Origin of the sequence: Rhodococcus sp. NPDC058505, assembly GCF_042720095.1 — a bacterium.
In the GTDB taxonomy this organism is placed as follows: domain Bacteria; phylum Actinomycetota; class Actinomycetes; order Mycobacteriales; family Mycobacteriaceae; genus Rhodococcus_G.
Map to the genome: position 1 here is coordinate 4,367 of NZ_JBHXNB010000015.1, position 55,752 is coordinate 60,118.

General features: G+C 69.9%; 57 protein-coding genes (1 of these 57 running past the window's edge). 39 read left to right on the forward strand and 18 right to left on the reverse strand.

Annotated features, from left to right (window positions below; translation table 11 throughout):
• Positions 1-177 precede the first annotated feature (177 nt).
• Genes ACFWPA_RS13005 through ACFWPA_RS13025 form a run of 5 tightly spaced genes read left to right on the forward strand, consistent with a single transcriptional unit; the run spans position 178 to position 4,437 of the window.
• On the forward strand, positions 178-783 hold the full coding sequence (locus ACFWPA_RS13005) for a SipW-dependent-type signal peptide-containing protein (protein ID WP_378570424.1): 606 nt from the start codon (positions 178-180) through the stop codon (positions 781-783).
• Between the two features lie 7 nt (positions 784-790).
• A complete protein-coding gene (locus ACFWPA_RS13010; protein ID WP_378509231.1) occupies positions 791-2,479 on the forward strand; it encodes a signal peptidase I in 1,689 nt (562 codons plus the stop codon).
• A 43-nt stretch (positions 2,480-2,522) separates the two neighbouring features.
• Positions 2,523-3,173: an alternate-type signal peptide domain-containing protein gene (locus tag ACFWPA_RS13015; protein ID WP_378509232.1), complete on the forward strand. Its 651-nt coding sequence runs from the start codon at positions 2,523-2,525 to the stop codon at positions 3,171-3,173.
• Positions 3,174-3,177: 4 nt separating this feature from the next.
• A complete protein-coding gene (locus ACFWPA_RS13020) occupies positions 3,178-3,714 on the forward strand; it encodes a hypothetical protein (protein WP_378509233.1) in 537 nt (178 codons plus the stop codon).
• A gap of 9 nt (positions 3,715-3,723) precedes the next feature.
• Positions 3,724-4,437: a signal peptidase I gene (locus ACFWPA_RS13025; protein WP_378509234.1), complete on the forward strand. Its 714-nt coding sequence runs from the start codon at positions 3,724-3,726 to the stop codon at positions 4,435-4,437.
• Positions 4,438-4,506: 69 nt separating this feature from the next.
• On the opposite strand, the gene ACFWPA_RS13030 is transcribed toward ACFWPA_RS13025, so the two are convergent.
• Positions 4,507-5,682: an Ig-like domain-containing protein gene (locus tag ACFWPA_RS13030; RefSeq protein WP_378509235.1), complete on the reverse strand. Its 1,176-nt coding sequence runs from the start codon at positions 5,680-5,682 to the stop codon at positions 4,507-4,509.
• A 390-nt stretch (positions 5,683-6,072) separates the two neighbouring features.
• On the opposite strand from ACFWPA_RS13030, the gene ACFWPA_RS13035 reads away from it, so the two are divergent.
• The 7 genes from ACFWPA_RS13035 to ACFWPA_RS13065 all read left to right on the forward strand — a co-directional run bounded on the left by ACFWPA_RS13035 (position 6,073) and on the right by ACFWPA_RS13065 (position 12,492).
• Positions 6,073-7,221: a magnesium and cobalt transport protein CorA gene (locus ACFWPA_RS13035; RefSeq protein WP_378509236.1), complete on the forward strand. Its 1,149-nt coding sequence runs from the start codon at positions 6,073-6,075 to the stop codon at positions 7,219-7,221.
• Between the two features lie 261 nt (positions 7,222-7,482).
• Positions 7,483-7,695, forward strand: a complete 213-nt coding sequence (locus ACFWPA_RS13040) for a dodecin (RefSeq protein WP_378509237.1) — start codon at positions 7,483-7,485, stop codon at positions 7,693-7,695.
• 55 nt (positions 7,696-7,750) lie between these two features.
• The gene (locus ACFWPA_RS13045) at positions 7,751-8,797 is read left to right on the forward strand and encodes an ATP-dependent DNA ligase (protein ID WP_378570426.1); all 1,047 of its coding nucleotides are present in this window, start codon (positions 7,751-7,753) and stop codon (positions 8,795-8,797) included.
• On the forward strand, positions 8,797-9,867 hold the full coding sequence (gene ligD, locus ACFWPA_RS13050; protein ID WP_378509239.1) for a non-homologous end-joining DNA ligase: 1,071 nt from the start codon (positions 8,797-8,799) through the stop codon (positions 9,865-9,867). The genes ACFWPA_RS13045 and ligD overlap by 1 nt, the downstream gene beginning before the upstream one ends.
• A 94-nt stretch (positions 9,868-9,961) precedes the next feature.
• Complete coding sequence (locus tag ACFWPA_RS13055) at positions 9,962-10,549, forward strand: HdeD family acid-resistance protein (RefSeq protein WP_378509240.1); 588 nt, start codon at positions 9,962-9,964, stop codon at positions 10,547-10,549.
• On the forward strand, positions 10,549-11,760 hold the full coding sequence (locus ACFWPA_RS13060; RefSeq protein ID WP_378509241.1) for a serine hydrolase domain-containing protein: 1,212 nt from the start codon (positions 10,549-10,551) through the stop codon (positions 11,758-11,760). Before ACFWPA_RS13055 ends, ACFWPA_RS13060 begins: the two co-directional genes overlap by 1 nt.
• Before the next feature lie 129 nt (positions 11,761-11,889).
• Positions 11,890-12,492, forward strand: a complete 603-nt coding sequence (locus ACFWPA_RS13065; protein ID WP_378509242.1) for a hypothetical protein — start codon at positions 11,890-11,892, stop codon at positions 12,490-12,492.
• Positions 12,493-12,542: 50 nt separating this feature from the next.
• Here the strand turns inward: ACFWPA_RS13065 and ACFWPA_RS13070 are convergent, their stop codons facing one another.
• Positions 12,543-13,115, reverse strand: a complete 573-nt coding sequence (locus ACFWPA_RS13070; protein ID WP_378509243.1) for a TetR/AcrR family transcriptional regulator — start codon at positions 13,113-13,115, stop codon at positions 12,543-12,545.
• Between the two features lie 78 nt (positions 13,116-13,193).
• Between ACFWPA_RS13070 and ACFWPA_RS13075 the strand changes: the two genes are divergently transcribed.
• Positions 13,194-14,987: an ABC transporter ATP-binding protein gene (locus ACFWPA_RS13075; RefSeq protein ID WP_378570428.1), complete on the forward strand. Its 1,794-nt coding sequence runs from the start codon at positions 13,194-13,196 to the stop codon at positions 14,985-14,987.
• Between the two features lie 36 nt (positions 14,988-15,023).
• Positions 15,024-16,382: a DUF2252 domain-containing protein gene (locus ACFWPA_RS13080; protein ID WP_378570430.1), complete on the forward strand. Its 1,359-nt coding sequence runs from the start codon at positions 15,024-15,026 to the stop codon at positions 16,380-16,382.
• Positions 16,383-16,395: 13 nt separating this feature from the next.
• On the opposite strand, the gene ACFWPA_RS13085 is transcribed toward ACFWPA_RS13080, so the two are convergent.
• The 7 genes from ACFWPA_RS13085 to ACFWPA_RS13115 form a co-directional block, all read right to left on the reverse strand.
• The gene (locus tag ACFWPA_RS13085) at positions 16,396-18,357 is read right to left on the reverse strand and encodes a M13 family metallopeptidase (protein ID WP_378570432.1); all 1,962 of its coding nucleotides are present in this window, start codon (positions 18,355-18,357) and stop codon (positions 16,396-16,398) included.
• A 34-nt stretch (positions 18,358-18,391) separates the two neighbouring features.
• The gene (locus ACFWPA_RS13090) at positions 18,392-19,267 is read right to left on the reverse strand and encodes a protocatechuate dioxygenase (RefSeq protein ID WP_378570465.1); all 876 of its coding nucleotides are present in this window, start codon (positions 19,265-19,267) and stop codon (positions 18,392-18,394) included.
• 85 nt (positions 19,268-19,352) lie between these two features.
• The gene (locus ACFWPA_RS13095; protein ID WP_378570434.1) at positions 19,353-19,985 is read right to left on the reverse strand and encodes a DUF4190 domain-containing protein; all 633 of its coding nucleotides are present in this window, start codon (positions 19,983-19,985) and stop codon (positions 19,353-19,355) included.
• 78 nt (positions 19,986-20,063) lie between these two features.
• Complete coding sequence (locus tag ACFWPA_RS13100) at positions 20,064-20,969, reverse strand: PaaI family thioesterase (protein ID WP_378570436.1); 906 nt, start codon at positions 20,967-20,969, stop codon at positions 20,064-20,066.
• A gap of 30 nt (positions 20,970-20,999) precedes the next feature.
• Positions 21,000-21,773: a pirin family protein gene (locus ACFWPA_RS13105; RefSeq protein WP_378570438.1), complete on the reverse strand. Its 774-nt coding sequence runs from the start codon at positions 21,771-21,773 to the stop codon at positions 21,000-21,002.
• 138 nt (positions 21,774-21,911) lie between these two features.
• On the reverse strand, positions 21,912-22,880 hold the full coding sequence (locus ACFWPA_RS13110) for a pirin family protein (RefSeq protein WP_378509250.1): 969 nt from the start codon (positions 22,878-22,880) through the stop codon (positions 21,912-21,914).
• 82 nt (positions 22,881-22,962) lie between these two features.
• Entirely contained in the window at positions 22,963-23,904 is a 942-nt protein-coding gene (locus ACFWPA_RS13115) for an NADP-dependent oxidoreductase (RefSeq protein WP_378509271.1), read from the reverse strand.
• A 115-nt stretch (positions 23,905-24,019) separates the two neighbouring features.
• On the opposite strand from ACFWPA_RS13115, the gene ACFWPA_RS13120 reads away from it, so the two are divergent.
• Genes ACFWPA_RS13120 through ACFWPA_RS13135 form a run of 4 tightly spaced genes read left to right on the forward strand, consistent with a single transcriptional unit; the run spans position 24,020 to position 27,332 of the window.
• Positions 24,020-24,619: a TetR/AcrR family transcriptional regulator gene (locus ACFWPA_RS13120; protein ID WP_378509251.1), complete on the forward strand. Its 600-nt coding sequence runs from the start codon at positions 24,020-24,022 to the stop codon at positions 24,617-24,619.
• On the forward strand, positions 24,616-25,245 hold the full coding sequence (locus tag ACFWPA_RS13125; protein WP_378570440.1) for a DedA family protein: 630 nt from the start codon (positions 24,616-24,618) through the stop codon (positions 25,243-25,245). Before ACFWPA_RS13120 ends, ACFWPA_RS13125 begins: the two co-directional genes overlap by 4 nt.
• Before the next feature lie 58 nt (positions 25,246-25,303).
• Positions 25,304-26,614, forward strand: coding sequence for a YhgE/Pip domain-containing protein (locus ACFWPA_RS13130; protein WP_378509253.1), 1,311 nt, complete (start codon positions 25,304-25,306; stop codon positions 26,612-26,614).
• 7 nt (positions 26,615-26,621) lie between these two features.
• On the forward strand, positions 26,622-27,332 hold the full coding sequence (locus ACFWPA_RS13135) for an SIMPL domain-containing protein (RefSeq protein WP_378509254.1): 711 nt from the start codon (positions 26,622-26,624) through the stop codon (positions 27,330-27,332).
• On the opposite strand, the gene ACFWPA_RS13140 is transcribed toward ACFWPA_RS13135, so the two are convergent.
• On the reverse strand, positions 27,317-27,748 hold the full coding sequence (locus tag ACFWPA_RS13140; RefSeq protein WP_378509255.1) for a heme-binding protein: 432 nt from the start codon (positions 27,746-27,748) through the stop codon (positions 27,317-27,319). The two genes, ACFWPA_RS13135 and ACFWPA_RS13140, sit on opposite strands and share 16 nt — an antisense overlap.
• Before the next feature lie 225 nt (positions 27,749-27,973).
• Between ACFWPA_RS13140 and ACFWPA_RS13145 the strand changes: the two genes are divergently transcribed.
• The 9 genes from ACFWPA_RS13145 (at position 27,974) to ACFWPA_RS13185 (ending at position 38,391) form a co-directional block, all read left to right on the forward strand.
• Positions 27,974-29,494, forward strand: a complete 1,521-nt coding sequence (locus ACFWPA_RS13145; protein ID WP_378509256.1) for an ABC transporter substrate-binding protein — start codon at positions 27,974-27,976, stop codon at positions 29,492-29,494.
• A gap of 35 nt (positions 29,495-29,529) precedes the next feature.
• The gene (locus ACFWPA_RS13150) at positions 29,530-31,071 is read left to right on the forward strand and encodes an ABC transporter substrate-binding protein (RefSeq protein ID WP_378509257.1); all 1,542 of its coding nucleotides are present in this window, start codon (positions 29,530-29,532) and stop codon (positions 31,069-31,071) included.
• Between the two features lie 68 nt (positions 31,072-31,139).
• Positions 31,140-32,684, forward strand: coding sequence for an ABC transporter substrate-binding protein (locus ACFWPA_RS13155; RefSeq protein ID WP_378509258.1), 1,545 nt, complete (start codon positions 31,140-31,142; stop codon positions 32,682-32,684).
• A 17-nt stretch (positions 32,685-32,701) separates the two neighbouring features.
• Complete coding sequence (locus ACFWPA_RS13160; RefSeq protein WP_378509259.1) at positions 32,702-33,649, forward strand: ABC transporter permease; 948 nt, start codon at positions 32,702-32,704, stop codon at positions 33,647-33,649.
• On the forward strand, positions 33,646-34,551 hold the full coding sequence (locus ACFWPA_RS13165; protein WP_378570443.1) for an ABC transporter permease: 906 nt from the start codon (positions 33,646-33,648) through the stop codon (positions 34,549-34,551). Before ACFWPA_RS13160 ends, ACFWPA_RS13165 begins: the two co-directional genes overlap by 4 nt.
• Entirely contained in the window at positions 34,548-35,534 is a 987-nt protein-coding gene (locus tag ACFWPA_RS13170; protein ID WP_378509261.1) for an ABC transporter ATP-binding protein, read from the forward strand. Before ACFWPA_RS13165 ends, ACFWPA_RS13170 begins: the two co-directional genes overlap by 4 nt.
• Positions 35,531-36,523 (forward strand): ABC transporter ATP-binding protein, encoded by a 993-nt coding sequence (locus ACFWPA_RS13175; protein ID WP_378509272.1) that lies wholly within the window; start codon positions 35,531-35,533, stop codon positions 36,521-36,523. Before ACFWPA_RS13170 ends, ACFWPA_RS13175 begins: the two co-directional genes overlap by 4 nt.
• Positions 36,524-36,562: 39 nt before the next feature.
• Positions 36,563-37,423 (forward strand): alpha/beta hydrolase, encoded by an 861-nt coding sequence (locus tag ACFWPA_RS13180; protein WP_378509262.1) that lies wholly within the window; start codon positions 36,563-36,565, stop codon positions 37,421-37,423.
• Positions 37,423-38,391 (forward strand): alpha/beta fold hydrolase, encoded by a 969-nt coding sequence (locus tag ACFWPA_RS13185; protein ID WP_378509263.1) that lies wholly within the window; start codon positions 37,423-37,425, stop codon positions 38,389-38,391. Before ACFWPA_RS13180 ends, ACFWPA_RS13185 begins: the two co-directional genes overlap by 1 nt.
• 138 nt (positions 38,392-38,529) lie before the next feature.
• On the opposite strand, the gene ACFWPA_RS13190 is transcribed toward ACFWPA_RS13185, so the two are convergent.
• A complete protein-coding gene (locus tag ACFWPA_RS13190) occupies positions 38,530-38,967 on the reverse strand; it encodes a 6,7-dimethyl-8-ribityllumazine synthase (RefSeq protein WP_378509181.1) in 438 nt (145 codons plus the stop codon).
• An 81-nt stretch (positions 38,968-39,048) separates the two neighbouring features.
• Here ACFWPA_RS13190 and ACFWPA_RS13195 point away from each other — a divergent pair, with 81 nt between their 5' ends.
• Complete coding sequence (locus tag ACFWPA_RS13195; RefSeq protein ID WP_378509180.1) at positions 39,049-39,789, forward strand: lysophospholipid acyltransferase family protein; 741 nt, start codon at positions 39,049-39,051, stop codon at positions 39,787-39,789.
• 40 nt (positions 39,790-39,829) lie between these two features.
• Positions 39,830-40,138, forward strand: coding sequence for a rhodanese-like domain-containing protein (locus tag ACFWPA_RS13200; RefSeq protein WP_378509179.1), 309 nt, complete (start codon positions 39,830-39,832; stop codon positions 40,136-40,138).
• 23 nt (positions 40,139-40,161) lie between these two features.
• On the opposite strand, the gene ACFWPA_RS13205 is transcribed toward ACFWPA_RS13200, so the two are convergent.
• The 3 genes from ACFWPA_RS13205 to ACFWPA_RS13215 form a co-directional block, all read right to left on the reverse strand.
• Complete coding sequence (locus tag ACFWPA_RS13205; protein WP_378509188.1) at positions 40,162-40,533, reverse strand: DUF5313 family protein; 372 nt, start codon at positions 40,531-40,533, stop codon at positions 40,162-40,164.
• Between the two features lie 11 nt (positions 40,534-40,544).
• Positions 40,545-40,997 carry a MarR family winged helix-turn-helix transcriptional regulator gene (locus tag ACFWPA_RS13210; protein WP_378509178.1) on the reverse strand — a complete coding sequence of 151 codons (453 nt, stop codon included), beginning with the start codon at positions 40,995-40,997 and terminating at the stop codon, positions 40,545-40,547.
• 129 nt (positions 40,998-41,126) lie between these two features.
• Positions 41,127-41,816: a TetR/AcrR family transcriptional regulator gene (locus ACFWPA_RS13215; protein WP_378509177.1), complete on the reverse strand. Its 690-nt coding sequence runs from the start codon at positions 41,814-41,816 to the stop codon at positions 41,127-41,129.
• A gap of 101 nt (positions 41,817-41,917) precedes the next feature.
• Between ACFWPA_RS13215 and ACFWPA_RS13220 the strand changes: the two genes are divergently transcribed.
• The 9 genes from ACFWPA_RS13220 to ACFWPA_RS13260 all read left to right on the forward strand — a co-directional run bounded on the left by ACFWPA_RS13220 (position 41,918) and on the right by ACFWPA_RS13260 (position 51,349).
• The gene (locus tag ACFWPA_RS13220) at positions 41,918-43,108 is read left to right on the forward strand and encodes a lipid-transfer protein (RefSeq protein ID WP_378509176.1); all 1,191 of its coding nucleotides are present in this window, start codon (positions 41,918-41,920) and stop codon (positions 43,106-43,108) included.
• A gap of 33 nt (positions 43,109-43,141) precedes the next feature.
• Positions 43,142-43,573, forward strand: coding sequence for an SRPBCC family protein (locus tag ACFWPA_RS13225; RefSeq protein WP_378509175.1), 432 nt, complete (start codon positions 43,142-43,144; stop codon positions 43,571-43,573).
• Complete coding sequence (locus tag ACFWPA_RS13230) at positions 43,573-44,457, forward strand: MaoC/PaaZ C-terminal domain-containing protein (RefSeq protein WP_378509174.1); 885 nt, start codon at positions 43,573-43,575, stop codon at positions 44,455-44,457. Before ACFWPA_RS13225 ends, ACFWPA_RS13230 begins: the two co-directional genes overlap by 1 nt.
• Positions 44,458-44,507: 50 nt before the next feature.
• A complete protein-coding gene (locus ACFWPA_RS13235; protein WP_378509173.1) occupies positions 44,508-45,377 on the forward strand; it encodes an SDR family oxidoreductase in 870 nt (289 codons plus the stop codon).
• A 5-nt stretch (positions 45,378-45,382) separates the two neighbouring features.
• Positions 45,383-47,572, forward strand: coding sequence for an acyl-CoA dehydrogenase (locus ACFWPA_RS13240; RefSeq protein WP_378509172.1), 2,190 nt, complete (start codon positions 45,383-45,385; stop codon positions 47,570-47,572).
• Between the two features lie 135 nt (positions 47,573-47,707).
• A complete protein-coding gene (locus ACFWPA_RS13245) occupies positions 47,708-49,159 on the forward strand; it encodes a flavin-containing monooxygenase (protein WP_378509187.1) in 1,452 nt (483 codons plus the stop codon).
• A gap of 32 nt (positions 49,160-49,191) precedes the next feature.
• Entirely contained in the window at positions 49,192-49,773 is a 582-nt protein-coding gene (locus ACFWPA_RS13250) for a hypothetical protein (RefSeq protein ID WP_378509171.1), read from the forward strand.
• Positions 49,766-50,455 (forward strand): DUF6308 family protein, encoded by a 690-nt coding sequence (locus ACFWPA_RS13255; protein WP_378509170.1) that lies wholly within the window; start codon positions 49,766-49,768, stop codon positions 50,453-50,455. The genes ACFWPA_RS13250 and ACFWPA_RS13255 overlap by 8 nt, the downstream gene beginning before the upstream one ends.
• 66 nt (positions 50,456-50,521) lie before the next feature.
• The gene (locus ACFWPA_RS13260; RefSeq protein ID WP_378509169.1) at positions 50,522-51,349 is read left to right on the forward strand and encodes a PP2C family protein-serine/threonine phosphatase; all 828 of its coding nucleotides are present in this window, start codon (positions 50,522-50,524) and stop codon (positions 51,347-51,349) included.
• An 85-nt stretch (positions 51,350-51,434) separates the two neighbouring features.
• Here ACFWPA_RS13260 and ACFWPA_RS13265 read toward each other — a convergent pair whose 3' ends face one another.
• Positions 51,435-52,598, reverse strand: a complete 1,164-nt coding sequence (locus tag ACFWPA_RS13265) for a hypothetical protein (protein ID WP_378509168.1) — start codon at positions 52,596-52,598, stop codon at positions 51,435-51,437.
• Positions 52,599-52,763: 165 nt separating this feature from the next.
• Between ACFWPA_RS13265 and ACFWPA_RS13270 the strand changes: the two genes are divergently transcribed.
• Entirely contained in the window at positions 52,764-54,269 is a 1,506-nt protein-coding gene (locus ACFWPA_RS13270) for a DUF222 domain-containing protein (RefSeq protein WP_378509167.1), read from the forward strand.
• Positions 54,270-54,284: 15 nt separating this feature from the next.
• Here the strand turns inward: ACFWPA_RS13270 and ACFWPA_RS13275 are convergent, their stop codons facing one another.
• The 3 genes from ACFWPA_RS13275 to ACFWPA_RS13285 all read right to left on the reverse strand — a co-directional run.
• A complete protein-coding gene (locus ACFWPA_RS13275) occupies positions 54,285-54,902 on the reverse strand; it encodes an Ltp family lipoprotein (protein WP_378509166.1) in 618 nt (205 codons plus the stop codon).
• A gap of 109 nt (positions 54,903-55,011) precedes the next feature.
• Entirely contained in the window at positions 55,012-55,668 is a 657-nt protein-coding gene (locus ACFWPA_RS13280; protein WP_378509165.1) for a M50 family metallopeptidase, read from the reverse strand.
• A 7-nt stretch (positions 55,669-55,675) separates the two neighbouring features.
• Positions 55,676-55,752, reverse strand: the final stretch of a protein-coding gene (locus tag ACFWPA_RS13285; protein ID WP_378509164.1) for an amidase. Its footprint extends 1,336 nt past the window's final position; only the last 77 of its 1,413 coding nucleotides appear in the window; its start codon lies beyond the right edge, outside the window; its stop codon occupies positions 55,676-55,678.

Sequence of the window (55,752 nt, forward strand, 5' to 3'; positions counted from 1 at the left end):
CGCTGTTTCTGTTTTTAAATCCCTCCCGGCTGCCGCCCGCGCCCCCCCCGCCCGCCCCGGGGGGGGGCGCCTCCCGCCCGGGCCGCCCCCCCCCCCCCCCCCCGGGGGGGGCCCGCCCGGCACCACCATCGTTCCAACCAGAGCCCGAGCCGCTCGACCCACGAAAGGCCCCAGCGAATGTCGCGTTCCGAGATTCCCAGCACTCCGTCCGGGCTCGGCTCCCGAGCGCGCTCGCTGATGTCCGGTGGCAAGCCGAGGGCCATCGCGTCCCTCGGGATCGTCCTCGGGCTCGGCGCCATCGGCACCCTCGCCGCGTGGAGCGACTCCTCCACCGCCACCTCCGGTGTCTTCTCCACCGGCTCGGTGGACCTGCAGCTCAACGGCAGCAGCGGGCCCGACGTCGCCTTTGCCACCCTGACGAAGACCGGCATGATGCCGGGCACCAGCGTCGCCGCGGCGCTGCCCGTGCAGAACATGGGTTCGGTTCCGTTCACCTACACGATGGTGGCGAACTCCACCTCCTCGGTGCTCGCACCGCAGCTGAAGGTGCTCGTCTCCACCGGCACCTCCAACGGCACGGCCTGCAGCGGCGGCACCGTCATCGCGAACAACGTTCCGCTCGCCTCCGGGGGCGCGGCACACCTGATTCCCACCGCCCGGCCACTGGCCAGCGGCGCCAGCGAGAGCCTGTGCTTCCAGGTGACCCTCGACTCGGCAGCGTCGACCGCGGTGCAGAACCAGACGGTGAACACCTCCTTCAACTTCCATGCGACGACGGCCTGAGCGCGCCATGGCCATTCACGTGAACACCCCCGTCGCAGGCCGGTCCCGCGGCCGCGAGATCGCGCTCAATGTCGGCGCCATCGCCGGCCTGATCTGCGTGCTGGCCGCCGCCGTGTCCTTCCTGTTCGGCGTCACGCCGCTGGTCTTCCGTTCCGGCTCGATGTCACCGGAGATCCCCACCGGTGCGCTCGCGCTGTCCAAGGCCACCGAGGCCGGTGACCTCGCCGTCGGTGACGTGGTCAGCGTCCTCGACCAGCAGGGCACCCGCATTACCCACCGCATCCGGGAGATCGTCTCCACCGACGGCACCAACGCGGTGTTGATCCTCAAGGGCGACGCCAACAAGGACGCCGACATCTCGCCGTATACCGTCACCGAGGTGGACCGGGTGTTCTTCTCCGTCCCCGGCCTCGGCTACGCGGTGTCCTGGCTGTCGTCGCCGATGGCGATCTTCCTCGGCGGCGGCCTCGTTGGCGGCGTCATGGTCCTCGCCTTCGGTCCCGGATCGAAGCGCAAGGGCGACACCGACTCCGACGATTCCGGAACGACGGAGCCGGGCGCACACGAGCGCATCGTGCGGCCTGCCGTGACGATCGACGACGCTCCGACACAGCAGATCCCCATCCCGAAACTTCAGCTCACCCGCGTCGTCCCCGCGCGCACCGCGATGGTGCTCGGCGCGGTTGGCCTGACCGCGCTCGCCGCGTCAGCCACCGGCACCAGCGCCGCCTGGACCGGCACCAACACCGCCAATAGCGGGGTCTTCGCGTCGGCCGCCAAGCTGCTGCCGCCGGTCAGCAGCAGCAACTGCTGGACCGACTCCGGAGCGGGCTACAAGGGCGCCGTGGTCAATTGGACCAACCCCCCGGCACCGTTCACCGTCCGGATTCTTGTCCGGGGCGGCCAGGGCGAGATCTTGAAGACCATCAACCCGACGCCGAATCCTGGCGCGTATCAGGAACAGTGGATCGACCGGGGCAACATGGGTGCGAACACGAACTGGCGCTATACCGCCGAGATTCATACGGTGAACCCGGCCGGTGAGGTGTCCGCGGAATGGCGGGGTACCAAGATCTGGCAGCAGTACACCAACACGGTGTGGTGCGATGGCAACGTCACCGGCACGACGTCCGGCGCGGGGTTCTTCTCGCGCTCCGTCAGCGGTGGTGACGGGCCCGGTCCTGATGCACTCGCGCAGGAAGAGTCGGCACCGTCGGATCCGACGATCGAGCCGACCGTTTCCCCGTCCGCATCCGCTACCGCGACCGCGACCACGGCACCGACCACCAGCACGGGGGTACCCGCTCCAACCACGACGACGAGCGTGCCGCCGTCGTCCACGTCGGTTATCCCGGCGCCGCCGACCACGACGGATTCCACCCCGCCCGCTGAGGTGGAGGAGGAATCGTCAGCTCCGACTCAGACCGCGCCAGCGGGTGATCCGTCGCCCTCGGGCAGCTACTTTGCGGACGTCTCCGGTGGTACCGCGACCGTCACCGACGGCGACGGCACCCCGACCTACACCGGCACCCTCGGTCCCGGCGCGCAGGCGGTGTGGGACACGAGCTCCGACACCCTGTGGATCGTCGACGGAAAGAAGCTCACCAGCGTGGACGCAGCCACCGGCACGCAGACCGCCGTCGACCCGACTTCCGACACGGTGCCGGCCGACGTGGCCGCACTGGTCGTAGAGTAGGCCCGCCGTGATGACGAATTCCGATGCCCCGCAGGGGGAAACGATGAAAGCCGAAGGTCGGATGAAGTCGAAGCTCAAGCGCGCGGTCACCGCCGGTGCCACGATCGTCCTGCTCGCGGGCGGCGCCGGGCTGCTCACCGCGTGCCAGCCCGACTTCGGGTCCGCTGGCGGATCGAGTGACTCCGGAAGCGCCAGCAGCACCGGAAGCCCCGGATCCGGTGCCGGGGCCGGGTCGACCACCACCACGGCGGCCCCCGGCGGCGGTGTTGGCGGCGGTACCACCTCCGGTGCGCTCAGGCTGACCCGGCAGGGTGCCTCGCACTGGTCGGATCAGAACGGCCCGATCGACATCTCGACGTTTACCGCGATCCCCGGGGACGTGCTCACCTACACGACGGACTTCACGATCACCGCCCGCGGCACGGGACTCGAAGCGACCCTCGCCGCTGAGGGCATCGGCCTCACCGGCGGTGCCGCCCTGGGTGGCGCGCTGGGCGCTCCGGTCGTCCGGTACCTGCACGACGGGAATCCGCTGCCCGCCAAGGGGAACGGTGCACTCGTCACGCCAGCGCTGGACGGGGAGACCGTCACCGTGACGGTAACGTTCACGTTCCCGAAGTCCAGTGACGATCCGGCAGCGATGCAGCAGTCCATCAACCTGTCCCAGTTCAACGTCACCCTGAAGCAGGTGTAGTCGTATGTCGAATAGGACCCGCTGGCTGGCCATCGGCGGCGCCGCCGTCATCGGCGTGGCGTTGCTGTCCGCGCAGCAGACCGGCGCACTGTGGACGCAGACCGAGCGGCTCGACGCGGGCACCGTCACCTCCGGCATCCTCGACCTCGGGGTGGGTGGCAGCGGGCTGAGTTCGTACCCGTTTACCGCGCTCTCCGGCGCCAACCTGACACCGGGCGGCTATGCGCAGGCGCCGGTGACGATCCACAACTCCGGCGATGTGCTGATGAGATACCAACTCCTCAGTGCGGAGCAGTCGAATCCTGCGCTACCGCTGGAGCTTTCGGTGACGCTGGTCGGCGCGGCGAACGCCTGCCCGGCCGCCGGTGATGTCCTCGGAGCGCCGTTGTACACCGGACCGCTGGTCGGCGCGACCTTCCTCCAGCGCGCGGTGGAGCCGGGAGCGACCGAGGTGCTATGTCTGCGTGGCACCGTCGGTGCCGACGCTCCACACAGCCAGAGCACCACCGCCACGTTCACCTTCTCCGCGCAGTCCCGCTAGCGTCCCCCCATGCCTACTGCTGCGTCCGGGGAGGACAGCGATCTCGGCGGGTGGGGATGGGTCAAGAGCATCGCCTCCTGGCTCGTGCTCCTCGCCGTCCTCGTCGTCCTCGCCCTCACCGTCGTCGTCCCACGACTGACCGGGGCAACGCCGTACACGGTGCTCACCGGGTCGATGGAGCCGACCTATCCGCCCGGCACCCTCATCGTCGTCAAATCGGAGGACCCCGCGGCGCTCACGGCGGGGGACGTCATCACCTTCCAGAAGGAATCCGGGAAGCTCGATGTCGTCACCCACCGGATCATCGAGATCCGCGCGAACGCTCGGGGCGAGAAGTCGTTCGTCACGCAGGGAGATGCCAACCCGTCCCGCGACACCAACCCCGTCGTTCCCGGGCAGATCCGCGGAAAGCTGTGGTACAGCGTGCCGTTCATGGGCTACGTCAACTCCCTCATCACCGGACAGCAGCGGTCCGTGCTGATCGTCGTTGTCGTTGGCGGCCTGTTCCTCTACGCCAGCTACATGTTTGTCGGCGCGCTCCGCGATCGCTCACGCAAGGATGACGCCGTCGCGGCGCCCGCCGTCGAATCCGCCGTCACCCCCGCGGACGGCGAGCCCAGCACCGTCCCGATCGCGCGGGTCGCGGCACCGGTTCGCCCGACCGTCCACGATGCCGAGACCGTCGTGATCCCCCGGATCGAGAGCAGGCGCCGGACGCGCTGACCCCGACGGGAAGCCGAAGGCCCCTGCGCACCAGTGTTTGTGTGCAGGGGCCTTCGTCGTGCCGGAGGGTCAGCTGCCGCCGAGCAGGCCGCCGAGCGAGCCCATGTCCATCGAGCCTGCGGAACCGGTACCGCCCGGTTCCGGGGTCACGCTCGAGACCGTGACGGTGTGCGGCACGGAGGTGGACGGCGCGTGCGTGGCGTCGCCGAGGTAGTTCGCAATGATGTTGTGGTCACCGTCGACATTGAAGGACCGGTTGATTTTTGCGACACCATTCACCAGGGCGACGGGGGCGCCGAGGGCGACGCCGTTGTCGGTGAACTGGACGGTGCCGGTCGCGGCGTTCGGGGCGACCGCCGCGATCAGCTCGATGTTGGTGCCGTTGTTGACCGCGGTACCACCCGAGATCGTGATGCTGGTCGGCACCAGTTCGGCGCTGGACACCGTCACGACGTGGGCGGGGGAGGTGGAGGTGGCGAATCCGGTGTCACCGGAGTAGACGGCGGTGATCTCGTGTGCGCCAGTCGTGGTGAAGGTGTGGTTGTAGGTCGCGACGCCGGTCGCAAGCGCCACGGGTCCACCGATGTCGGTACCGCCGTCCTTGAACTGGACGGTGCCGGTGGCCTCGGCGGGCGTGACGGTCGCGGTCAACTCCACCGAGGTGCCCGCGATGGTGGCGGCGACCGCGGTGACGGCCGTGGTGCTGGCCACGGCAGCCGGATCGAGTTCGAAGTCGAGCGAGAAGGCCGGGTCGACGGTGCCGTCCTGGGTCTCGTTGCCCGCCCCGGCGGGCATCCCGACCACGAGCAGGACCTTGGCGGACTCGCCCGGGTTCAGATGGATGCTGCTGAGTTCGGTGCCGGGCAGCGCAACGTCGTTGACCAGCTCGACGGTCGCGCCCGCCGCGTCGTTGATCTCGGCGCGCACGTAAGCCTGCATGTTCTGGGACTTCGTCCAGTTACCCAGGTACACCTGCAGGCGCCCGCCCTCGGTGCCGTCGTTCCTCGCCCAGAACTGCGAGGTCGCCTCGCCGCCCGGAATCAGTTCGCCGGACAGGGCCGGGATCTGATCCATGCCACCCCAGGCGGCGTTGTCGGCGGAGTACGTCAGGTAGTTCGGGTCCGCGTGCGCGGACGGGGGCATCAGCACAGCGGCGCACGCCGCAAGGAGCAGCGCCACGACCGCGCTGCCGAGCACAGTGGCACGCCGCACGACGCCGCCCTGTGTGGTGATGGTGGAAGTCATTGCGGCAGCGTAGGGGGAAACTGTAGATCGAGCGTCCAGTTTGGTGCAGATTTCCGCGCCGTCACCGCAGGTGACAGCGCACCGGCCGACCGGTCTGTCGTCCGAGTGGTGGCCGGTCGGCGCGTCCGTCGGGATGCGCACCGGTCCGATTGGTGGTGGGTGTTCGCGCCGAGTAGGGTTGCCGAGGATTCACACGCGCACCGGTCGGTCGCGCCGAGGGAAGAGGAGGTGAGGCTCACCGTGACGAGCCAACCTCCGAGTACCTGCCGAAGTCGTCGCTGAACCGTATCGGTTCGACGCCTCGCGCAGCGGCGATTTCGCACACACCACCACCGCCCGCCCATCGCGGGCCGCCCGTGTATCCGAACACCCTGCGAAAGTCGTCCAGCCATGCGTGATCTGCGCCCATTCCGTCCGTTGCTGCCGCGGCGTGCCGCCGACCCGATCCGGGACGGACTCGCGCCCGAACACTCGATGGCGCCGCACCCCACACCGCCGCGCGGCGCGATCGCCCGCGTCGAATCGAGCGTCGTCAACAGCGCGGTGTACCGCGACGGGCGCCGCATCGAGACCCCGTCGAACCTGGCGGAAGCGCTGAGCAGCCTGCCCGACGAGTCGTCGATGGCGTGGATCGGTCTCTACCGGCCGTCGGAGGAGCAGCTGCTCGCGGCGGCGGCCCAGTTCGGTCTGCACGAGCTGGCGGTCGAGGACGCGATCGTCGCGCATCAGCGGCCCAAGCTCGAGCGGTACGGCGACACCCTGTTCGTGGTGCTCCGCGCCGCCAGGTACGTCGACGAAACCGAGCGCGTCGACTTCGGTGAGCTGCACGTGTTCTGCGGCCCGACCTTCGTCCTCACCGTCCGGCACAGTGAGTCGCCGGACCTGTCCGCGGTGCGCGCGCGAATGGAGAACGCGCCCGACCTGCTGCGGCTCGGTCCGGAAGCGGTGCTGTACGCGATCCTCGACGCCGTGGTCGACGGCTACGCGCCGGTCGTTGCCGGCCTGCAGAACGACATCGACGAGATCGAAACCGAGGTCTTCAGCGGCGACCCGAAGGTGTCGCGGCGCATCTATGAACTCACCCGCGAGGTGATCGAGTTCCAGCGCGCGACCAAGCCGCTGCTCGGCATGTTGTCCGGCCTGTCGGCCGGGTTCGAGAAGTATCAGACCGACGAGGAACTGCAGCGGTACCTGCGCGACGTCACCGACCACGCGACCACCGTCGTCGAGCGCGCCGACGGCTTCCGGCAGCTGCTCGGCAACATCCTCACCGTCAACGCGACGCTGGTGTCGCAGACGCAGAACGAGGAGATGTCGGCGCTCACGCAGGCCAGCTATGCGCAGAACGAGGAGATCAAGAAGGTGTCGGCGTGGGCGGCAATCCTGTTCGCGCCCACCCTGATCGGCACCGTCTACGGGATGAACTTCGACAACATGCCCGAGTTGCACTGGGCGGGCGGCTACCCGTTTGCGCTCGGCCTGATGGCCCTGATCTGCGTCGGCCTCTACACCATCTTCAAACGTCGCGGCTGGCTCTAGCCGCGCTCGGCGCCGTGCTGAGGGCGGCACGGCGCCGGGGCGGATCAGGCCTGCTGCTGGCCCTTGCCGGTGATCTTCTTCCACTGGGTGCTGACCAGGTACTTGACCAGCAGGCCGTAGTTCTTGAGCTTCTCCATTGGTCCCCCTCATGTCGGTAAACGCGGTATGGCCGTCGGGAACTTGATCACAGATTCGGACTGTTCGGCAAGGCCCTCGGCCTACCCTGGATGGGTCCGGTTCACCGAGGAGTGAGGAAGACCGATGAGCGATCACGTGTACTCCGTCACCGAGGTCGTCGGGTCGTCGACGACGGGCATCGACGACGCCATCGCGAAGGCCGTCGCCCGTGCGAACGACACCGTAAGGAACCTGGAGTGGTTCGAGGTCGTGGACACCCGCGGACACATTGTCGATGGGCGGGTGGGGCACGTCCAGGTCACCCTCAAACTGGGGTTCCGTCTCGACAGCGAGTAAGCGCCGATGCGGCCACCGGGCGGCGGACACGGCTCGCGTGGGCCAGTATGGGGACGTGGACCTGCCCCTGAGCCCGCCCGTGCAACCGATGCTCGCCAAGTCCGCCGACGCGGTGCCACCGCAGCCCGCCGGCGACGATCCCGTGTGGTCGTACGAGCCCAAGTGGGACGGCTTCCGTGCCCTGGTGTTTCGCGACCGCGACGAGGTCGTGCTGTCCTCCCGCAGCGGCAAGGACCTGGCGCGCTACTTCCCGGAGATGGTCGACGCGATCCGCGGTGAACTCCCGGACCGGTGCGTCCTCGACGGGGAACTGGTGGTGCCTCGGGAGGTGGACGGCCGCACCCGACTCGACTGGGAGGCGCTGTCCGAACGCATCCACCCCGCAGCAAGCCGGGTCGCGTTGCTCGCGGAGCAGACTCCGGCGCAGCTGATCGGGTTCGACCTGCTCGCCCTCGGCGACACCGACCTCACCGGTCGGCCGTTCGAGGACCGCCGCGCGGCCCTGCTCGACGTGATCGGCGGTGGCCCCTCCTGCCATGTCACCCGCGCCACCACCGACCCCACCGTCGCGACCGAGTGGTTCCACACGTTCGAGGGTGCGGGACTCGACGGCGTGATCGCGAAAAGGCTGTCCGGCGCCTATGTCCCGAACAAGCGCGAGATGGTCAAGGTCAAGCATGCGCGGACCGCGGACGTGGTGGTGATCGGCTACCGCCCGCACAAGAGTCAACCGGGGATCGGGTCGATGCTGCTCGGCCTCTACGACGGCGACGACCTGCGGTTCATCGGGGGCGCCTCGGCGTTCACGGCGGCGCGACGGGTCGAGCTGCAGGAAATCCTCGACCCGCTCCGCCTCGGCGACGACGTCGTGCACGACGGGGAGACGAGCCGGTGGGCGGCGGGCAAGGATCGGCAGTGGGTGCCGATCCGGCCGGAACTGGTGGTCGAGGTGGCGTACGACCAGCTCGAGGGCGACCGGCTGCGGCACGTCGCCCGGTTCCTGCGGTGGCGACCCGACCGCGAGCCGCGCAGCTGCACATACGAGCAACTCGACGTCCCGGTGCGGTACGACCTCGCCGACGTCCTCGCGGGAGGGAAGTGATGGCAGACGAAGCGAAGCGACCGTCGCAGGCTCGGAGCAAGAGCCCGGCTCTGGAACTCGACGTCGACGGGATCGCGGTGCGGTTGTCCAGCCCGGACAAGATCATGTTCCCCGAGCTCGGCTCCGAGGGCGGCACGAAACGTCATCTCGCCGAGTACTACCGGACGGTCGCACTGTTCGACGGCGGCGGCATCATGACCGCGCTGCGGCAGCGGCCGACGCACCTGCAGCGGTTCCCGGACGGCATCGACGGTGAGGAGGTGTACCAGAAACGGCTGCCCGCCAAGCGCCCCGACCACCTGGCCACCTGCACCGTTACCAACCCCAACGGCCGCACCGCCGATGCGCTGCTGGTGCGGCAGCCGGCGGACGTGGTCTGGGCCGCGCAGATGGGCAACGTGACCTTCCATCCGTGGCCGGTCCGCTGCGCCGACACCGACCGGCCGGACGAGCTGCGGATCGACCTGGATCCGCAGCCGGGAACCGGGTTCGCGGAGGCACGGGCCGTGGCCCTTGACCTGCTGGCGCCGCTGCTCGACGAGCTCGGCCTGGTCGGCTACCCGAAGACGTCGGGTGGCCGCGGGGTGCACGTGTATGTGCGGATCGAACCGCGGTGGGATTTCATCGACGTCCGGCACGCCGCGATCGCGCTGGCCCGCGAGATCGAACGCCGCGACCCGACCCGGGTCACCACCGCGTGGTGGAAGGAGGAACGCGGGGCGCGAATCTTCGTGGACTTCAACCAGACCGCGCGGGACAAGACCGTCGCGTCGGCGTACTCGGTGCGCAAGACACCGCGGGCGACCGTGTCCACCCCGGTCACCTGGGCCGAACTGCCGGACATCGAACCCGACGACTTCACCATCGCGACGGTGCCCGACCTGCTGTCCCGGCGGGGCGATCCCGCTGCCGACATCGACGCGGTCGCACACTCGCTCGACGGGTTGCTGGAGATGGCGGAGCGGGACGCCGCGAACGGTCTCGGCGACCTGCCCTATCCGCCGCAGTACCCGAAGATGCCCGGCGAGCCGAAGCGGGTGCAGCCAAGTCGGGATCGTGACCTGAAGTAGCCGATTTCGGCACGCCAGCCCGCTGCGGCGACAGTAGGCTCGCGAACGGACAGGGGGCCGCGGAGCCGGCCACCCTCGGCACCGGGAGGTAGCGATGGCTGGAATTCCGACGGTCGGCACCAACGAGGCGATCCTGCGGATCGCGAAGGACGTGTGGTGGCTGTTGCTCGTTCGCGGCATCGTCGCGATCGCATTCGGCATCGTCGCGCTGGTCTGGCCGCACGCCACGGTCAAGGTCCTGATCGTCGTTGTCGGCGTCTTCTGGATCGTCGACGGCATCGTGTCCGCGGTCCGCGCGATCGAGGCGAGGCGCGTGGTGACGAGCTGGGTGTGGTGGCTGGCCGGCGCGGTGGTGTCGGTGATCGCGGGCATCGTGCTGTTCGTGTGGCCGGACCTGACGGCGCTGGCATTCGTCTACGTGATGGGCTTCTGGGCGATCCTCGTCGGTGTCCTGGAGGTCATCGGCGCCTTCCAGGTGATGGCCAACGCCGGCCAGTGGATCGGGTCGATGGTCGCCGGTGCGCTCGCCCTGCTGTTCGGGCTGATCCTGGTGATCTGGCCGGGGTCGGGCATCACCGGGCTGATGTGGCTGGTCGGCACGTTCGCGATCCTCTTCGGCGTCCTGTTCGTCGCCGGTGCGTTCCAGGTGCGGTCCGCGGCCCGACACGCGGGCGTCGTCTGATGGCCGCCAGAGTCGCCAGGGTGCATTCGCTGGAGGAGGCGGGCCGGGCACCCACCCAGATGCATGTCGATCCGCGGTTCCTGCCGCTGGCAGACGAGTTCTTCACGCTCTACCGCAGCCCGCAGCACGGTGGCGGCGCGCTGTCCGCCTATCTGGACGGCGAACTGGTGCTCGACATTTGGGCAGGCTGGGCGGACCGCGACCGACGCTGGGCCAGGGACACCGTCGCGCTGTCCTTTTCGACCGGGAAGGGTGTCGCCAGCACGGTGCTGCACCGCCTTGCCGAGCGCGGTGTGCTCGACTACGACGAGCCCGTCGCCACCTACTGGCCGGAGTTCGCTGCGGCGGGCAAGAGCCGGATCACGGTGCGGGACATGCTTACCCACCGGGCCGGGCTGCACCGGGTGCGCGGCCTCGTTCCCGGACGGCGCACCATCCTCGACTACGACACCGTCGTCGCCGCCCTCGCCGCCGCGCCCCCGGATCCGCGCCGGTTCGACGGACCGGGCTATCACGCCGTCACCTTCGGCTGGCTCGTCGCCGAGACCGTCGCGCGCGTGACCGGCAGGGATTTTGTGGACGTGGTGCGGGACGAGATCGCGGCACCGCTCGGGGTCGAGGAGTTCTGGTATCGGGTTCCGATCGATCAGCGGCCGCGGATCGCAAAGTTGTTCCCGCACATCAATCCCGCGGGGATGCCGTGGGAGGTGACGTCGTCGGTGCTGTCGCGGGTGGGACCGCTGAACGGGCTGGCGGAGGCGGCGATGCCCGACGGCTTCGACCGGTTGGTGCGAGATCCGGCCGTGCACGACGCGGTGATGCCCGGCTGGAACGGGGTGTTCACCGCGCGGGCGCTGGCCAAGATGTACGGCGCGATCGCGAACGGCGGGATGATCGACGGCAGGCGGTTCCTGCAGGAGGACACCCTGACGCAGATGGGTGCGGTGCAGACCCGGCGCCGGGACTACGTCCTGCGGGCCCCGATCCGCTGGCGGCTCGGATACCACCCGGTGTTCCTCGCGAAGCGGGCGCAGCCGCGGCACGCGTTCGGCCACTACGGGGTCGGCGGGTCCGGCGCCTACGCCGACCCCGACACCGGGCTGTCGCTCGGCTACGTCACCAACCGGATGGGCAACGCCGTCACCGCGCTCGGTGATCTGCGGCTCGCGCGGCTCGGTGCCGTCGCGCAGGGGTTGGTCGCGCGCCCCTGACCGGTGCCCGCGGCGCCGGGAAATCTGTTGAAACACTTCGCTCGAACCGCATGTCGGATCGGGCGTGATCGGGCATGGTGGGTGCCCGACCGTCGACCGTCGGTCGCACTGTGCACACGAGGGGAACGGATGGCGATGGAACTGGGTTCGCGAGTGGCGTTGGTGGCGGTGGCGGGGTTGGCCGTCGGAACGATCTTGGCGCCGACGGCGGCGGCGGAGGAGCAGGCGGCTGCGGTGACGTTCGCGGTCGTCGAGAACGGTGATCAGCTGGCGGTGCAGGTCGACGGCAACAAGGTCACCCTCACCGTCGATCCCGCCGACGGACAGACGTGCACGGCGCCGACCGTGCTCGGCGGCGCGATCGACGTTGCCCTGCTGACGGAGCAGGTGAAGACCTGGGACGGAACGGAAGCGACCCGGCCCGCGGTGTTCGCCAACGCGACGGTGGCGGTGCAGTCGGACGGCAGCCTCGTCACCGATCATCCGTCCGGGATCCCGCCGGTCGGGATCCATCCCGCCCCGTACAGCGTGGACGTGGAGGGCCTGGCCATCGGCTCGTACGGTGCGTTCACCAGCTGTGTCGACGTCGAGGTGTCCGCCGACGCAAGCCTGGTCACCACGCTGGTGGTGCGGAACTTCACCGTTGAGCAGGGGCCGGCCGCCGGTGGCGGCGACGGGAACGGCAGCGTCGGATCGACCGCGGACATGGCCGGGATGTTCGGCAGCTCGTAGCCGGTCGCGGTGGTCGCTCACCCGAGTCCGGGAGCGGCCACCGCGCGCGGCTACGCCGTTCCGGTGATGCGAGCGACGGTCTCGTCGATCGCCGCGAGGGCCTCGGTGCGGGTGTACTGCTCGTAGTCGAACGCCTCCCACCCGGTCAGCAGGCACCACCACAGCATCCGCCGGAGCCAGCGGACCTTGAGGGTTGCGGTGAAGGTGCCCTCCGCGATACCCCGCTCGAGCAGCTCAAGCAGGGGGGCATCGGTGCGGTCGAGTCGCACCCAGAACGCCTCGTTGGACAGCACCTGCGGGTCCCCGTAGACCAGGGCGAGGGTGGGACCGATCTCGAAGCACTCGTGGCTCATCCGGCGCAGCGCCTCGTCCGCGGGGCCCTCGGTGGGTCTGGCCCGCACCAGCGCGGCATCGAGCTTGTCCAGCGCGTGCGTCCCGAGTGCGGCAACGAGCTCCCCGCGTTCGGGGTAGTAGCGGTGCAGGGTGCTTCGCCCGACGTCCGCGGCGGCGGCAATGTCGCTCAGCGGCGCACTCGGGTTCTTGCTGAGAACGTCGACGGCCGCGTCCAGGATGGCCCGGCGGGTGCGCGCCTTGGTTCCGGATTCGGTGACCGCGGTCGTCATGCCCCCACGTTAGCAGTGTGAACTTCCAAAAGGAATCACTTGTTGACAAGAATGGGACACGCATGTACCACTGTGGGCATGTCTGGCTCCGTTGCGAAGTCGTCCTGGCCGAATGTGCGGCTGCTGTGGTCCTTCATCCGTCCGCGCCGGATGGTGCTGTTCATTGGCATCGTGATCGGGCTGGTGTTCACCGCGACCGGGCTCGTCATGCCGATGATGATCAAGCAGATCCTCGACGCGCTCGTCACCGGCGACAGCATGCAGACCCCGGTCACCGTTCTCGCGATCCTCGTCGCCGTCGCGGGTGTGCTCGGCTTCACCTACCACAACCTGATGGGGGCGCTCGCCGCCCAGGTGGTGTTCGACGCGCGGGAGTCGATGGTCCGGCGGTACTTCCGCGCGACCATCGCCAGCGTGACCAAGCGTCCCTCCGGCGAGCTGGTCACCCGGGTCACCTCGGACACGCTGCTGCTGCGGGAGGCCGCGTCGTCATCCCTCGTCGAACTGGTCAACGGGGTCACCGCGATCACCGGCACGCTGGTGATGATGGCGTTCCTCGACCCGGTGCTGCTCGCTGTCATGGTCGGCGCGCTGGTGCTGGTCGGCATCGGCGCGTCGTGGCTGATGCCCCAGATCGGGCGCTCGCAGCGCCTTGCGCAGGAGTCGGTCGGCCGAATGGGCGGGGGGCTCGAGGGTGCGCTGCGGGCGATCCGCACCGTCAAGGCGTCCCGCGCGGAGGTCCGGGAGGCGGAGCGAATCATCGTCGACGCCCGCGACTCCCAGCGGCACAACCTGCGGGCGGTGCGGGCGACCGCGGTGGTGTGGGCCGTCGTCAGCGGTGGCATGCAGCTCGCCGTCGCGGGCATCCTCGCGTTCGGCGCCTGGCGGGTCGGCATCGGTGCGCTCGCGGTGTCGGGCCTGATCGCGTTCCTGCTGTACGCATTTCAGCTCATCCCGCCCGCGTCGCAGCTCGCCGGCAACTTCGCCTCCATCCAGGCGGGCATCGCCGCCGCCGCCCGCATCCGGGAGGTCCAGGACATGGAGGTCGAGGAGCCTGCCGACCGGGCGGACTCCACACACACCGCCCAGGTGGTCGATCTCCGTGCGGCCCACCGAGATCCCGAGCTGCCGGTCCTCGACATCGTCGACGTCACCGCGCGCTACGCCCCCGGCGCGGAGCCTTCGCTGCGGCAGGTCAGCGCGGCCATCCCCGCCCGCGGGCACACCGCGATCGTCGGTCCGTCCGGGGCGGGCAAAACGACGCTGTTCTCGCTGCTGCTGCGCTTCCTCCATCCGGAGCAGGGGGAGATTCTTCTCGACGGGGTGCCATACAGCGGGCTGCCGTACGACGAGGTCCGGTCCCGGCTGGCGTACGTGGAGCAGGAGACCCCGATCGTCCCCGGCACGGTGCGGTCGAATGTCGGCTTCACCTACCCGGAGGCCACCGAGGACGAGATCTGGGCGGCGTTGCGGGCGGTGCACCTGGACGAGACGGTGCGGGCGATGGAGCACGGACTCGACACGGACCTGACCGCCACCAACATCTCGGGCGGCCAGCGGCAGCGAATCGCGGTGGCCCGGGCCATTATTCGACGGCCCGAGGTGCTGCTCCTTGACGAGGCCACCGCGCAGATCGACGGCCGGACCGAGGCCGCGATCCAGGACGTGATCACCGAACTGTCCCGCACCGGCGCGGTGGTGACGATCGCGCACCGGCTCTCCACCGTCATCGACGCCGACACCATCCTGGTGATGGAGAAGGGGCGGATCCGAGCCCGCGGCACCCACGCCGAACTGATGGCCTCCGACGCCCTGTACCGGGACCTGGTCACCGCGCTGCGGATCGCACCCGAGGCCGCAATGGCGGGTTGACCGGTGCGTCCGGTCGCGCGGCGGTAGCGTCGGGCGATGAGCGTTGTCTTCGAGCCCCCGGTTCCCGCCGGTGAGCGCCGCCGGGCGGGCAAGCGACTGCGGTCCGACGTGCCGCGCGGCGCGCACGGGCAGTGGGAACCGGCTCCGGGGCGCCCGGACCCGGCGGAGGTGCTTGCGCGGCAGGACGCGACCCGCCTGCCCGACCTGGTGCCGCTCCGATACGAGCGGATGCTCGTCTCGCCGTTCACCTTTCTGCGAGGGTCCGCGGCGATCATGGCCTGGGACCTCGCGAACGGCCCGCGGACCGACCTGATGGTGGTGGCGTGCGGGGACGCGCACCTCGCCAACTTCGGACTGTTCGCCGGGCCGGATCGTCGACTGGTGTTCGACCTCAACGACTTCGACGAGGTACACCGAGGTCCGTTCGAGTGGGACGTGAAGCGGCTCGCGGTGTCGGTCGCCGTCGCATCCGAGGACAACGGGCACGGCCCGAAGGAGTCACGGGCGGCGGCGCGGGACGTCGCGACGACATACCGGCAGATGATGCGGCGCGCGGCAGGCATGCCCGCGCTCGACCTCTGGTACCTGCGACTGGAGGCCGACGAGGTCGTTGAGCGACTGCGCGGACAGTTGACGAAGCGGCAGGTCGGCTTCGCGGAGAAGTCCTTCGCGAAGGCGGAGCAGCACACCCAGTTGGGGACACTCGCCCGGTTCGCCCATCGCACCGATGCCGGCTTCCGGATCACCGAGGATCCGCCGCTGGTGGTGGGGCTGCAACCCGACCGGCACAAGGAGGTCACCGACCTGCTCCGGTCCGTGATGGGCAACTATCTTGCGTCACTCGACAGTGACCGACGGCAGCTGTTGCGGCGCTACCGGTTCCAGGATATCGCCCGCAAGGTGGTCGGGGTCGGATCGGTCGGGACGATGTCTTTCATCGCGCTGTTCGTCGGTGATCGCGTCGACGATCCGCTGTTCCTGCAGATCAAGGAGGCGCAGCCGTCGGTGCTTGCGCCGTACGTCGAGGGACTGCCGTACCCGGATCAGGGGCAGCGGGTGGTGGACGGGCAGCGGCTCATCCAGAGCGCGAGCGACCCGTTCCTCGGCTGGTTCACCGGAACCGGGCCGTTCGGGCGGGACTTCTATGTCCGCCAACTCCGGGACAAGAAGGGCGGTTTCGACGTCGCGAAGATGCGACCGGAGGGCATGCGGATCTACGCGCAGCTCTGCGCTACCGCGCTCGCCAGGGCACACGCCCGCACCGGCGACCCCGCCGCGATCGCCGCCTACCTCGGGTCGGGGACGGTGTTCGACGACGCGATCGAGCGGTGGGCGGTCGGGTATGCGACGCGGAACCGCGCCGACTACGAGCGGGTACGAGCGTCCCGCACGTAGCCAGCGACGGCTATCACCAGATCTTGACGCGCCGTTCGGGCTCCAGGTAGAGCGCGTCGCCGGGGGTGACGTCGAACGCCTCGTGGAAGCTATCCAGGTTGCGAACGACGCCGTTGCAGCGGAACTCCGGCGGTGAGTGCGGGTCGACGGCGAGGCGGCGGATCGCCTCCTCGTCACGAGCCTTGGTGCGCCACACCTGCGCCCACCCGAAGAACACCCGCTGCAGCCCGGTCAGGCCGTCCAGCTTCGGAGCCTCGGTGCCGTCGAGGGCGATCGTGTACGCGGCCAACGCGATCGACAGCCCGCCGAGGTCGCCGATGTTCTCGCCGATCGTGAACTCGCCGTTGACCTTGTGGCCGGGCAACGCCTTCGGCTCGAACTCGTTGTACTGCTCGATCAGCGCCTTGGTGCGCTTGCCGAACTCGGTGCGGTCGTCGTCGGTCCACCAGTCGATCATGTTGCCGTCGCCGTCGTACTTGGCGCCCTGATCGTCGAACCCGTGGCCGATCTCGTGCCCGATCACCGCGCCGATGCCGCCGTAGTTGGCGGCGTCGTCGGCGGCGGCGTCGAAGAATGGCGGCTGCAGGATCGCGGCAGGGAAGACGATCTCGTTCATTCCGGGGTTGTAGTACGCGTTGACGGTCTGTGGCGTCATGAACCACTCGTCCCGGTCCACCGGGCCGCCGAGCTTCGCGATGTCCCGGTCGTGTTCGTTGGCGTACCCGCGCCGGTAGTTGCCGACCGGATCGGACTGGTCGATGACCAGGTCACTGTAGTCCCGCCATTTGTCCGGGTAGCCGATCTTCGGGGTGAACTTCTCCAGCTTCGCGAGCGCGGCCGCGCGGGTGTCCGGGCCCATCCATTCCAGGTTGGCGATGTTGCGGCGGTACGCCTCCTGCAGGTTCGTGACCAGTTCCTGCATGCGCGCCTTCGCTGCGGGCGGGAAGTGCTTCTCGACGTACAGCTTTCCGACGGCCTCGCCGAGCAGGTCCTGCACCAGGGAGACGCCGCGCTTCCAGCGTTCCCGGTTCTCGGTCGTGCCGGACAGGGTGGTGCCGTAGAACGCGAAGTCCTCCGCCACCAGCGCTTCGGTCAGATACGGTGCGCGGGAATGGATCACCTTCCACGCCGTCCACGTCTTCCAGTCCTCGAGCGGGCGCGTGGTCCACAATTCGGTGAGCGAGGTCAGGAAGCTCGGCTGCCGGACCACCAGCTCGGCAAACGTTTCGGTGGTTCCGCCGAGCGCGGAAACCCAGGCGGCCCAATCGAAGCCGGGATTCTGCTCGGCGAGGCCGTCGAGCGTGACGAGGTTGTAGCTCAGCTCGGCGTCGCGTCGCTTGACCACGTCCCAGTGGCCCGCGGCGATCGCCGTCTCCAGGTCGAGGATGCGCTGCGCGGCGACCGCCGGGTCGGGCCTGCCCGCGAGGGTGAGCATCGCCTCGACGTGCCGGACATAGCCGGCGCGGATCTCGGCGAAGGAGTCCTCGCGGTAGTACGACTCGTCGGGCAGGCTGATCCCGGACTGCGTCAGGTGCACCAGGTAGCGGGCGGAGTTCTTCGCATCGGTGTCAACGTAGTTGCCGATCGCGCCGCCGACCCCGGTGCGCTGCAGCCCGCCGAGCAGCGCGGCGAGCTCGGACAGGTTCGCGACGGCATCCACCGCGGCGAGCTCGTCGGCGATCGGGTCGAGCCCGCTGCGCTCGACCGCGTCGGCGTCCATGAAGGAGAGGTACAGGTCGCCGATCTGCTGGCTGACGGTGCCGTCGACCCCGCCGGTGTCCGCTGCGTGGTCGATGATCGCCCGCACGTCGACCTCGGCCTGGTCGTAGAGGGTGCGGAAGGCGCCGTCGACGGCGCGGTCGGCGGGTATCTGGTAGCCGTCCAGCCACTGGCCGTTGACGTGGGCGAACAGGTCGTCCTGGGCGCGGATGCCCGGGTCGAGGTGGGTGAGGTCGATACCGGAGGGCGTCGTCATGCCCTCCATCATGGCCGCCGCGGGCCGGATGTGCCTACACCCCGATGTTGACGGCGCCCCGGTAGCCATCGGCGGTCGGGACGACGGTCAGCATCCCGGACTCGTCGAAGAGACTGTCGGTGGCGTTGGTGACGTTGGCCTCGCGGCCGGTGTGCTCGACGTACGGGCTGCGCGCGTACACCTCGTCGATCAGATCCTCCGGGAAGTACAGCTGCGTGGTCAGCACCGTCTTCTTGTCGATGTGGACACGGAGGTGGATGTGGCTGGTGCGCCCGGTGTACCAGCCGGGGAAGATCGTCGTGAAGGTCGCGATGCCACCACCGTCGGTGACCTGGGCGCCGCGCAAATAGGTGCCGTCATCGGTGGTCGCCGATTCCACGTCGCCCGCGCTGTAGGAGCCGTTGGAGAGGATGAAGGAGGTGTCCGCGCCGGGTGCGTCCTGGGTCGGCGGCCCGCCCGGCGTCGCGGCCTGCGGTGGGTAGCCGTTGGCGCTCCGGGAGCCGGACTCGAAGCCGGAGTACACGCCGCCCGCGTCGCAGTGCCAGATCTCGACAACCGCGTTGGCGATCCCGCCGCCGCTCGCGGGGGTGCAGGTGTCCGAATCCTGGATGCGCAGAACCACTTCGAACGTGGTCCCCGGCCGGTCCTCTCGGATGTCGTTGCGGATCGAGTCGACGTCGAACCAGTAGGGGCCCTGCGTTTCCTCCTTGCCTGCGACGCACTGCGGTGCGCGGGCGAGCAGGGCGACCGCGTCGTCCGAGGCGGAGCCCGCCGCGGTCGTCGGCGGGGTGTCGGACGACCCCCCGGTCGAGCAGGCGGCGATCAGCCCGGACAGCCCGACGGTGCCGCCGAGGGCGAGGGCCCGGCGCCTGCTCACCCGCGCGCGGCTGCTCTCGATGTCCTTGTTCACCCGTGACCCCGCTTCGTCCGACGTTGCTGCGCCGTCCATTCTGATTCGTCGGGAAATCGCATCGGGCACCGGAGGGGTCGCGGCGTCAGCGGGGGGCCGGTGTCAGCGTGATGGACAGCTGGTTCTCGACGTTCTGCCGGAACTCGTCCTGGCACCGTTCGATCGCGGCGCTGTCGGTGCCCGCATCGCGGAGGCAGTCGACGAGGTCGCGGCCGCCGACCTTGTTGAAGATCCCGACCCCGACCACCACCAGCACGATCGAGACGATCACGGCCAGCGCCCCGAGGATGATGCCCGCCAGGGACATCCCGCCGTTGGTGGCGCGACGCTTCTTGAACTGCGAGCGTCCGACGAAGCCGAGGATGACGGCGAGGACACCGAGCACGATGCCGCCGACGATCGTCCAGACGCCGAGGACCGCGAGAACGCCGAGGATCAGCGCCGCGATCCCCGCGCCGTTGCGTGGGGACGGCTGCGGCTGGTACCCGCCCGGTGGGTAGCCGCCCGGCGGAACCTGTCCGCCCGGGTACGGCTGTCCCGGGTAGGGCTGCCCGTACTGCGGCGGCGGCCCCGGATACGGCTGCCCACCGGGGTACTGGGGCTGTCCGCCGGGGTACTGGGGCTGTCCGCCCGGGTAGGCGGCGCCGGAGTCGGGCGGTCCGTACTGCGGCGGTTGCCCCTCGGGTGTTCCGTCGGGATTCGGCGGCTGATTCGTCATGACTCTCCTCGGCTGGCGCGACGTCCGCACTAGCAGGTTAGCCCCGCCGATGCCGGAGCGGCGGTCACGACGGTCGTGTCAGAGCAGGTGGACGCTGGACTGCGCGCGGGCCAGCACGATTCCCGACGAGTCGACCGTCTCGGTGTCGATCAGCGCGAGGCGCCTGCCCGCGCGCACGACCTCGGCCCGCACCCGCACCGGACCGCCGTCAAGGGCGGGGGATCGGACGAAGTCAATCCGCAGGTCAAGGGCGCGGTAGTGCTGGCCGGGCGCGGTCAGCGTCTGCGCGGCGAGGCCGGTCATCAGATCCGACACCGCGATCAGGTTGCCGCCCTGCACGGTGCCCAGGTAGTTTGCCATCCACGTCCGCGGCGTGAAGGTGCCGACGACGCGGCCCGGCCCGACCTCCGCCAGGTCGACGCCGAATAACCCGGCCAGCGGGCCACGGGCCACCGCGCCGGATGCGATCGCGGTCACCACGTCGAGACCGGACCGGTCCGCGAACTCGGCGGGATCGGTGCCCGGTTCGGTATCGGGGACGGGGAGCGCGGGGCCGCCGAACACGGTGTCGGCGTGGGTGGCGCCGCGGGTGACGACGACCGCCCGCGCGGTCAGTACCGCGTACGACTGCCCGTCCGGCCCGGTCAGGTCGCCCGCGGCAAGTCCGATTCCGGTGTCGAGGTCGAGGTGGACGGCGTTGCCGCGGGCCACGATGTCGCCGCGGTCGGGCAGCGGCGCCGCCAGTGCGGCGGTGACCTGCGACAGCACGGTCTGCGTCCCGGCGGGCACGGACCGCCCGACGGCGCCGCCGGGGACCGCGTCGACGAGGATGCCGATGGAGCCGAGGATCGTCCGGCCGCGATGATCGTGGAACCGGGGTCCGACCTCCTGGGTGTGCTCGGTGCGGCCGGGTTCGACGGGGCCGGGGCGGGCGCCCATCATCGCCATCAGGCGGTCGACGCGAGGAGCATCGGTGGAGGTCATGGCACCGTTTCTACCATCCGGATCGGGCCGTCAGCCGCCGAGCCGGGTGTGCATCTCCCAGACCAGGATCTCGGCGGGCCGGTCGGCCGTCAGGCGGTGGCCGCCGGTCGAGGTGAACCGCACCGCGTCGCCCTCGGACAGCGGGCCTGCACCCTCGAGGTCCACCTCGCCCTCGGCGACGAACAGGTGCAGGTACGGCGCCTCGGGCAGGGTCAGGCTGTCGCCGGCCCGCATCCGCGCGGCGTACAGGGCGGCACCCCGGTTGTTGATGGTGATCGCGGAATTGTCCCGATGCTTGCGCATCCCGGACGCCACCGGCACCAGGCCGCCCCGCATCAGTTCGTCCTCGATCTCAAGCTGCTCATAGCCGGGGGCGACACCGGACTCGTCGGGCAGCACCCACATCTGGATGAACCGGACCGGGTCGGAGTGGTCGGGGCTCGGCGCCCCGGACAGGCGCCATCCGTCGTTCTTCTCCGAGTGCAGGATTCCGGTGCCCGCGCTCATCCGCTGTGCGAGCCCGGGGTAGATCACCCCGGAGTGCCCCATCGAGTCCTGATGCACCAGCGACCCGCGCAGTACCCAGGTGACGATTTCCATGTCCCGGTGGGGATGGGTGTCGAAGCCCTGCCCCGGGGAGACGATGTCGTCGTTGCTGACGAGCAGCACGCCGTGGTGGGTGTTGTCGGGGTCGTAGTGCTGGCCGAACGAGAAGGAGTGCTTCGAGTCCAGCCAGTCGATCCGCGTTGCCAGGCGCTCGCCGGCGCGATGGACGTCGATCTGTGGGGTGGGTGGTGCCGACATGCAGCCTCCTTCGTGAACTTCGGTCTTCAACATAGCGAGCGGCGCAGGAGTTCCCCTCATCCGTGATCGAGCCGATGCGTGAACGTTGCCGGTGAGCCGCATCGAATCCCGGTGCACGAGTGAGGCGCTCGGGCCCCGTCAGTCCAGTGTCTCGTGGGCGGCCGGGATCGACCCGAGCCTGCCTGCCTGGAAGTCCTCGAACGCCTGGATGACCTCCGCCTTGGTGTTCATCACGAACGGGCCAGCCATCGCGATGGGTTCGCGGATCGGCCGCCCGCCGAGGACGAAGACCTCAAGCGACTCGGTGCGCGAGTCCTGGGTGTCGGCGGCCGCGATCGTGATCGTGCTTCCGCGGCGCCCGAACACGGTGAGTTGCCCGGTCCGGACCGGGCGACGTTCCGTACCGACCGTTCCGTCGCCAGCGAGAACATAAGCGAGCGCGTTGAATTCGGGATTCCACGGCAGGGTCACCGAGGCGCCGGGCGCGATTGTCGCGTGCAGCAACGTGATCGGCGTGTGGGTCGAGCCGGGGCCGTGGTGTCCGTCGAGTTCCCCGGCGATGACCCGGATCAGCGCACCGCCGTCCGGCGAGGACAGCAGCGCCACCCGGTTCCCGGTGATGTCCTGGTAGCGGGGTGCGGCCATCTTGTTGTCGCGGGGCAGGTTCACCCACAGCTGCACGCCGTGGAACAGGCCACCGGTGACCACGAGCTGTTCGGGTGGGGTCTCGATGTGCAGGATGCCGCCGCCCGCGGTCATCCACTGGGTGTCGCCGCCGCCGATCGCGCCGCCGCCGCCGTTGGAGTCCCGGTGTTCGAGGGCGCCGTCGATCATGTAGGTGACGGTCTCGAAGCCGCGGTGTGGATGCCAGGGGGTGCCCTTGGCCTCGCCGGGCGCCGCCTCGTTCTCGCCCATCTGATCCATGTGCAGGAACGGGTCGAGGTGCGCCAGGTCGACGCCAGCGAAGGCGCGCCGGACCGGGAAGCCCTCGCCCTCGTAGCCGCGCGGGGCGGTGGTCACCGACAGTACCGGGCGGGCAAGGGCGTCGGGCGCTGCCGCGGAGACGCGGGGCAGCGCGAGGGTGTTGTCGGCGGTCACGGCGGGCATGCTGCGCTCCTCGAATCAGTAGTTGATCATTCAACTAGCTCACCGTACTCAACGTGCGCCGCCCGGAACTATTCCCGCGCCGTCACGGCAGCAGCACGAACTTGCCTCGCGGGTGCCGTCCGGTCAGCTCGCGGTGCGCACGGGCCGCGTCGGCGAGCGGAAACGTCGCTGCGATCGTCACCTCGAGCGATCCGCGACCGGCGAGTTCGACCAGCTCGGCGCGCGCCTCGCGCCGGATCCGGGCGCTGTCCGGGTCGCCGCCGCCGATCGCGCGGAAGCCGTCCCGCCCGGCCCGCTCGAACGCGACGATCGTGACTATCCGGCCGCGGTCGCCGACGAGGGCGAGCGATGCGTCGATCGCCTCGTCGGTGCCCGCGGTGTCGATCGCCGCATCGACCCCGTCCGGGGCCAGCGCCCGCACCCGGTCGAGGAGCCCGTCGCCGTACTCGACCGGGGTCACCCCGAGCGCGCGCAGGTGGTCGTGGTTCGTCGCGCGAGCGGTGCCGATCACGGTGGCGCCGCGGGCGAGCGCGAGCTGCGCGGTCGCGGCGCCGACGGCCCCGGAGGCGCCGTGCAGGAGGACGGTGTCACCCGCCGCGACCCGGGCGGTGGTCAGCGCGTCGACGGCCGTGGTTCCGCTGGACAGCAGGGCGGCCGCCTGCTCGAAGGACAGGCTCGGAGGCTTGGCGAGGGTGACGGATGCCGGCACCGTGAGGCACTCGGTGTAGGTGCGGGCGCCGGGGTTGACGATGACCTCATCGCCGACCGAGACCGGACCCGTCGGGCCGACCGCGTCCGCCCCGACGGCCGTCACCACGCCCGACGCCTCGATGCCCGGCCGGATCGGCAGTCGTGCGGGATCGGCGCCAAAAGCGCCGCTGTACGACTTGACGTCGAACGGGTTGACCCCGATCGCGCGCAGGCGTACCTGCACCTCGCCCGGTCCGGGAGCGGGCACCGGCTCGGTGATGACGGTGAGGACCTCGGGGTCGCCGTATGCGGCCGCCACCACGGACGCGGTCATGCCATGTTCGGTCATGTCCGGCCAACCCGGGGTCGGCACTAGCTATTCCCAAGCGCCGAAATTTGCACCTCATACAAATTTGGACCGAGTGTAAGTTCGGGCGTAGGCTGGTGCCGTGACCCAGGCATCGGGGCTGCGCGCCGCCAAGAAGCTCGACACCTGGCGCGCCCTGCGCGGCGCCGCCGTCGATCTCGTCACGGCCCGCGGTTTCGACGAGGTGAGCGTCGAGGAGATCGCCGCCGCCGCCCGCGTCTCCAAGAGCACGTTGTTCAACTATTTCGACTCCAAGGAAGCGCTGCTGCTCGATCCCGACCCTGAGGATCCGGCCCGCTGGCGGGCGTTGGCCGATGCGCGGCCCGCGGACGAGCCGGTGTGGCAGGCACTGTGCGAGATCCTCGTCGGGGTCACCTGTCGCGACGAAGCACGGCTGCTGCTGCGCAAGGCGATGATCGAGCAGTGCCAGGCGATGCTCGAGCCCGCGCTCGCCGCCAGCGAACCGTTCCGCGGATTCGTCCGGGAATGGGTCGGCGGCCGGATCCCCGCCGACCCGATGCTCGTCGCATTCGTCGTGAACTCCGCGCTCGCGGTGATGCACACCGCGTACCGAGGCTGGCGACCCGACGAGGGTGCGCCCGCCTTCGAACGGATACTGCGCGACGGGTTCGCCGTTCTCGGTCGCGGACTGCTCGACCTCCCGTCTGCGGGCCCGGTGTGACCGCCCTGCTGGAGTGGCTACAGGAGCTCGAGCCGCTCGTCGTCTACCTCGCCGTCGCTGCCTTCGTGTTCGTCGAGGACGCCCTGTTCATCGGGTTCGTCGTGCCCGGCGAGACGGCCGCGATCGTCGGTGGGGTGATCGCCAGCCAGGCCCGCGTCGACCTGTGGGCGATGATCGTCGTTGTCGTGGTGGCCGCACTGCTCGGTGACACCGTCGGCTTCGGGGTCGGCCGCCGGATCGGGCCTCGGATCCTGCGGTTGCCGTTCGTCGCGGGCGGCCGACTCGACGGGGCACGCGACCTGCTGCGCCGCCGTGGTGGTCCGGCCGTGTTCCTCGCCCGGTTCGTCGCGTTCCTCCGGACCGTGATGCCCCCGCTCGCCGGGATCAGCGGCATGCCCTACCGGCGGTTCCTTGCCTTCAACGCGGTCGCCGCACTGATCTTCGGCGCGGGCAACGTCCTGCTCGGCTACCTTGCCGGGCACTCCTACGAGCGGGTCGAATCGGCACTCGGCAGCGGCATGTGGCTGCTGGTCGCCGTCGCCGCGGCGGGGGCGCTCGGCTGGTGGGCGCGGCGCCGTTTCAAGCCCGGGTCCGGCGCGCACACACCGGAACCTGATCCCGTCTGAGAGCAATTCTCATGTGCGTGCCAATCCCTCCCCAGGGACCGCACGTACGGTCGGTTGCATGCCTGATGTCCTACCCGTCCTCCGCCGCCGGTGGCCCGTTCTCGCGTTGACCGCCGTCCTGCTGATCGTCGGGGCCGGGCTCGTCCTCGGATTGCGGCCCGCGGCGCCGCCGCCGCGCACGGTGGCGATCGTCAACGACGACCGCGGGGCGGACGCGATCGGGGAACGCGTGATCGACGCGCTCGAACGGTCCGAGGGATTCGCCTGGGAGGTCGTCGACGCCGACACGGCTGCCGACCGGAAGTACCTTGCCGCGGTCACCATCCCGGAGGACTTCTCCGACGCCGTCACCTCGCTCGGAACCACGGCGCCGCGGCAGGCGGAGGTGACGGTCCGGCGCGGCAGCGCCGCCGACGACGAGACGCTGACCCGGCTGGCGGCCACCGTCACCGAGGTCACCTCCTCGGCAGGCATCCGGGACCTGCTGTCCGGGATGGCCTCGGCCCGGTCACAGGTGCAGCAGGCGCTGCTGCCCGCCCAGGTCCTGTCAACCGCGACCGCCGCCGCCGACACCCAGGCCAGGCAGATGTTGGACGGGGTGACCGCAATGCTGCCGTACCTGCAGACCGCGAACGACGGCGCGAACCAGCTCGTCGACGTCGCAGGGCAGGTATCGGGCATGGTCGAGCAGGCCAGGGGGCCCGCGGGTGAGCTGGCGACCCGGCTGACCGACCTCGGTGTCACGGTCGGGGATGTCACGACCGGCCTCGACCGCGCGCAGCGGGGACTCGACGAGGTGGCGGCGCGGGTGACGGCCGTCGACGGCGACGCCGCAGCGGCGCTGGAACGCACCGGCAGTGACCTGGCCGACCTCAGCCGGCAGCTGGGCGCGATCACCGGGCTGCTCGGCAGCGGGGTCGGACCCGACACCACCCTCGGCGATGCGGTCGGCGACGGCTTCGGGCAGCTGGAGTCGGTCTCGGCCCAGCTGTCCGGCGCGGGCCGCCAGCTGCAGGACGGGATCGGTCCGATCGCCGCGCAGGCCCCCGAACTGCTCGGTGGAACCACCGACCAGATCCTCGCCGGCATCGATCAGCTGAAGTCGGTGTCCGGGCAGCTGCGTGACCAGGTGGCGAAGGGGGTCGACGCGATCCCGGCCCGCAGCGGTGCCCAGCAGGACGCGATGTCCGATGCGATGGCCGCGCCGGTCGCGGTCGCGGTGACCGGCACCGCCGGGACCGGCCCGATCGGTCCCCAGGCCCTGATGATCCTGTTCGCCGGGACCACGGTGGCCCTGGCCGCGGCGCTGGCCTGGGTGGGGACACGCCGGACCGGTAACCCGACCGCACCGGCGTCGGCTGCGTCATAGTTGGGGCATGGCAACCTTGCGGGCGGTGGGCGTGGCGGTGTCGGCGGCGGCGGTGATCCTGGTCGCGGGCTGCGCCGCGGACACCCCGTCGGGTGGCGGATCCGAGTCCGCGCCTCCGGGAATCAGCACTCAGGGTGTCGGGAAGGTCAGCGCGGCCCCCGACACCGCGACCGTGGTGCTCGGCGTGCAGACGCAGGACGCCACCGCGGAGGCCGCGCTTGCCGCGAACGCGGAACGGGCAACGGCCCTGACGGATGCGTTGAAGAGTCGCGGAGTGGCGGCGGCGGACATCGCCACCAGCGGGCTGTCGGTGCAGCCGACCTATGCGCCCGCATCGTCGACGATCACCGGCTACCAGGTGACCAATCAGGTGACCGCCACCGTTCACGACATCGCCGGTGCGGGCGGCCTCATCGACGGGGCGGCCGCCGCGGCAGGGGACGCGGTGCGGGTGCAGCAGTTGACCTTCTCCATCGGCGACGACAGTGACCTGCGCGCCGAGGCCCGCGCCAGGGCCGTCGAGCAGGCGCGGGCGCAGGCCGGGCAGATCGCCGACGCGGCGGGCGTCGAGCTCGGTGACGTCCGGTCAATCAGCGAGGTCACCGCGGCGGCACCGCCGATGCCGGGCGTCATGATGGACCGGGCGCCATCCACCCCGATCGAGCCGGGCATGCAGGACCTGACCGTCACCGTGTCCGTGGTCTACGACATCGACTGACCGAGAGCCTTCACCGCTGCATACCCGGCCCGCGCGTAGGCGGCGTCCTCGTCGGGTTCGGCGCCGCTGACCCCGATCGCCCCGACCACGGTGCCCGCCAGCCGAATCGGCACCCCGCCGGGAAGGGTCGTCATCGGGTGCGCGGCCTGCGCCCCGATGAGCTCAAGCAACTCCGGGTGCGCGACCTTCAGCCCGGCGAGGTCGCCGGACGCCGCCCCCATCGCGGCCGCCGTTGCCGCCTTCGCGCGGGCCACCCCCGCCGTGAACCACGGCGCCCCGTCACTTCGCGCAGCGAGCACGTCATGACCACGGTCGTCGACGACGACCACGCTGACCCGCTTGTCCTGTTGCGCCGCAGCCGCGAACGCCGCGTCGACCGCGGCCCGGGCTCTCACCAGATTCAGCACGTTGTTCATCGGGCGACCGTACCCGGCGAGCCGGATCCCGTGGTGCGGGACCGAGACCGGGCGCCCGACCGTGACCGATCGAGCGCGCGGCGCCGGTGACCCGCTCGGTCCCACTGAGCGGGACCTGCTCGGAGTGCTCCACGTCACACCGCTTACGTTCGCGTCAGACCGACGGATTCGGTGTGTTCCCGCGTGCCTCGGCACTGCATGGGTGCGCGTCGGGAAGGAATGTGTATGTCACGCAAGCTCGTTGTCGCCCTCGGACTGTCCGCCGCCCTGCTCGCCGGCTGCGGTGCTGCCGAGACGTCGTCGTCCGGGGTGGCCGATCCGAACGCCACCTTCCACTATGCGACGGTCTACGGGACCTCCTCGTTCGACCCGCACAAGACGAAGATCACCAGCGACGCGACCATGCTCAACCTGGTGTACGACCGCCTCGTTCACCGCGACACCGACGCCAATCCCATTCCAGGCCTGGCGGAGTCGTGGCAGTTCGGTGACGGAACGCTGACGCTGCTGCTGCGTGACGGGGTGACCTTCGCCGACGGCACCCCGTTTGACTCCGCCGTCGTCAAGGCGAACCTGGAACGGGCGATGGAGCCGGACTCGGTGACCGCCTCGATGCTCACCGTGGTTACCGGGGTGCAGACCCCGGACCCGCGTACCGCGGTCCTCACCCTGAACGGTCCGGGAGCCCAGCTGGTGCTGACGCTCTCCGATCTGCCGGGAATGATGGTCAACCCCAACGCCTTCGGTACGCCGGAGAAGGACGCTGCGCTCGCCCTGTCGCCGGCCGGAACCGGCAGGTACACGGTCGCAGCATCTCGCCCCGGCGCCGAATACGAGTTCGCGGCCAGGGACGGCTACTGGGATCCCGAGGCGGTCACCTCGACCCGGTTTGTGTGGACCGTGATGACCGACCCGCAGACCCGACTGAACGGGGTCGCCTCCGGGGAAGTGTCCGCCGCCATCACCACGCCGCTGACCATCGACGCGGCCGAGCAGCAGGGTCTCACCGTCGAGGCGCCGATCCGGATGGATCACATGGCGATCAACTTCAACCGCACCAGGGGCGAATTCACGAAGCTCGAGGTGCGGCAGGCGCTCGCATACGCGATCGACCGGCAGGCCATCGCCGACACCGCGATGGAGGGTCACGCCGAGGCCGCGACACAGAACTTCCCGAAGCAGTATTTCGCGCACGACGCCGCACTCGACGACACCTACCGGTACGACCCGGAGAGGGCCCGGCAGTTGCTGGCCCAGGCCGGACTGCCGAATGGCTTCAGCTTCACCGCGATTCTGCTGAACCTCCCCGAGAATCAGCTCGTCGCCCAGATCGTGCAGCAGCAGCTCGCCGAGGTCGGCATCGACATGCAGTTGCGCCCGCTGCCGCCTGCGGACGCGTCGCCGACCTTCAATCGCGGTGACGCCGACGCGATCGTCACCACCTTCACCGGCCGGGCAGATCCGTCGATCCTGCTGACCTCGCTGTACGGGGCCGCGTCGCCGCAGAACCCGTCGCGCGGCAACGCGCCCGGCTTCCAGGAGGCGCTCGACGCCGCGAATTCGGAACCCGATCTCGCCGTCCGCGGCGAGAAGCTCGGCGCGGTGTCGACGATCGTCAGCGACAACGCGCTCGCGCTGCCGCTGGTGTTCTTCGCGCTCGGCTCGACCCTCGACGATCGGGTCGTCGGATACCAGCCGAACCTGCTCGTCGACGAATGGCGTGGCGTCGGTCTCGCCGCCGAATAGCCGCCCATCCCAGCCTTATTCGGTCCGATCAAAGGATGCCTGTGTTCCCACGTAGACTGACGGCCGCGATCGCGGTGTCCACCGCTCTCGTCGCCGGGTGCGGTTCCACCGAAACCGGCGGTGCGTCCGCCGCGGACGTCGACCCGACCGCGACGCTGCGGTACGCCACCACCTACGGCGCGTCCTCCTTCGACCCGCACAAGACGAAGATCACCAGCGACTCGACGATGCTGAACCTGGTCTACGACCGACTCGTGCATCGCGACGTCGACGGCAACCCCGTACCGGGACTTGCGGAGTCGTGGGAATTCGCCGCGGACGGATCCGCGCTGACCCTGCACCTGCGCGAGGGTGTCACCTTCTCCGACGGCGCCGCCGTCGACGCGGCCGCGGTGAAGGCCAACCTGGAGCGGGCGCTGGCCCCGGATTCGATCACTTCCTCGATGCTGGCGGGTGTCGCAGGTGTGGACGCCCCGGATCCCGGCACCGTGGTGCTGCGGCTCGCAGGCCCCGGCGCGCAGCTGGTCCTCACCCTCTCCGACCTGCCCGGGATGATGGTGAGCCCGAATGCCTTCGGCACCCCCGAGAAGGACGCGGCCCTCGTGCTCGCGCCGGTCGGGGCGGGCCGGTACACGGTGGTGAACGCGCAGCCGGGCGCCGAGTATCAGTACGCGGCGCGGCCGGGCTACTGGGATCCGGACGCGGTGCGGGCCGACGGCTTCCAGTGGACGGTGATGACCGATCCCCAGACCCGGGTCGGCGGCGTTGCATCCGGTCAGCTCGACGCGGGCATCGCGACCCCCCAGTCCATCGACTCGGCGACCGCACAGGGCCTCGAGGCGCAGGTGCAGACCAGCCTGAACAACTACGTGCTCAACCTGAACCGGACGCGCAGCGAGTTCGGGAAGATCGAGGTGCGGCGGGCGCTCGCGCACGCGGTGGACCGCGAGTCGATCGTCGCGTCCGCGCTGGAGGGGCACGGTGAGGCGGCCAGCCAGAACTTCCCGACCGGCTACTTCGCACACGACGACGCGCTCGACGGCCAGTACCCGTTCGATCAGGCGACGGCAAAGAGTCTGCTCGCCGACGCCGGTGTGCCGGAAGGCTTCACGTTCGTCGCCGGGGTGTCGAACCTGCCGGAGAACACCATGATCGGGCAGATCATGAAGGAGCAGCTGGCGCAGGTCGGCATCACCATGGAGATCCGGTCGATGACGCCGACCGACCTGAACCCGGCGTTCAACCGCGGGGAGCTGGACGCGATTCTCACCACCCTGGTGGGTCGGGCCGACCCGTCGCTGCTGCTGACCTCCTTCTACGGCCAGAACTCCGCCCAGAATCCGTCCCACGACGCGATCCCCGGGTTCCAGGAGGCGATGGACGCCGCGAACCGGGCGACCGACCCCGGGCAGCGCGCCGCGCTGCTCGGAGACGTGAGCGAGGTGCTGATGGGCGAGGCCGCGATGCTGCCGATCGCCTTCGCGCAGCTCGGTGCGATCACCTCGGATCAGGTCGTCGGCTACGAACCCAACCGGGTCGTCGACGAGTGGCGCGGTGTCGGCGTGGCGGCCAACTGACGTCACGTGTCGTGCGTCACACTCGGGGCGCTACGGGAGTCTTAGCAGCGGGTGAAATGGGAGGGAACATGTCTCGCAAGATGATCGTCGCGGTCGGGTTGACCGCCGCGCTGCTCGCAGGCTGCGCGGGGACCGCCACCGACGGGGCCTCCGACAGCTCGTCGATGGCCACCGATCCGACCGCCACCTTCCGCTACGCGACCACGTACGGCACGTCGTCGTTCGACCCGCACAAGACGAAGGTCGCGCAGGACAACATCCTGCTCGCGCAGGTCTATGACCGTCTCGTCCAGCGTGATCCGGACGCGAACGCGATTCCGGGGCTCGCGACGTCGTGGGAGTTCGCGCCGGACGGGTCCACCCTGACGCTGCACCTGCGTGAGGGGGTCGTCTTCCAGGACGGGACCCCGTTCGACGCGGCAGCGGTCAAGGCGAACCTGCTGCGGGCGAAGGAGCCGGACTCGATCACCACGACGATGTTGGCGCCCGTCGACCGGATCGACACCCCCGACCCGCGCACCGTGGTGCTCGGCCTGAACGGCCCCGGCGCCCAGTTGGTGCTGACCCTGTCCGACCTGCCGGGGATGATGGTCAGCCCCAACGCCTTCGGGACCCCGGAAAAGGATGCCGCGCTGGTCCTCGACCCGGTCGGCGCCGGCCGGTATACGGTGGCCCGCTCCACACCGGGAGCGGAGTACGAATTCGCGTCCTGGGACGGGTACTGGGACGCGGAGTCGGTCGGGGCGAACCGGTTCCAGTGGACCGTCATGGCCGATCCGCAGACCAGGTTGGGCGCGGTTGCCTCGGACCAGATGGACGCCGCGATCGCGACCCCCCTCATCATCGACCCGGCGCGGTCGCAGGGGCTCGACGTGGAGGTGCAGACCAGCCTCAACCACTACGCGCTCAACCTCAACCGGACCCGCAGCGAGTTCGGCACGGTGGAGGTCCGGCAGGCCGTGACCCGGGCCATCGACCGTGAGGTGCTCGCCGCGACCGCGCTCGAGGGTCACGGCGAGGCGGCATCGCAGAACTTCCCGTCCGGCTATTTCGCGTACAACCCCGACCTCGCCGACCGATTCGCGTACTCCGAGGCGGAGGCGAAGGACCTGCTCGCCAGGGCCGGGGTGCCGAACGGATTCACCTTCACCGCCGGGGTGATGAACCTGCCGGAGAACCAGCTGATCGCGCAGATCGTGCAGGAGCAGCTCGAGAAGGTCGGCATCCGAATGGAGATCCGCACCATGACGCCGCAGGAGATGTCGCCGGTGTTCAACCGGGGCGAACTCGACGCCGTGCTGACCACCGTCGTCGGGCGCGCGGACCCGTCCCTGCTGCTGAGCACCTACTACGGGGCGACGTCGCCGCAGAACCCGTCCGCGGACGCCTTGCCGGGCTTCCAGGAGGCGCTCGACGCGGCGAACCGGGAGTCGGATCCGGTGCGGCGGGGTGAGCTGCTCGCGACGGCGTCCGCGGCCGCGATGGACCAGGCGCCGATGGTGCCGCTGGCGTTCTCAGATATCGGGGGCATCGTGACCGACCGTGTCGTCGGCTACCAGCCGTACCGGGCGATGGACGAATGGGGCGGCGTCGGTATCGCCGCCGCGGACTAGCAGGAGGAACACACACAGTGCTACGTCTGATCGGGAGCCGGCTGCTCGCCGTCGTCCCGCTGCTCCTGATCGCGACCGCGATCACCTTCAGCCTCGTCTTCCTCATCCCCGGCGACCCGGCGCACCGGATCGCAGGCGAGTCGGCGACGCCGGAACAGGTCGAGATGGTCCGGCAGGAACTGGGTCTCGACCAACCGGTCGTGGTGCAGTACGTGAACTTCCTGACCGGCCTCGTGCAGGGCGACCTCGGCACCAGCTTCACCTACAAGGCGCCGGTGCTGGATATGATCGTCGACCGGATCCCGGTGACGCTGTCGTTGGCGGTGGTCTCGGTGATCGTCGCCCTGCTGATCGGTATCCCGGCGGGCATCGTCGGCGGCAGCAGGCCGGGCAGCTGGCAGGATCGGGTCGCCGGTGTCGGGTCAACCCTCGGTGTCGCGACACCCAACTTCGTTCTCGCGCTGCTGCTGGTGCTGCTCTTCGCGATGAATCTGAAGGTGTTGCCCGCCACCGGATACACGCCACTGGCGAAGGGGCTGTGGCCGTGGCTCTCGCACCTGCTGCTGCCCGCGATCGCGCTCGGCGTCGCCGCGGCAGCGGAGATCGCCAGGCAGCTGCGGAGTTCGATGATCGACGTGATGCAGCAGGACTACATCCGCACCGCGACGGCGAAGGGCCTGCCGCGGCGCACCGTCCTGGTCAAACACGCGTTGAAGAACGCCTTCATCCCCACGGCCACCGTCCTCGGCATGCAGATCGCGTTCCTGCTCGGCGGTACCGCCGTCATCGAATCGGTGTTCGGGCTCAAGGGTCTCGGCGATCTCGCGATCCAGGCGGTGCTGTCCGGTGACCTGCCGACGATTCAGGGCGTGGTCATCTTCGGAGTGCTCGCCACCGTGGTGATGAGCCTGCTGGTGGACATCTCGTACGGCTACCTCAACCCGAAGACTAGGAGGGCCGCATGACCGCACTGGATGCGACCAATTCGGTCACCGACGGATCCGTTGCCGATGTCGTGGAGTCGCCGCGCCGCCGGTTCTTCCGCAGGCTCCGCGGTCGACGGGCAGCGGTGCTGTCGGCGGCCTTCCTGATCGCGATCACCGTCATCGGGCTGCTGGCGCCGCTGATCGCCCCGCACGACCCCCTCGCGCAGGAACTGACCGCCCGCCGACTGCCCCCGCTGAGCGATGGCTACCTGCTGGGCACCGACAACCTCGGACGGGACACGTTGTCCCGGTTGATGTACGGGATGCGGGTCGCGGTGTCCGCCGCCGCGATCTCGGTGTCCGTCGGGTTGGTGCTCGGGGTGGTCCCCGCGCTGATCGCCGGCTTCCTCGGCAAGCGGTGGGACGCGGTGATCTCGCGTGTCGCGGACGCCTTCCTCAGCTTCCCGCCGCTGCTGCTCGCGATGGCCATCGTCGGTGTGATGGGACCGAACCTGACCAACGCCATGATCGCGATCGGCATCGTGTTCGCGCCCCGCTTCTACCGGGTGGTGCGCGGCGCGGTGATCTCGGTGCGCGAGGACACCTTCATCGAGGCGTCTCGGAGCATCGGGACCCCGACCGGACGGATCATCCGCACCCACGTCCTCCCTCACATCTTCTCCCCGCTGATCGTCCAGGTCAGTCTCGCCTGCGGGTTCGCGATGCTCGCGGAGTCGTCGCTGAGCTTCCTCGGCCTCGGTGTGCAGCCACCCGACCCGAGTTGGGGGCGGATGCTCGCCGAGGGGCGCGAGGCGTGGAACTACACGCCGTGGCCGGTGCTGATTCCGGCGGTCGCGATCATCCTCGCGGTGCTGGCCTGCAACACCCTCGGCGACGGCATCCGGGATTCCGTCGGACGCGAGAACAGGAGTGAGCGATGAGCGAGACGTTGCTGTCCGTCGAGGGACTCGGCGTCGAGTTCCTCACCCACGGCGGATGGACCCCGGTGCTGCAGGACGTCACCTTCGACGTCCGGGCGGGTGACCTCGTCGGGCTGGTCGGGGAGTCGGGGTCCGGCAAGAGCGTCACCTGCTCGTCGGTGCTGCGGCTGCTGCCGCAACGCCAGTCGCGGGTGACCGCCGGAAGCATTCGCTTCCAGGGCCGCGACCTGTTGGCCGCGTCCGAACGGGAACTGGGCGCGGTGCGCGGTAACGACATCGCGATGATCTTCCAGGAGCCGATGACGAGCCTGAACCCGGTGTTCACCGTCGGTGACCAGATCGCCGAGGTGGTCCGCAGGCACCGCGGCGTCGGCCGCAAGGCGGCGCTCGCCAGGGCCGTCGAGGTGCTCGACCTGGTCGGCATTCCGAATGCCGCGCGGCGGGTCACGGAGTACCCGCACGAGTTCTCCGGCGGCATGCGGCAGCGGGTGATGATCGCGATGGCGCTCGCCTGTGAGCCCAAGCTGCTGATCGCCGACGAACCGACCACCGCGTTGGACGTCACGATTCAGGCGCAGGTTCTCGACCTGATCCGGGACATGGCAACACAATTCGACATGGGTGTGCTGTTCGTGACCCACGACCTCGGGGTGGTCGCGGACCTGTGCACCGAGGTGGTGGTGATGTATGCGGGTCAGGTCGTTGAGCGGGCCCGCACCGGTGACCTGTACGACACCCCCCGGCACCCGTACACGGAGGGGCTGCTCAAGTCGGTGCCGTCGATCGACGGCCGGGTCGACCTGCACACCATCCCCGGCTCCCCGCCGGTCCCCGGCTCAATCCCGACTGGCTGCCGCTTCGCGCCGCGCTGCGGGTACCGGGAACCGGTGTGCGACACCACCGTCGGGTTGGGGGGCCTCGGCGGCGAGCGCCTCGCGCGGTGTGCGCGGGTCGAGGAACTCACCCTGGAGGGATGCTCATGACGGTCGACGTGCAGGCCCGGACCGAGGCGCCGCTGCTCGCCGTGCGCGGACTGAACGTGGAGTTTGGTAGCGGGGCAGCACTATTCGGTCGCAGGCGGACCGTTCGGGCGGTCAACGACGTCAGCTTCGACATCCGTTCGGGTGAGACCTTTGCGTTGGTCGGCGAGTCGGGGTCGGGGAAGTCGACCACCGCGCGGGGAATTCTCCGGCTCGTCGACGTCGCATCCGGGACCGTCACCCTCGACGGCGTCGACGTGACCGCCCTGTCCCGCACCGAGCTTCGGTCCGCGCGCCGCGACATGCAGATGGTGTTCCAGGACCCGTACTCGTCGCTGGATTCGGCGCGCACCGTCGGCGATGCGATCGCCGAACCCCTCGAGGTGCACACCGATCTCGACGCGGAGGCCCGCCGGCGCAAGGTCGGGGACCTGCTCGAGCAGGTCGGGCTCCGGCGGGAGCACGCCCAGCGGTATCCGTACGAATTCTCCGGCGGGCAGCGTCAGCGCATCGCGATCGCCCGCGCGATCGCCGTCGAACCGAAGCTGATCATCGCGGACGAGGCCGTCAGCGCGCTCGACGTGTCCACCCAGAACCAGGTGATCGCGCTGCTCGAACGACTCTCGCGGGAGCTGGGCATCGCGTACCTATTCATCGCCCACGACCTCGCGGTGGTCCGGCACATCGCGCAGACCACCGCGGTGATGTACCTGGGCCGGATCGTGGAGTGGGGGCCGTCGGATCGCTTGTTCAGCGCGCCCGCGCACCCGTACACCAAGGCGCTGCTGTCGGCGGTCCCGGTCCCGAACCCGCGACGGCAGCGCGAACGGGAACGGATCCGGCTGTCCGGCGAGCTGCCCGACCCGGCCAACCCGCCCCCGGGCTGCGCGTTCAGCACCCGCTGCCCGGTGGCGGTCGAGCGCTGCCGGACCGAGGTCCCGGTGGTGACCGAGGTGGTCGGGGGTGGGCAGGTGGCCTGCCACCTGGCGTAGTCGCCGCGCGCCGGGCGTCGGGCGCATATCGTGGGCGAGGTGACTCGCACAGAGGGATCGTTCACCGGTAATCACGGCACCCGGATCACCTACGACACCTGGACCCCGGACGGGGCTCCGGTCGCGATCCTGGTGCTGGCCCACGGGTTCGGCGAGCACGCCCGCCGCTACGACCATGTCGTGCGGCGGCTCACCGACCTCGGCCTGGTGGTGTACGCGCCCGACCACCGCGGGCACGGACGATCCGGCGGTAAGCGCGTCGAGCTCCGGGAGTGGCGCGATTTCACCGACGACCTGCACCGGGTGTTCGCTATCGCCCGCGCCGCGCATCCCGGGCTGCCGGTGTACCTGCTCGGTCACAGCATGGGCGGGGCGATCGCCCTCGACTACGCACTCGACCACCAGGCGGACCTGGCCGGGCTGATCCTGTCCGGCCCCGCCGTCGACGTGGCCTCGGAAACTCCCGGCGTCGTGGTCGCGCTCGGCAAGATGCTCGGCCGGTATCTGCCGGGGTTGCCGGTGGAGACGCTCGACGCGAACCGGGTCTCCCGCGATCCGAAGGTCGTCGCCGCATACAACGCGGACCCGCTGGTGCACCACGGCAAGGTGCCAGCCGGCATCGCGCGCGGGTTGATCGTCAACGCCGAGTCGCTGCCCGCGCGACTGCCCGCGCTGACGGTGCCGTTGCTGCTGATGCACGGCGAGCAGGACGGGCTCGTGAACGTGAACGGCAGCCGGATGATCGCGTCCACCGCCGGGTCGACGGACCTGACGTACCGGGAGTACCCGGGCCTGTACCACGAGGTGTTCAACGAACCGGAGCGCGAGCAGGTGCTCGGCGACGTGGTCGAGTGGCTCGCGGCGCACCTGACCGACCCGACGCGCACGGAACGCTCCTGATGTCGGAGCTGACTCATCGGACCCTGCCGGTGAACGGCATCGACCTGCACGTCGCCGAGCAGGGGCAGGGGATGCCGGTGGTGCTGTGCCACGGCTTCCCCGGCCTGTGGTTCACCTGGCGGCACCAGATCGAGGCGCTGTCCCGGGCCGGGTACCGGGTGATCGCCCCCGACATGCGCGGCTACGGGCGCAGCAACGCGCCCGGCGACGCCGCCGCCTACGACCGTCCGCACACGGTCGGCGACCTCGTCGGGCTGCTCGACGCCCTCGACCTCGAGCAGGCGGTGTTCGCCGGGCACGACTTCGGCGCCCACCTGGTGTGGGACCTGCCCGCCTGGGCGCCCGGGCGGGTGCGGGCGCTGATGCAGCTCAGCGTTCCGCGGACGCCCCGGCTTCCGGTGCAGCCCACCGTGGGGTTCCGGTACCTGGCGTCCCAGCATTTCGCGCACGTGCACTACTTCCAGGAGGTCGGCGTCGCGGACGCCGAACTGAACGGTCGGCCGCGGGAGTTCCTCGCGAAGATCCTGCACGCGCTGTCCGGGGCGAACCGGTACCTGGACTGCTGGGAGTTCCCGTCCGAGGGCAACGGCTACCTCGACGTCCTCCCCGACCCACCGTCGCTGCCGTGGCCGTGGCTCGATGAGTCCGAATTCGACTACTATGTCGAGGAATTCACCCGAACCGGGTTCACCGGAGGATTGAACTGGTACCGCGCGGAGGATGCGGTGTGGGCGCAGAACGAGACCCGCCACGACCTCCCGATCGAGGTGCCGACCGTCTTCGTCGCCGGCGCGAAGGACCCCGTCCTGGAAATGATGGGACGGGACCCGTTCGCCACCATGCAGACCCTCGTCCCCGGGCTGGTCGGAACCCACGTCGTCGACGGGGCGGGCCACTTCGTCCAGATGGAGAAGCCCGACGAGGTCAACGCGATCTGGCTCGACTTCCTCGCCGGCCTCGACGCTTGACCGCTGCCCGGCCTGACCGCCGCCCGGCCTGACCGCCGCTCGGCCTGACCGAATGTGGGATTCGGTCAGTCAGACTGACCGAATCCCACATTCGGTCGGAGGGGGCGGCGGGGGTGGGGGCGGGGGCGGGGGCGGGGGCTACGTGATCGTGGCCAGCGAGGCGAGGGTGGCGGAGCAGGCGTCCGCGACCTCGGCGCCCTTTTTGTCGAAGTGGGCGGTGAAGAAGTCGGCGTGGTCGGTGTGCTCGTGGAAGTGGTGCGGGGTGAGCACCGCGGAGAACACCGGCACGTTGGTGTCGAGTTGCACCCGCATCAGGCCGTCGATCACGGCGGACGCGACGAAGTCGTGCCGGTAGATGCCGCCGTCGACGACGAGTCCCGCGGCGACGACGGCGTCGACGCGTCCAGTGCTGGCCAACCTCTTGGCGTGCAGCGGAATCTCGAACGCGCCGGGCGTCTCGAAGAACTCGATATCGGTGGGGTCGTGTCCGAGCTCGCGCCAGCGGGCGGCGAATGCATCCCGCGCGTGGTCGACGATGGACCGGTGCCAGGTGGCCTGAACGAAGGCGATGGTCATGCGCCGATGCTAGTCCCGGACGCCCGAACCGCCGCCGAGCGGACGTGCCGACCCGACCTAACCTACGGTACCGTAGGTTTTATGACGAAGCCGGACGTGACCCTCGAGAACTCCGACGCCGTGTACGACTTCTACCTCGCGCACCGGCAGAACCGGCTGCTCGCGAAGGCGGCGTACGCGACGCTGGCCGCGAAGTTTCGCCCACGGGTGCGGTTCGCGGAGGGTGCCCGCGAGACGATCGCGGCGCTGGTCCGGGACGGTGTCAGCGTGGTGTTGTCGGCGAACCACCTGTCCGAGTCGGATCCGTACACGGTGGCGGGGGCGGCCTGGCGCAGCCCGCTGCGGTCGGTGATCGGCCGGACCAGGGTGCTGGCCAAGGACGAATTGTTCGCCGACCGGGCGCTGCGCGACCGGATCGACCTGATGGGCTCGATCCCGGTGTTCCGGGGCCGCAACCACGGCATGCGGGCGGTCAACGCCGCGGGCCAGCGGATGATGGACGTGTGCGCCGAGCGCATGCGCCGCGGCGACAGCCTGGCGATCTTCCCGGAGGGCACCTGCAACGAGGGCGACCCGAGGCGGCTGCAGGCCGTCGGCAGCGGCGTCGGGCACATCACCAGCCGGGCGATCCGGCTTGGGGTCACGCCCGCGCTCCTGCACATGGGCATCAGCTACGGCGGGTCCGGTGGCCCGGCCACCCGCGGCGCGAGCGTCTACTTCGGCACCCCGATCACCGAGGTTCCCGACAAGCCCGCGGCGATCGCCCGACTCGTCCGTGATCGCCTGCAGGAGGCCGTCGACGGCGCGGTCGCCCGCTACTGAGTCGTCGGTAGACTGTCGCCGACCCGTCTGGAGGACGAAAATGCAGCAAGTGGATGTGAACGCGCTGGCGGAGGAGCTCGCCGCAGGCGCCGCGCTGATCGACGTGCGCGAGGCCGACGAGTACGCGCGGGCGCGGGTCCCCGGCGCGGTGCTCGTCCCGCTCAGCGAGTTCACGGCCCGTCTGGACGAGATCCCAGCCGCGGACCCGGTGTACGTGATCTGTGCGATGGGTGGCCGGAGCGCGCAGGCGGCGCAGTATCTGGGCGCGACGGGTATCAACGCCGTCAACGTCGCGGGTGGCACCGAGGCGTGGATCGCGTCGGGACGTCCGGTCGAGAGCGGCTCCTGAGCGGTCGGTGACGTGACCGACGGTCAGCGCCACAACCGGTCGTAGGCCTCGATCTCGGCGGCGCGCGCGGCCCGACGCTTGTCGTTGTCGAGGTCCATCGGCAGGCCGTTTTTCTGCAGCCGCCGTGCCCGGTTCTGGTGGATGTAGACCACCGAGTAGAAGACCGCGAGCGACATGCCGAGCAGCACCATCGAGGCGCGCAGCCACAGCGGCCCCGGGAAGAGCAGGAACATCGCGTACAGCGGGAGGAACGGAACCTGCTGCCGCAGCAGGTGACGCACCACGTAGCGGTCGCCGGTGAGGTCGTTGCGTACCCAGTCGTTCATCGAGGCGGGAAGCTTCGCGCCGAACGCATACGCGATCCACTGCAGCGGGTTGGGTGTGGTGGTGCCCATCATGCCTGTGCTCACTTCTCCAGTGCCCCGGCAGCCAGCGCCGCCGTGTTGATGCCGGTGAGGACTCGGTGCAGTTCCTCAAGTTGGGGTAGCCCGACGCCGAGGGCGGCGACCACGGCAGGGGGGATCCGCTCCGCATCGGCGCGCAGCGCGCGACCGGCGTCGGTCAGGTCGACGACGAGCGCGCGTTCGTCCTCCGCGCTGCGGGTGCGGGTGATCAACCCGGACGCCTCGAGGCGCTTAAGAAGCGGCGATAGCGTCGCCGAATCCAGTTGCAGCGCAGCGCCGATCGACTTCACGGACATCGGCGCGTCGCCCCACAGCGCGAGCATCACGAGATACTGCGGGTGGGTGAGGCCCATCGGCTCGAGCAGTGGCCGGTACACCGACAGCACGGCGCGGTTTGCCACGGCCAGCGCGAAGCAGACCTGGCGGTCGAGGGCGAGGGGGTCGTCGGCCGTCACAATCCGAAGCGTACACGATTAAGTAGCGCACAATCTAATGCCCCGCGCGATGCGTTGAATGGGGGTTCATGTGCGAGATTGCGCCGCCAGATGCCGAATGAACCCCCGTTCAATGCTTCGGAGGGCGGGTCAGAGGAGGCGTGCGACCGGCGTCGTCGGGTCGAGGTGGACGCCGAGGCGCTGCAGGTTGCCGTCGAGGACCTGCCAGATGGACGCGGTGAGGAAGGCGGCGAGCTGGTCGGCGTCCACCGCGGGGTCGGGGTTGGACAGCCAGCGGTTGACGCTGACGTCGACCAGCCCGGTCAGGCCGAACGCGAGGGTCTCGGACAGGGCGGTGTCGGCGTCCGCGGACCGGAGCATCGACTCGAGGAGCCGGGATAGTTGCAGCGCGATCGCCGTCTTGGTGCCGGTGACCGCGCGCGAGCCGGTGGTGCGCCTGCTCGGTGAGCCGGTGCCGAGGAACTGGTGCAGCCGCGGCGATCCGACGATCCAGCGCAGATAGTTGTCCACCGCGCCGGCGATGGCCTCCTCGATGGTGCCCTCGGGGGCGAAGGTCGGCGTGACGTGCGTCATCAGCCGGTCCAGGATCCGGGCCCGCAGCTGTTCGTCGAGGTCGCCGCGGTCCTTGAAGATTCGGTACACCACCGACCTGGGCAGGTTGGCCCGCGCGGCGATCTGCGCGACCCCGATGTCCGGCCCGTCCTCGGCGATCGCCTCGATCGCGGCCTCGAGGATGAGGTCGCGTCGCTCGGCCTTGTGTCCGTCCCAGCGGGTGGACCGGCCGTCTCCGGGGGCGGTGGCGTCGGTGGTCGTCGGCATCGCCGCAACCATACCCACGGAAACGATTGACTGGACACCGTGTCTCACCTACCTTGTGCTGGACAGCGTGTCACACACAACTTCCGCCTCCAGGAGTGCAGATGAGTAACCGGGTGTTCGTCGTCGGGGTCGGGATGACGAAGTTCGAGAAGCCGGGGGCCCGCGAGTGGGACTACCCGGACATGGCCCGCGAGGCCGGAACCAAGGCGCTCGAGGATGCGGGCATCGACTACCGCCTGATCGAGCAGGCGTACGCCGGCTACGTGTACGGCGAGTCCACCTCCGGTCAGCGCGCGATCTACGAGCTGGGCCTGACCGGTCTCCCGATCGTCAACGTCAACAACAACTGCTCCACCGGCTCGGCGGCCCTGTTCCTCGCCGCTCAGGCGATCCGCGGCGGGCTCGCCGACGCGACACTGGCGCTCGGCTTCGAGAAGATGCAGTCGGGTTCGCTGGGCACCACCTACGACGACCGCGAGCAGCCGATGATGCGGCACCTGCTCGCCCTCGCCGAACTCCAGGAGTTCGCGATGCCGCCCGCCCCGTACATGTTCGGTGCGGCGGGCAAGGAACACATGGAGCGCTACGGCACCACAGCCGAGCAGTTCGCCAAGATCGGTGTCAAGAACCACAAGCACTCGACCAACAACCCGTACGCCCAGTTCCAGCAGGAATACACGCTCGACGAGATCCTCGCGTCGAAGCCGATCTACGGGCCGCTGACCAAGCTGCAATGCTCCCCGACGTCCGACGGGTCCGGCGCGGTGATTCTCGCCAGCGAGCGGTTCGTCGATCAGCACGGCCTCGCCGACCGGGCGGTCGAGATCGTCGGGCAGGCGATGGTCACCGACCTCGAATCCACGTTCGCCGACAAGAGTGCCATCAGCCTCGTCGGCGCCGACATGACCCGCACCGCCGCCCGAAAAGTGTACGAGCAGGCCGGGATCGGGCCAGACGACATCGACGTCATCGAGCTGCACGACTGCTTCTCCACCAACGAGTTGCTCACCTACGAGGCGCTCGGACTGTGCGCCGAGGGGGAGGGCGGCAAGCTCGTCGACGCAGGCGACACCACCTACGGCGGCCGATGGGTGGTCAACCCGTCCGGCGGCCTCATCTCCAAGGGACACCCGCTCGGCGCCACCGGACTCGCCCAGTGCAGCGAGCTGACCTGGCAGCTGCGCGGCGACGCCGATGCCCGGCAGGTCGACGGCGCCCGGGTCGCGTTGCAGCACAACATCGGACTCGGCGGCGCCGTCGTCGTCTCCGCCTACCGCCCCGCCAACCGCTGAATCCTCTTCCACCACTACAGCAAGGAGTTCGTCATGGCTTCCGTCTCCGTCTCCGCCTCCCTGCCCGCCGCCCCCGACAAGACCTGGGACGCCCTCTCCGATCTGTCCCGCTGGGAGGAGTGGCTGACCATCCACCAGGGCTGGAAGAGTGACCTGCCGACCGAGGTCGCGCTCGGGGTCCGCTTCACCGAGGTCGTCTCGGTGATGGGCATGGCCAACAAGATTGAGTGGACCGTCACCGAAGTCGACGCGCCCAACCTGGTCCGCATCGCAGGCACCGGCATGGCCGGGGTCACCGTCGAGTTCACGCTTCGCGTGGAGCCGGAGGGCTCCGGATCGAAGGCCAGCGTGGATGCGAGCTTCAAGGGCACCATGATCGTCGGGCCGATCGGCAAGGCCGTCGCCAAGAACGCCGCCGCGGACCTCGAGACGTCGCTGGCGAAGTTTGCCGAAATGGTCGGCTGATGAGCGCGCCCACAGTCGAGTTCGACTCGTCGAGCCTCGGGGAGTGGACCGAGGCGCAGACGTTCGACGTCACCGCGCAGCGGATCGCCGAGTACGCCGCGGCAACCAACGACCCGATCGAGCGGCACCTGCGCGGCGAGATCGCGCCGCCGGTGTTCGCGGTGGTCCCGGCGTTCACGTCGATGGCACCGGCCGCGCTCGCGGTGGCCCCGGTGGAACTGCTGATGAAGCTCGTGCACGGGGAGCAGGACTTCCACTTCCATCGACCGATCCTGCCGGGGGACAGACTCGTCACCCGAGCCAAGCCGGTCGGGTTCACCGGGCGCGACAACGGCTCCACCGTCGTCGTGTACGTCGAAACCCGCACCGACGGAGGTGAACTCGTCAACGAACAGTGGATGACGGCGTTCTTCCGGAAGGTCGACGCCGGACCCGGTCTCGGGGAACAGGCACCCGGCCACCGGTTCGACGAGGCGCTGCGCGCGACCGACCCAATCGCGGAGATCGCGCAGCACATCGACAAGGACCAGACCTTCCGGTACTCGCCAGCGTCCGGTGACCCGATGCCGATCCACCTCGATGACGAGATCGCCAAGATGTCCGGGCTTCCCGGCATCATCAACCACGGCCTGTGCACGATGGCATTCACGTCCTGGGCGGCGGTCACCGAGTTCGCGGACGGACGCACCGAACGGCTGAGGCGGCTCGCGGTGCGGTTCGCGAAACCGGTTCTGCCGGAACAGGACATCACCACCCGATTCTGGGCTGTGAGTCCTTCTGGCCCCATGGCGGGCCAAAAGGACTCACAGGCGTATGCCTACGAGACGACGGTCGGGGACGATCTCGTCCTCAAGGACGGGCTCGCCGTCATTGCCGACGCCTGACGGCTGACGCATCCGCATCACACACACGACTTTCGAGGAGAACGGTACTGATGGGAACCCTGGACGGACGCGTCGCGATCATCACCGGCGCGGGCCGCGGCATCGGCCGCGAGCACGCCCTGCTCTTCGCGAGGGAGGGTGCCGCGGTCGTCGTCAACGACCTGGGCGGCGCCAACGACGGCACCGGCGCCGACACCGGACCGGCGCAGCAGGTTGTCGACGAGATCGTCGCCGCGGGCGGGCGGGCCGTCGCCAACACCGACAACATCGCCGACTGGGCGGGCGCCAAGGCCCTCGTCGACCAGGCGGTCGCCGAGTTCGGCGGGCTCGACATCCTGGTCAACAACGCGGGAATCCTGCGCGACGCGTTCATCGCCGGCATGGAGGAGTCCCAGTGGGACGCCGTCATCGCCGTCCACCTCAAGGGACACGCCGCGACCCTGCATCATGCCGCCGCGTACTGGAAGGACCGGGCCAAGGCGGGCGATCCGGTGCAGGCGGCGGTCGTCAACACCGCGTCCGCGTCCGGCACCTTCATGCCGAACGCCGGGCAGGCCAACTACGGCGCCGCGAAGGCCGGGATCGCCGCGATGACCCTGGTCGCCGCCGACGAACTCGAGCGGTACGGGGTGCGTGTCAACGCGATCGCGCCGATCGCCCGGACCCGGCTCACCCTCGCCACCCCCGGCATGGGGGCGCTGTTCGCCGCCGAGGTCCCGGAGGGCGAATTCGACGCCTTCGCGCCATCGAACATCTCCCCGCTGGTTGCCCGCCTTGCGGCGGCCGACTGCAAGCTGACCGGCAAGGTGTTCGCGGTGCAGGGCGGGGCGATCACCGAACTCGTCAACTGGTCCGGCGGCGAGACCATCGAATCCGAGGGGCCGTGGGGCATCGACGATCTCGCGGACCGGCTCGGTTGATCGCGATGGCGCACAACAGCTACGAGCTCGGTGTCGGGCTGAGCGAGGAACACGCCGCCCTCGCCGAATCGGTGCGGGCGTTCGCGGAGCGGACGATCACCGCCGAGCAGGTCCGCGCCGCCGTGGAAGCCAAGACGGAGAGCAAGTTCCCGGAATTCTGGGCGGCCCTGGTGGCGCAGGACCTACTCGGGCTCGCGGTTCCGGAGGCGGAGGGCGGACAGGGCGCGGGTTTGCTCGGTCTGGCTGTGGCGCTGGAGGCATTGGGGCGCACCGTTTCTCCCGGACCGTTCGTGCCGACCGCGCTCGCTGCGGCGGTGCTCGCCGCGGACGGCGGAGCGGCGGCCCGGCATCTCCTCCCCGGCCTGCTCGACGGGACCGGGACCGCGGCGCTGGCACTGGGCGGCGACTTCCGGCTCGACGGAGACCGCCGACTCACCGGGTCCGCTGACGCGGTACCCGGCGCCGAGCACGCCGACGTGCTGTTGCTCCCCGTCGACGTGGACGGTGAATCCCGATGGCTTGCCGTCGATTCCGATGCGGTCACCGCGACCGCGCAGGACGGACTCGATGTGCTGCGCGGGTCGGCCCGGATCGAGGCGCTCGGACGGGTTGTTGCGGCGGACCGGGCCATCGGACTCGAGGACCGCCGCGTCCGGTCCATCGCGTCGGTGGTGCTGGCCGCCGAGGCGGTCGGGGTGATCTCCTGGTGCGTGTCCACCGCCGCCGAGTACGCGCAGACCCGGGTCCAGTTCGGGCGCCCGATCGGGCAGTTCCAGGGCGTCAAGCACCGCTGCGCGTACATGGGTGTCGCGCTGGAGAAGGCCCGCGCGGCACTGTGGGACGCCGCATCCGCACTTGACAAGGGCGACGACACCGCCGATTTCGCGGCCGACGTCGCTGCGGTGATCGTGCCCGACGCTGCCGTGCAGGTCGCCCAGGACTGCATCCAGGTGCACGGCGGCATCGGATTCACCTGGGAACACGACGCCCACCTGTACTACCGGCGGGCCCTGTCCATCCGCGCCGTCCTTGGCACCCGCGAGGATCGGGTGGAGCGGCTCGCCGTCCAGGCGCTCGCCGGGACCACCCGGGTGTCCGAACTGGAGTTGCCGGAGGAGGCGGAGCGGATCCGCGCGACGGTCCGCGCCGACCTCGCCCCGATCGCCGCGATCGACGACGAGGACGACCAGCTGATCGCGCTCGGCGACGGGGGCTGGGTGCAGCCGCACCTGCCGAGGCCGTACGGCCGCGGGGCCGGACCGCTCGAGCAGATCGTCATCGCACAGGAGATCAAGTCGTCGGGCATCGCGATGCCGCAGCTGCTGATGGGCGGCTGGGCGGTGTCCGCGCTCGTCGGGCATGGTGATGAGCGGCAGAAGCGGGACCTGGTGGTGCCGACGCTGCGCGGCGACCTGGTGTGGTGCCAGCTGTTCTCCGAGCCCGGCGCAGGCTCCGACCTGGCGTCGCTGACCACCAAGGCCGTCCGGGTGGACGGCGGCTGGAAGGTCACTGGGCAGAAGATCTGGACGACGGTCGCGCAGTTCGCGGACTGGGCGATGCTCATCGCCCGCACCGACCCGGACCGGCCGAAGCACGAGGGCATCACCTACTTCGTGCTGGACATGTCCACCCCGGGGGTGACGGTTCGGCCGCTGCGGGAGATGACCGGGTCCGCCCTGTTTAACCAGGTGTTCCTCGATGACGTGTTCGTTCCGGACGAGAACGTCGTCGGGGAGGTGAACGACGGCTGGCACGTCGCAAGGACCACCCTCGCCGGGGAGCGGGTTGCCCTCAGCCAGAAGATGGAGGCGTACGCCAGCGATGCCGACCTGACGGCCTTCGTGCGGGGTCGCGATCTCGGCCCGGTCGGTCGATACCGGTTCGGGGAGCTGATCGCCGAGAGTCAGGCGATCGACCTGATCGGTTCCCGGGTGGTGCTCGGCCAGCTGTCCGGGTCGGACGTGAGCACCACCTCGTCGGTCGGCAAGCTGCTCGCGATGGGGCTGGGGCAGTCGATCTCGGAGTTCGTGGTCGCCGAACTGGGGGCGGCCGGTGCCGTCGCGGTGTCCGGGCAGCCCAGCGACAAGGCGATGGAACAGTTGCTTGCCGGTCGCGCGACCACGATCTACGGCGGCACCACCGAGGTGCAGCTGAACGTGATCGGGGAGCGGATGCTCGGCCTGCCGCGGGACTGAGTCCGGCCGGGAGAGTGTTCTTCCCTTCCCTCCTCAAGTGAGTGATACTGACAGTGACACACACTTGAGGAGGGCGGCCCGGTGGACCAGCAGACGCAGTACGACGCGGTGATCGTGGGGGCGGGATTCGGGGGCATGGGCGCGGCGATCGCGCTGAACCGACTCGGCATGACCAACCTCGCCATCCTCGACAGGGAGGACGACCTCGGCGGCACCTGGCATGTCAACCGCTACCCCGGGTTGGCCGTCGACATCGCGTCCGTCACCTACTCGTACTCGTTCGAACCCAACCCGCACTGGTCGCGGCTGTTCGCGCCGGGCGCCGAACTGAAGAAGTACGCCGACCACGTCGCCGACAAGTACGACCTGCGTCGCTACATGCGGTTCGGTGCGGTGGTCTCCGGTGCCCGCTGGGACGACGATGCGCGGCACTGGGTGGTCTCGATCGACGGGCAGGAACCGGTCACGGGCCGCTACCTGCTGACCGCGACCGGCTTTCTGTCCCAGCCGCACCTGCCGGACATCGACGGCATCGACTCCTTCGCTGGCACGATCCTGCACACCACCGCCTGGGACGATTCCGTCGACCTCGCGGGCGCGCGGGCGGCGATCATCGGCACCGGCGCGACCGCGGTCCAACTGATCCCGGAGGTGGCGCGCACGGCCGCCGAGCTGACCGTGTATCAGCGCACCCCGATCTGGGTGGTGCCGAAGCTGGACCTGCCCATTCCCGGTCCGGTGCAACGCCTGTTTGCGAAGGTCCCGCTCACCCAGCGGGCCGCCCGCACGGTGAGTGACGGGCTGCTCGAGGGGCTGATGGTCACCGCGGTCCTGCACTACCGGCAGGCGAAGGTGCTGAACAAGATCGCGGCGGCGGCGTCGCGGCTGTTCCTGCGCACCCAGGTGCCGGACCCGCGGCTGCGGGCCGAGTTGACCCCCGACTACGACTTCGGCTGCAAGCGGCCGACGTTCTCCAACAGCTACTTCCGCACCTTCACCAAGGGGAACGTGCGGCTCGAGACCGCAACCATCGACCGGATCGAGGCGGACGGCATCGTCACCGCCGATGGCCGAACAACCCCGATCGATACCCTGATCCTGGCGACCGGCTTCAACCTGTGGGATGTGAACTTCCCGGCCATTGAGGTGATCGGACGGGGCGAGCGGAACCTTGGAAAGTGGTGGCGGGACAACCGCTTCCAGGCCTACGAGGGAGTTTCGGTGCCGAAGTTCCCGAACTTCCTCACCCTCGCCAGCCCGTACTCGTACAGCGGCCTGTCCTACTTCACCACCATCGAGTCGCAGATGGCGCACATGACGCGGCTGTTCACCGAGATGCAGCGGCGCGGCGCCGACGTGTTTGAGGTGACCGAAGACGCCAACACCCGCTTCCTGGACCGGATGACGGAGAACCTCGACGGGTCCGTCTTCTATGCGGGCAGCTGCGCCACCTCGCGGAGCTACTACTTCAACCAGCACGGCGAGGCGGCGTTGCTGCGGCCGACATCGACCGCGAACGCGTTCCGGGAAGCGGAGCGGTTCCCGCTGGGCGACTACCGGATGGAGGCTGGGCCTGCGTACCGTTGACGGCGCCGCCGTCGACCGCCCGAAGGACCGCCATGACCACCATCCACCCGTCCGCGAGCGACGAGAGCTTCGCCGAACTGGGGCGGGATCCGTTCTTCGAGGTGGTCGTCGACCTGATCGCCGACTACCTCGCCGACGCGTTCGATGATCCCGCGGGTGGGGAGGTGGACCGGTGGACGCTCAGTGCCCTGCCCGCGACCAACCGGACCCCGGAGCGGGAACGGCTGTTCACCCTCAATGTCGGGCCGATGCAGGTGCTGTACGTGGAGCGGTTCCTTGAGGGTGACGACATCGTCGACTACCGGGTCGCGCTGTACGTGTCCCGGTCCGCGCTGATTGCGACAATCGGTTGTGCGGCAGAGGATCTCGTGCTCCGCTATCCGCTGCTGCGGTTTGCGGGGACCGGCCTGGCGTCCGCGGGCGGGGACGGCCTGGTGATCGACTGGTTCGTCTCCGACGAGGGTGCCGACGACCAGTTCTTCGCCCTTCCGCTTGCCGAGTCGATCCGCCCGCTCGCGCAGCACCTCGCGGCCCAGGGTCGCGGCCCGTACGCGCAGTTCCACAACCGCGCGTTCGCGTCGCACGTGCTCGGCCGGGTGGGCACCGATGCCTGATCCGCTGTCGGACGACCCGCTCCTGAGTGGCCCGCGACCGCTGCGGCTGCCGCGCGTCCTGCGGGACGAGGGGGACGCCGCCGCCGTCGACGTGCTGCGCGAGTACTTCACCCGCGCCGTCGTCAAGACCGGTTACCTGCGGCCCGGTGCGCTGTGGGACGGCTGGGACCCGAGTGGACGCCGTGCCGCCGACCGCGACGTGTTCACCGCCGACGATCTGGTCGCCGCCACCCTGCTGTCGGTGCAGGTGCCGGCGCAGGGTGCACTGGAACTGTTGGGGGACAGGCGGTCCGAGTTCGCCGACCTGCTTTCGGTGATCGGGCCGGACCGGGACCTCGTAGCCGAGTCCGAGGTGCTCACCCCGGACTCGGCGCAGTGGCGGCTTGAGACCGCGTTGACCGGGATCCACGGCATCGGCCGCACCATCGCGTCGAAGCTGATCGCCAGGAAGCGACCCCGCCTGCACCCGATCTACGACGACGTCGTCGGCCGGGAACTCGGCACCCGCACCGAACACCTGGAAACGGTGCGGTCGGCGTTGCGGGCGGACGACGGCGCACTGCACCGTCGGCTGGTCGGCCTGCGGGTGGCCGCGGGACTCGACGACGCGGTGTCGGCGCTCCGGATCCTCGAGGTGCTGGCCTGGATGCAGGGCAAGAAGTACGTTCCCCTTACCGGGTGAGATCGACCGGCATCCGGCAGCGCGTCGTGCCCGGGTCGCGGGCCCCGGCGGGTGTTGGATGGGTACATGTCGACGACAGGTCACCCGACACCCGCAGGCGTCGTGCCCGACGCCGTCCACGACGCCCTCGACGTGCGGGGATGGACGGTTCGTGCGGCGTCGATCCGCGGCACCGGGCACCGGTCCGACCGGACGCCGCGGCAGGACGCCTACGCGGTGCGGCACGGGAACGGCAGGATCGTGGCGGTCGTGTGCGACGGGCTCGGGGCGATGGAGTTCTCGCACCGGGCGGCCGAGGTGGCGAGCGCGACGCTCGCCGACCACCTGCTGACCGCGGATCTGGAGGTGTCGGGGGACTGGACGGCGCACCTGCGGGTCGCGTCGCTTGCGGTGACGCGGGCCGCCGGTGCGCTGCTCGGCAACCGGGCGCCCCGCTTCGACGACGTCGCCGACCTGATGGCGACCACCGTCACCGCGCTCGTCGTCGAGGATGTCGAGGCGCCGGGCCGGTGGCTCGCGCACACCGCCACCGTCGGGGACAGCAGCGCGTGGTGGCGGCGCACCCGCTCCGGTGCGCTCGGGTTCGAGCCGTGGCTGTTGATGTCGGGTGGGCGCCTGACGCGCCGCGAGATCGCCACCTCCCGGACGTTGGCGTTGCCGCTGCCCGATGACGCCGTCGTCACCGGAACCAGCTATGAGATCGGTCGCGAGGAGCTGCTGATGGTGTGCAGCGACGGGGTCGCCGACGCCTTCGAGGACGGCGGCAGCGCCGTCGCCGCCGCCTTCGCCACCGGCTGGACCAACCCGCCCCGGCTGACCGACCTCGCCGACCGGATCGCGTTCGAATCGTCCGCCGACGACCGCACCGCCGTCGCGGTGTGGACGCCCCGCTGACCGACCGGGCGGTTGTCGGGGCATCGGTCGAGAGGCGCTGACGGTAACCGCCCGTTCGGCGTCGATGCTGGCCGGGCCACCCCGGTCACGAGGCCGGTCTGCCTTCTGCCGCCATTCCGGTGACCCGGTCGGACCAGTCCCGAATGCGGGCGAATCGCCGACGCGCGGATCTGGCCCGCGCGCCGCCCTGGTGGGCATGCGCAGCGAAGAGTTCACGAAGGATGCTGCGGTACATGACCTCGCGGATCGTCCATCCCGGCATGCGCAGAGGGGTATCGGCACGCAGTTGGGCGACGATCAGCACGGGCGGCGCCACGAGCGCGACGCAGAGGGCGACCGCGATCATGCTGACCCCGCCCCTCTGGAACGACACGGCTATCACGCCGAGGACGATGAACACGTAGGTGAGCGCTCCCACGATCGCTGACGCGGCGGCGTCGTCGAAGCGTCGGGCCACGAACGATCGGGCCGTCGACACGAAGGTGAAGGCGGCGAGCACCACGGAGAACAGTCCGAGTCCGGGTACCGCGATGAGGGTGGGCCACCAGTCGACCGACCGACCCGCGCTGTCGAGGACGGCCAGGCACGCGAAAAGCGGCAGTGCGGTGACGACCGCCGCCGAGAGGAGATCGGCCGTCACCCGGGCGCGGAGGTGCGACGTGGCGTCGGGTCGGGGGCAGCGCCACCGGGCGGCGACGCGCTCGAGGGCACGGATCCTCCTGTTCCGTGCAATGCGGGGGATCTGGCGCTGCACCGGCATGTCGTTCCCGATGAGCAGCGCGGTGTCGTTGCCGAGGACCGCGATGAACACGGCGCAGCCGAGCAGGATGAGCGCGTCGATGACGCCACGGTTGGGGACGTCGTGGAACGTACTGGCCAGCCCGGTGAGCAGCGCCAGGGCTCCCGTTAACGAACCGCAGAGCGCGAGATACCGGCGCCGAGTATGCGCGAGCGCCTCGCTGATCTCGGCGGAGCGGGTCGCCCACACCAGCACGTTGAGCGCGATCACGATTGACGCCAGGACCGCGAGCAGGTCGGCACCGGCGCCCGGATCGATGGTCACGGGGAAGGTGGGACCGGGTTGCGGATCGTCGGTCGAGGACAGCCAGCCGCTGATCGACAGGATCGCGACGAGCAGCGCGTAGATGACGGTCGTGACGGCAATCTGCCTGGCGACGCCAAACCAGAATCGTGTGTGCCTGGCAGTGACATCGCGGGCGAGGGTGACCTCGCTGGGGTCGTCGATCACGGTTCTCCTGGGTGGTGGGTCTCGGATGCTCAGCGGTGTGACGCTGGCCCCGCCACCGTGTCGCTGATCGCCAGCGTAGTGAGCCGGGCGCCGAGGCCCGCGGCACTCGAGAGGCTCGTTGAGTGAACCCACATTCGTGTCGGTGGGTCTCGCTAAAATTCGAACATGCCTTCGACAGTCGGTGTGGGGGATGGGGACCGGGTGGCATGCCACCTGGCCGCCCTCGACGCCGCCGTCGAGGGTCTGCTCACCGACTCGCTGACGGGGCTGGCCGAGGCCGAGGTGGTCGAGGCGCTGCAGCGGATGGAAGCGTCGCTGCGGAAGGCGTCCGCGGTCGGACACCGGTTGATCGTGGAATCCGTCGAACGATCCATTCCGGGGAACCTCGCCTGCCGGTCCGTTGGCGACTTCCTCACCTCCACGCTGCGGATCTCCGGTGTGGACGCGGCGCGGCGAGTCAAGGGTGCAACCAAGGTCGGCACCTGGAACACCATCAGCGGTGACGGGATGGAACCGGTGCTGCCTGCGACCGCGGCCGCGGTGCGCGCCGGCGCGGTGGGGCCGGATCACGTCGCCGCGATCGCCAGGACCATCCGCCGGATCCCGGCAGGCACCGGCGCCGACGAGATCGCCGTCGCGGAGACGATCCTCGCGGACGCCGCCCGGTCCACCACGCCGGAGGACGTCACCAAGATCGGCATCCACCTGCTCGCGCATCTCAACCCCGACGGCAGCGCGCCGGACGAGAGGGAACGCAGGCGCCGCCGCGGCATCCGGATCGGGAGGCAGGGGACGGACTTGCTGAGCCCGATCTCCGGGATGCTCGACCCGGAACTGCGTGCCCTGCTCGACCCGGTGCTGGCGAAGCTGGCCCGGCCGGGAATGAACAATCCCGGCGATCCCGAATCGCCGTCCGGCGACGTCGACTCCGCGACTCTGGACCGGACGGCGCTCGCGCGGGCCGCGGCCCGCGACGCCCGGACCGCGGCGCAGCGGAATCATGACGGGTTGAAGGTGGCCCTGCGGAGTCTGCTGTCGTCGGGTGCGCTTGGCAGCCATCGTGGGTTGCCGGTCACCGCGATCGTCACGATGACGCTGACACAGTTGGAGGGGGCGTCCGGTGTCGCGACGACGGCGTCCGGGGGGATCGTCCCGATCGGGGATGCGCTCCGGATGGCCGAGCGGGCGCATCCCGTTCTTGTGGTGTTCGATCATCGTGGTCGGCCCCTGCATCTCGGTCGCAGTCGGCGGTTGGCGTCGGCGGATCAGCGGCTCGCGTTGATTGCGGCGTCGCGTGGGTGTACCCGGCCGGGGTGTGATGCGCCTGCGACGTTGACTGCCGTGCATCACATCACGGAGTGGAAGGACGACGGCGGCACCGATATCACCAACGAGGACCTGGCCTGCGATGCCTGTCATGCGTTGGTGCATGACGGTCCGGGTGGGTGGGGGACCGAGGTCGCTGGTGTGGGGTCGGCGCATCCGGGTCGGACGGTGTGGATTGCGCCGCCGCATATCGATCCGGAGCGGCGGCCTCGGGTCAATCATCGGCATCATCTGGGGGAACTCGTTGCGGGAACGCTCGCCCGCTATCGGGCGCGGCGGGCCGCCGAGCTGCATCGCTGGCGTGAGCAGCGCGGCGGGACCGACAGCGGCGAGGACGTTCCCTGACCGGATCGGGCCGGGTCAGTACGCGGAGTCGGCTCCGTACTCGGCCTGCGCATAGGTGTACCCCTCGTACACCAGCTGGTCGATCAGACCCGACCTCGAGAACGACGTGTACTCGAGGTACTGCTTCGCGGACCGTGCGGCCTGCTCGTTCCAGTCCGCGTCCACGCTATCCGCGGCAAACGTCGCGTCCTCGGTCGAGAAGCCCTCGTACTCGAGCTGCTCGATCAAACCTCTGTGGGAGAAGGCGGAGTAGTCGAGGTACTGCTCGGCGGACCGGACTGCGTTCCGCTGGCTGGAACTGACCTGCGGCTTTGCCGCGGGTGCAGGCGCAGGTGCGGGTGCTGGCGCGACCGGCGCAGCCGATACGGCGGCCGCGGCCGGGGTGGCCGCAGCGGGGGCGGCAGCTGCGGCGGGCACGGCGGGCGGCGCGGGCCGGGTTGTGCTCGGGACAGCCGACTCGCTGCTGACCGCTGCCGCGGTCGCGGTGCCCTCCTTCTCCTTGTCGGCGTCGCCGAGGGCGCCTGCGAGACCGAAGACGAGGATGACGGCGCCCACCACCCACGGCCAACGCCGCTTCTTCCCGGCCTGCGGCGGAACGGCGGGCTGGAAGGCCGGGTTCGGATACTCGGTCATGACGTGCTCCTGAGGAAGTGACTGGGCCGTGACGGGCACGGCGCACCTCGTATTCACGAGAGCCGCACAGAATGACAGATGCCACCGACAAATGACCCTGTGCGACGGCCTAGCCGGCGTACTGCGCCCGCCAGGCAAGCACGCCGGTCCCGACCGCGACCGCGACCAGCAGCACCGTCCACACGACCCGGGGCAGGTGGGTGAGGGTACGCAGCTGGTCCAGGTCGGAACGACCCGACCGGGATCGCGCGGCCTCGTAGAGGGTTCGGAGATTGCCGAGCAGCAGCAGCCAGATTGCCGTGTAGCCGAAATGCAGCTGCATGGCTGGCGATCCGTACCAGGCGACCGCGCCGACCCCCACGCCCGCCGCCGCCAGGACGAGGAACCCGAACACGTTGCGGATGAACGGGACCATCGCGACGATCAGCGCCACCGCGGCCCACAGCAGGACCGGCAGCCGGCCAGCCGCGATCAGCGCGGCCCCGCCGAGACCGAGCAAGGACGGCGCCAGATAGCCGGCCGCGGCGGTGAGGATCATCCCCGGCCCGCGAGGCTTCCCCCGCGACAACGTCAGGCCCGAGGTGTCCGAATGCAACCGGATGCCCGTCAAGCGTCGGCCCGTCGCCACCGCGGCGAGCGCATGCCCCGCCTCGTGCGCCAGGGTCACGGCATGCCGGGTCAGGGTCCACAGCGGACGCCACAGCACCAGGACGGCGGCGACCGCGACGGGAAGGTACGCCGACCAGTCGGCCCAGTACGAGTCCACCGAAGGATCAGTCCTGGATGCGCCGCCACGGCCGCGCCTGCTCGAGTTCGAATGCGAGCTCGAGCAGGGTCCGTTCGTCGCCGT

Coding starts and splice junctions, on each gene's coding strand:
- ACFWPA_RS13150 (WP_378509257.1), top strand. CDS start 29,530: ATGCCTGTGTTCCCACGTAGACTGACGGCCGCGATCGCGGTGTCCACC.
- ACFWPA_RS13075 (WP_378570428.1), top strand. CDS start 13,194: ATGTCTGGCTCCGTTGCGAAGTCGTCCTGGCCGAATGTGCGGCTGCTG.
- ACFWPA_RS13110 (WP_378509250.1), bottom strand. CDS start 22,880: ATGCCCGCCGTGACCGCCGACAACACCCTCGCGCTGCCCCGCGTCTCC.
- ACFWPA_RS13230 (WP_378509174.1), top strand. CDS start 43,573: ATGAGCGCGCCCACAGTCGAGTTCGACTCGTCGAGCCTCGGGGAGTGG.
- ACFWPA_RS13215 (WP_378509177.1), bottom strand. CDS start 41,816: ATGCCGACGACCACCGACGCCACCGCCCCCGGAGACGGCCGGTCCACC.
- ACFWPA_RS13080 (WP_378570430.1), top strand. CDS start 15,024: ATGAGCGTTGTCTTCGAGCCCCCGGTTCCCGCCGGTGAGCGCCGCCGG.
- ACFWPA_RS13070 (WP_378509243.1), bottom strand. CDS start 13,115: ATGACGACCGCGGTCACCGAATCCGGAACCAAGGCGCGCACCCGCCGG.
- ACFWPA_RS13010 (WP_378509231.1), top strand. CDS start 791: ATGGCCATTCACGTGAACACCCCCGTCGCAGGCCGGTCCCGCGGCCGC.
- ACFWPA_RS13015 (WP_378509232.1), top strand. CDS start 2,523: ATGAAAGCCGAAGGTCGGATGAAGTCGAAGCTCAAGCGCGCGGTCACC.
- ACFWPA_RS13270 (WP_378509167.1), top strand. CDS start 52,764: ATGCCTTCGACAGTCGGTGTGGGGGATGGGGACCGGGTGGCATGCCAC.
- ACFWPA_RS13155 (WP_378509258.1), top strand. CDS start 31,140: ATGTCTCGCAAGATGATCGTCGCGGTCGGGTTGACCGCCGCGCTGCTC.
- ACFWPA_RS13100 (WP_378570436.1), bottom strand. CDS start 20,969: ATGACCTCCACCGATGCTCCTCGCGTCGACCGCCTGATGGCGATGATG.
- ACFWPA_RS13175 (WP_378509272.1), top strand. CDS start 35,531: ATGACGGTCGACGTGCAGGCCCGGACCGAGGCGCCGCTGCTCGCCGTG.
- ACFWPA_RS13105 (WP_378570438.1), bottom strand. CDS start 21,773: ATGTCGGCACCACCCACCCCACAGATCGACGTCCATCGCGCCGGCGAG.
- ACFWPA_RS13200 (WP_378509179.1), top strand. CDS start 39,830: ATGCAGCAAGTGGATGTGAACGCGCTGGCGGAGGAGCTCGCCGCAGGC.
- ACFWPA_RS13240 (WP_378509172.1), top strand. CDS start 45,383: ATGGCGCACAACAGCTACGAGCTCGGTGTCGGGCTGAGCGAGGAACAC.
- ACFWPA_RS13085 (WP_378570432.1), bottom strand. CDS start 18,357: ATGACGACGCCCTCCGGTATCGACCTCACCCACCTCGACCCGGGCATC.
- ACFWPA_RS13130 (WP_378509253.1), top strand. CDS start 25,304: ATGCCTGATGTCCTACCCGTCCTCCGCCGCCGGTGGCCCGTTCTCGCG.
- ACFWPA_RS13260 (WP_378509169.1), top strand. CDS start 50,522: ATGTCGACGACAGGTCACCCGACACCCGCAGGCGTCGTGCCCGACGCC.
- ACFWPA_RS13220 (WP_378509176.1), top strand. CDS start 41,918: ATGAGTAACCGGGTGTTCGTCGTCGGGGTCGGGATGACGAAGTTCGAG.
- ACFWPA_RS13055 (WP_378509240.1), top strand. CDS start 9,962: ATGGCTGGAATTCCGACGGTCGGCACCAACGAGGCGATCCTGCGGATC.
- ACFWPA_RS13140 (WP_378509255.1), bottom strand. CDS start 27,748: ATGAACAACGTGCTGAATCTGGTGAGAGCCCGGGCCGCGGTCGACGCG.
- ACFWPA_RS13060 (WP_378509241.1), top strand. CDS start 10,549: ATGGCCGCCAGAGTCGCCAGGGTGCATTCGCTGGAGGAGGCGGGCCGG.
- ACFWPA_RS13040 (WP_378509237.1), top strand. CDS start 7,483: ATGAGCGATCACGTGTACTCCGTCACCGAGGTCGTCGGGTCGTCGACG.
- ACFWPA_RS13245 (WP_378509187.1), top strand. CDS start 47,708: ATGGGCGCGGCGATCGCGCTGAACCGACTCGGCATGACCAACCTCGCC.
- ligD (WP_378509239.1), top strand. CDS start 8,797: ATGGCAGACGAAGCGAAGCGACCGTCGCAGGCTCGGAGCAAGAGCCCG.
- ACFWPA_RS13190 (WP_378509181.1), bottom strand. CDS start 38,967: ATGACCATCGCCTTCGTTCAGGCCACCTGGCACCGGTCCATCGTCGAC.
- ACFWPA_RS13205 (WP_378509188.1), bottom strand. CDS start 40,533: ATGGGCACCACCACACCCAACCCGCTGCAGTGGATCGCGTATGCGTTC.
- ACFWPA_RS13020 (WP_378509233.1), top strand. CDS start 3,178: ATGTCGAATAGGACCCGCTGGCTGGCCATCGGCGGCGCCGCCGTCATC.
- ACFWPA_RS13225 (WP_378509175.1), top strand. CDS start 43,142: ATGGCTTCCGTCTCCGTCTCCGCCTCCCTGCCCGCCGCCCCCGACAAG.
- ACFWPA_RS13275 (WP_378509166.1), bottom strand. CDS start 54,902: ATGACCGAGTATCCGAACCCGGCCTTCCAGCCCGCCGTTCCGCCGCAG.
- ACFWPA_RS13115 (WP_378509271.1), bottom strand. CDS start 23,904: ATGACCGCGTCCGTGGTGGCGGCCGCATACGGCGACCCCGAGGTCCTC.
- ACFWPA_RS13035 (WP_378509236.1), top strand. CDS start 6,073: ATGCGTGATCTGCGCCCATTCCGTCCGTTGCTGCCGCGGCGTGCCGCC.
- ACFWPA_RS13025 (WP_378509234.1), top strand. CDS start 3,724: ATGCCTACTGCTGCGTCCGGGGAGGACAGCGATCTCGGCGGGTGGGGA.
- ACFWPA_RS13095 (WP_378570434.1), bottom strand. CDS start 19,985: ATGACGAATCAGCCGCCGAATCCCGACGGAACACCCGAGGGGCAACCG.
- ACFWPA_RS13135 (WP_378509254.1), top strand. CDS start 26,622: ATGGCAACCTTGCGGGCGGTGGGCGTGGCGGTGTCGGCGGCGGCGGTG.
- ACFWPA_RS13235 (WP_378509173.1), top strand. CDS start 44,508: ATGGGAACCCTGGACGGACGCGTCGCGATCATCACCGGCGCGGGCCGC.
- ACFWPA_RS13030 (WP_378509235.1), bottom strand. CDS start 5,682: ATGACTTCCACCATCACCACACAGGGCGGCGTCGTGCGGCGTGCCACT.
- ACFWPA_RS13250 (WP_378509171.1), top strand. CDS start 49,192: ATGACCACCATCCACCCGTCCGCGAGCGACGAGAGCTTCGCCGAACTG.
- ACFWPA_RS13255 (WP_378509170.1), top strand. CDS start 49,766: ATGCCTGATCCGCTGTCGGACGACCCGCTCCTGAGTGGCCCGCGACCG.
- ACFWPA_RS13065 (WP_378509242.1), top strand. CDS start 11,890: ATGGCGATGGAACTGGGTTCGCGAGTGGCGTTGGTGGCGGTGGCGGGG.
- ACFWPA_RS13195 (WP_378509180.1), top strand. CDS start 39,049: ATGACGAAGCCGGACGTGACCCTCGAGAACTCCGACGCCGTGTACGAC.
- ACFWPA_RS13170 (WP_378509261.1), top strand. CDS start 34,548: ATGAGCGAGACGTTGCTGTCCGTCGAGGGACTCGGCGTCGAGTTCCTC.
- ACFWPA_RS13165 (WP_378570443.1), top strand. CDS start 33,646: ATGACCGCACTGGATGCGACCAATTCGGTCACCGACGGATCCGTTGCC.
- ACFWPA_RS13145 (WP_378509256.1), top strand. CDS start 27,974: ATGTCACGCAAGCTCGTTGTCGCCCTCGGACTGTCCGCCGCCCTGCTC.
- ACFWPA_RS13185 (WP_378509263.1), top strand. CDS start 37,423: ATGTCGGAGCTGACTCATCGGACCCTGCCGGTGAACGGCATCGACCTG.
- ACFWPA_RS13005 (WP_378570424.1), top strand. CDS start 178: ATGTCGCGTTCCGAGATTCCCAGCACTCCGTCCGGGCTCGGCTCCCGA.